Source organism: Fulvivirga sediminis (assembly GCF_016757215.1).
Classification (GTDB): domain Bacteria; phylum Bacteroidota; class Bacteroidia; order Cytophagales; family Cyclobacteriaceae; genus Fulvivirga; species Fulvivirga sediminis.
On record NZ_JAESIY010000005.1, the window covers coordinates 346,029 to 403,699 of the forward strand.

The 57,671-nt window shown below is 37.5% G+C and carries 51 protein-coding genes (2 of these 51 cut by a window edge); 27 read left to right on the forward strand and 24 right to left on the reverse strand.

What is annotated here, in order from left to right:
- Both JL102_RS11200 and JL102_RS11205 read left to right on the forward strand, forming a co-directional pair.
- Window positions 1-4,142, forward strand: the 3' portion of a protein-coding gene (locus JL102_RS11200) for a DUF6443 domain-containing protein (RefSeq protein WP_202244485.1). It extends 1,384 nt beyond the left edge of the window; the window shows 4,142 of its 5,526 coding nt (coding positions 1,385-5,526); the start codon falls outside the window, past its left edge; the stop codon is at window positions 4,140-4,142.
- Window positions 4,143-4,188: 46 nt separating this feature from the next.
- A complete protein-coding gene (locus JL102_RS11205; protein WP_202244486.1) occupies window positions 4,189-4,560 on the forward strand; it encodes a hypothetical protein in 372 nt (123 codons plus the stop codon).
- On the opposite strand, the gene JL102_RS11210 is transcribed toward JL102_RS11205, so the two are convergent.
- Both JL102_RS11210 and JL102_RS11215 read right to left on the reverse strand, forming a co-directional pair.
- Window positions 4,550-5,380, reverse strand: a complete 831-nt coding sequence (locus JL102_RS11210) for a hypothetical protein (RefSeq protein ID WP_202244487.1) — start codon at window positions 5,378-5,380, stop codon at window positions 4,550-4,552. The two genes, JL102_RS11205 and JL102_RS11210, sit on opposite strands and share 11 nt — an antisense overlap.
- Window positions 5,381-5,454: 74 nt before the next feature.
- The gene (locus tag JL102_RS11215) at window positions 5,455-5,715 is read right to left on the reverse strand and encodes a helix-turn-helix domain-containing protein (RefSeq protein WP_237390555.1); all 261 of its coding nucleotides are present in this window, start codon (window positions 5,713-5,715) and stop codon (window positions 5,455-5,457) included.
- Between the two features lie 245 nt (window positions 5,716-5,960).
- Between JL102_RS11215 and JL102_RS11220 the strand changes: the two genes are divergently transcribed.
- From JL102_RS11220 to JL102_RS11265, 10 genes are all read left to right on the forward strand, one after another.
- Window positions 5,961-6,197, forward strand: a complete 237-nt coding sequence (locus JL102_RS11220; RefSeq protein WP_202244488.1) for a hypothetical protein — start codon at window positions 5,961-5,963, stop codon at window positions 6,195-6,197.
- A gap of 24 nt (window positions 6,198-6,221) precedes the next feature.
- Window positions 6,222-6,422 (forward strand): hypothetical protein, encoded by a 201-nt coding sequence (locus JL102_RS11225; RefSeq protein ID WP_202244489.1) that lies wholly within the window; start codon window positions 6,222-6,224, stop codon window positions 6,420-6,422.
- 349 nt (window positions 6,423-6,771) lie between these two features.
- Entirely contained in the window at window positions 6,772-7,242 is a 471-nt protein-coding gene (locus tag JL102_RS11230) for a hypothetical protein (RefSeq protein WP_202244490.1), read from the forward strand.
- The gene (locus JL102_RS11235; protein ID WP_202244491.1) at window positions 7,239-8,069 is read left to right on the forward strand and encodes a hypothetical protein; all 831 of its coding nucleotides are present in this window, start codon (window positions 7,239-7,241) and stop codon (window positions 8,067-8,069) included. The genes JL102_RS11230 and JL102_RS11235 overlap by 4 nt, the downstream gene beginning before the upstream one ends.
- Before the next feature lie 124 nt (window positions 8,070-8,193).
- Complete coding sequence (locus JL102_RS11240; RefSeq protein ID WP_202244492.1) at window positions 8,194-8,970, forward strand: hypothetical protein; 777 nt, start codon at window positions 8,194-8,196, stop codon at window positions 8,968-8,970.
- A 1-nt stretch (window position 8,971) separates the two neighbouring features.
- Entirely contained in the window at window positions 8,972-9,601 is a 630-nt protein-coding gene (locus JL102_RS11245; protein WP_202244493.1) for a hypothetical protein, read from the forward strand.
- 262 nt (window positions 9,602-9,863) lie between these two features.
- Entirely contained in the window at window positions 9,864-10,667 is an 804-nt protein-coding gene (locus JL102_RS11250; RefSeq protein ID WP_202244494.1) for a hypothetical protein, read from the forward strand.
- A 561-nt stretch (window positions 10,668-11,228) separates the two neighbouring features.
- On the forward strand, window positions 11,229-12,152 hold the full coding sequence (locus JL102_RS11255) for a hypothetical protein (protein ID WP_202244495.1): 924 nt from the start codon (window positions 11,229-11,231) through the stop codon (window positions 12,150-12,152).
- Window positions 12,153-12,782: a hypothetical protein gene (locus tag JL102_RS11260; protein WP_202244496.1), complete on the forward strand. Its 630-nt coding sequence runs from the start codon at window positions 12,153-12,155 to the stop codon at window positions 12,780-12,782.
- Between the two features lie 497 nt (window positions 12,783-13,279).
- Window positions 13,280-13,429, forward strand: coding sequence for a hypothetical protein (locus tag JL102_RS11265; protein ID WP_202244497.1), 150 nt, complete (start codon window positions 13,280-13,282; stop codon window positions 13,427-13,429).
- On the opposite strand, the gene JL102_RS11270 is transcribed toward JL102_RS11265, so the two are convergent.
- The gene (locus JL102_RS11270; protein WP_202244498.1) at window positions 13,430-14,653 is read right to left on the reverse strand and encodes a WD40/YVTN/BNR-like repeat-containing protein; all 1,224 of its coding nucleotides are present in this window, start codon (window positions 14,651-14,653) and stop codon (window positions 13,430-13,432) included.
- A gap of 126 nt (window positions 14,654-14,779) precedes the next feature.
- Here JL102_RS11270 and JL102_RS11275 point away from each other — a divergent pair, with 126 nt between their 5' ends.
- Entirely contained in the window at window positions 14,780-15,679 is a 900-nt protein-coding gene (locus tag JL102_RS11275; RefSeq protein WP_202244499.1) for a cation diffusion facilitator family transporter, read from the forward strand.
- A 60-nt stretch (window positions 15,680-15,739) separates the two neighbouring features.
- On the opposite strand, the gene hslU is transcribed toward JL102_RS11275, so the two are convergent.
- From hslU to lon, 3 genes are read right to left on the reverse strand one after another with little or no spacing between them, the layout of a single operon-like run.
- Window positions 15,740-17,152, reverse strand: a complete 1,413-nt coding sequence (hslU, locus tag JL102_RS11280; protein WP_202244500.1) for an ATP-dependent protease ATPase subunit HslU — start codon at window positions 17,150-17,152, stop codon at window positions 15,740-15,742.
- 2 nt (window positions 17,153-17,154) lie between these two features.
- Window positions 17,155-18,162 (reverse strand): type IX secretion system protein PorQ, encoded by a 1,008-nt coding sequence (gene porQ, locus JL102_RS11285; RefSeq protein WP_202244501.1) that lies wholly within the window; start codon window positions 18,160-18,162, stop codon window positions 17,155-17,157.
- A gap of 23 nt (window positions 18,163-18,185) precedes the next feature.
- Window positions 18,186-20,648, reverse strand: coding sequence for an endopeptidase La (gene lon / locus JL102_RS11290; protein WP_202244502.1), 2,463 nt, complete (start codon window positions 20,646-20,648; stop codon window positions 18,186-18,188).
- Between the two features lie 122 nt (window positions 20,649-20,770).
- On the opposite strand from lon, the gene JL102_RS11295 reads away from it, so the two are divergent.
- Window positions 20,771-22,801: an OmpA family protein gene (locus tag JL102_RS11295; protein ID WP_237390556.1), complete on the forward strand. Its 2,031-nt coding sequence runs from the start codon at window positions 20,771-20,773 to the stop codon at window positions 22,799-22,801.
- Between the two features lie 52 nt (window positions 22,802-22,853).
- On the opposite strand, the gene JL102_RS11300 is transcribed toward JL102_RS11295, so the two are convergent.
- From JL102_RS11300 to JL102_RS11360, 13 genes are all read right to left on the reverse strand, one after another.
- Complete coding sequence (locus tag JL102_RS11300) at window positions 22,854-23,453, reverse strand: FMN-dependent NADH-azoreductase (protein ID WP_202244503.1); 600 nt, start codon at window positions 23,451-23,453, stop codon at window positions 22,854-22,856.
- Between the two features lie 150 nt (window positions 23,454-23,603).
- The gene (tsf, locus tag JL102_RS11305) at window positions 23,604-24,434 is read right to left on the reverse strand and encodes a translation elongation factor Ts (protein WP_202244504.1); all 831 of its coding nucleotides are present in this window, start codon (window positions 24,432-24,434) and stop codon (window positions 23,604-23,606) included.
- A 108-nt stretch (window positions 24,435-24,542) separates the two neighbouring features.
- On the reverse strand, window positions 24,543-25,313 hold the full coding sequence (gene rpsB / locus JL102_RS11310; RefSeq protein ID WP_202244505.1) for a 30S ribosomal protein S2: 771 nt from the start codon (window positions 25,311-25,313) through the stop codon (window positions 24,543-24,545).
- 42 nt (window positions 25,314-25,355) lie between these two features.
- Entirely contained in the window at window positions 25,356-25,742 is a 387-nt protein-coding gene (gene rpsI / locus JL102_RS11315; protein WP_202244506.1) for a 30S ribosomal protein S9, read from the reverse strand.
- Between the two features lie 3 nt (window positions 25,743-25,745).
- Window positions 25,746-26,189, reverse strand: a complete 444-nt coding sequence (gene rplM, locus JL102_RS11320) for a 50S ribosomal protein L13 (protein ID WP_202244507.1) — start codon at window positions 26,187-26,189, stop codon at window positions 25,746-25,748.
- Window positions 26,190-26,310: 121 nt separating this feature from the next.
- Window positions 26,311-27,027 carry an RluA family pseudouridine synthase gene (locus tag JL102_RS11325; RefSeq protein ID WP_202244508.1) on the reverse strand — a complete coding sequence of 239 codons (717 nt, stop codon included), beginning with the start codon at window positions 27,025-27,027 and terminating at the stop codon, window positions 26,311-26,313.
- Between the two features lie 107 nt (window positions 27,028-27,134).
- Window positions 27,135-28,817 carry a SusD/RagB family nutrient-binding outer membrane lipoprotein gene (locus JL102_RS11330; protein ID WP_202244509.1) on the reverse strand — a complete coding sequence of 561 codons (1,683 nt, stop codon included), beginning with the start codon at window positions 28,815-28,817 and terminating at the stop codon, window positions 27,135-27,137.
- A gap of 19 nt (window positions 28,818-28,836) precedes the next feature.
- Entirely contained in the window at window positions 28,837-31,941 is a 3,105-nt protein-coding gene (locus JL102_RS11335) for a SusC/RagA family TonB-linked outer membrane protein (RefSeq protein ID WP_202244510.1), read from the reverse strand.
- A 156-nt stretch (window positions 31,942-32,097) separates the two neighbouring features.
- Window positions 32,098-33,150 (reverse strand): sensor histidine kinase, encoded by a 1,053-nt coding sequence (locus JL102_RS11340; protein WP_202244511.1) that lies wholly within the window; start codon window positions 33,148-33,150, stop codon window positions 32,098-32,100.
- A gap of 5 nt (window positions 33,151-33,155) precedes the next feature.
- Complete coding sequence (locus JL102_RS11345; protein ID WP_202244512.1) at window positions 33,156-33,845, reverse strand: response regulator transcription factor; 690 nt, start codon at window positions 33,843-33,845, stop codon at window positions 33,156-33,158.
- A 108-nt stretch (window positions 33,846-33,953) separates the two neighbouring features.
- Entirely contained in the window at window positions 33,954-34,751 is a 798-nt protein-coding gene (locus tag JL102_RS11350; protein WP_202244513.1) for a DUF3108 domain-containing protein, read from the reverse strand.
- A 26-nt stretch (window positions 34,752-34,777) separates the two neighbouring features.
- Window positions 34,778-35,803, reverse strand: a complete 1,026-nt coding sequence (locus JL102_RS11355) for an aminopeptidase (protein WP_202244514.1) — start codon at window positions 35,801-35,803, stop codon at window positions 34,778-34,780.
- Window positions 35,796-36,938, reverse strand: a complete 1,143-nt coding sequence (locus JL102_RS11360; protein ID WP_202244515.1) for a hypothetical protein — start codon at window positions 36,936-36,938, stop codon at window positions 35,796-35,798. The genes JL102_RS11355 and JL102_RS11360 overlap by 8 nt, the downstream gene beginning before the upstream one ends.
- Before the next feature lie 145 nt (window positions 36,939-37,083).
- On the opposite strand from JL102_RS11360, the gene recA reads away from it, so the two are divergent.
- Window positions 37,084-38,112, forward strand: coding sequence for a recombinase RecA (recA, locus tag JL102_RS11365; RefSeq protein ID WP_202244516.1), 1,029 nt, complete (start codon window positions 37,084-37,086; stop codon window positions 38,110-38,112).
- Between the two features lie 78 nt (window positions 38,113-38,190).
- Here the strand turns inward: recA and JL102_RS11370 are convergent, their stop codons facing one another.
- Window positions 38,191-39,456 (reverse strand): ABC transporter permease, encoded by a 1,266-nt coding sequence (locus JL102_RS11370; protein WP_202244517.1) that lies wholly within the window; start codon window positions 39,454-39,456, stop codon window positions 38,191-38,193.
- 107 nt (window positions 39,457-39,563) lie between these two features.
- Between JL102_RS11370 and queA the strand changes: the two genes are divergently transcribed.
- Both queA and JL102_RS11380 read left to right on the forward strand, forming a co-directional pair.
- Window positions 39,564-40,610: a tRNA preQ1(34) S-adenosylmethionine ribosyltransferase-isomerase QueA gene (gene queA / locus JL102_RS11375; RefSeq protein WP_202244518.1), complete on the forward strand. Its 1,047-nt coding sequence runs from the start codon at window positions 39,564-39,566 to the stop codon at window positions 40,608-40,610.
- Between the two features lie 124 nt (window positions 40,611-40,734).
- Entirely contained in the window at window positions 40,735-41,421 is a 687-nt protein-coding gene (locus JL102_RS11380) for a 2-C-methyl-D-erythritol 4-phosphate cytidylyltransferase (protein ID WP_202244519.1), read from the forward strand.
- Window positions 41,422-41,471: 50 nt separating this feature from the next.
- Here the strand turns inward: JL102_RS11380 and JL102_RS11385 are convergent, their stop codons facing one another.
- The gene (locus JL102_RS11385; protein ID WP_009578808.1) at window positions 41,472-41,693 is read right to left on the reverse strand and encodes a DUF2795 domain-containing protein; all 222 of its coding nucleotides are present in this window, start codon (window positions 41,691-41,693) and stop codon (window positions 41,472-41,474) included.
- A 252-nt stretch (window positions 41,694-41,945) separates the two neighbouring features.
- On the opposite strand from JL102_RS11385, the gene ettA reads away from it, so the two are divergent.
- Both ettA and JL102_RS11395 read left to right on the forward strand, forming a co-directional pair.
- Window positions 41,946-43,628 carry an energy-dependent translational throttle protein EttA gene (ettA, locus tag JL102_RS11390; RefSeq protein WP_202244520.1) on the forward strand — a complete coding sequence of 561 codons (1,683 nt, stop codon included), beginning with the start codon at window positions 41,946-41,948 and terminating at the stop codon, window positions 43,626-43,628.
- Window positions 43,629-43,759: 131 nt separating this feature from the next.
- Complete coding sequence (locus tag JL102_RS11395) at window positions 43,760-44,269, forward strand: SixA phosphatase family protein (protein WP_202244521.1); 510 nt, start codon at window positions 43,760-43,762, stop codon at window positions 44,267-44,269.
- Here the strand turns inward: JL102_RS11395 and JL102_RS11400 are convergent.
- The 3 genes from JL102_RS11400 to JL102_RS11410 all read right to left on the reverse strand — a co-directional run bounded on the left by JL102_RS11400 (window position 44,266) and on the right by JL102_RS11410 (window position 48,083).
- Window positions 44,266-45,180, reverse strand: a complete 915-nt coding sequence (locus JL102_RS11400; RefSeq protein WP_202244522.1) for a glutaminase — start codon at window positions 45,178-45,180, stop codon at window positions 44,266-44,268. The genes JL102_RS11395 and JL102_RS11400 overlap by 4 nt on opposite strands.
- A 116-nt stretch (window positions 45,181-45,296) precedes the next feature.
- Window positions 45,297-47,216 carry a CocE/NonD family hydrolase gene (locus tag JL102_RS11405; protein WP_202244523.1) on the reverse strand — a complete coding sequence of 640 codons (1,920 nt, stop codon included), beginning with the start codon at window positions 47,214-47,216 and terminating at the stop codon, window positions 45,297-45,299.
- Between the two features lie 114 nt (window positions 47,217-47,330).
- Window positions 47,331-48,083, reverse strand: a complete 753-nt coding sequence (locus JL102_RS11410) for a biotin--[acetyl-CoA-carboxylase] ligase (protein WP_202244524.1) — start codon at window positions 48,081-48,083, stop codon at window positions 47,331-47,333.
- Window positions 48,084-48,122: 39 nt separating this feature from the next.
- Here JL102_RS11410 and rsfS point away from each other — a divergent pair, with 39 nt between their 5' ends.
- From rsfS to JL102_RS11450, 8 genes are all read left to right on the forward strand, one after another.
- On the forward strand, window positions 48,123-48,500 hold the full coding sequence (gene rsfS, locus JL102_RS11415) for a ribosome silencing factor (protein ID WP_202244525.1): 378 nt from the start codon (window positions 48,123-48,125) through the stop codon (window positions 48,498-48,500).
- Between the two features lie 61 nt (window positions 48,501-48,561).
- Window positions 48,562-50,610 (forward strand): ATP-dependent zinc metalloprotease FtsH, encoded by a 2,049-nt coding sequence (gene ftsH / locus JL102_RS11420; protein WP_202244526.1) that lies wholly within the window; start codon window positions 48,562-48,564, stop codon window positions 50,608-50,610.
- Between the two features lie 85 nt (window positions 50,611-50,695).
- Complete coding sequence (locus JL102_RS11425; protein WP_202244527.1) at window positions 50,696-51,469, forward strand: UDP-2,3-diacylglucosamine diphosphatase; 774 nt, start codon at window positions 50,696-50,698, stop codon at window positions 51,467-51,469.
- Window positions 51,459-52,265 (forward strand): hypothetical protein, encoded by an 807-nt coding sequence (locus JL102_RS11430; protein ID WP_202244528.1) that lies wholly within the window; start codon window positions 51,459-51,461, stop codon window positions 52,263-52,265. Before JL102_RS11425 ends, JL102_RS11430 begins: the two co-directional genes overlap by 11 nt.
- 568 nt (window positions 52,266-52,833) lie before the next feature.
- Window positions 52,834-54,198: a sigma-54-dependent transcriptional regulator gene (locus tag JL102_RS11435; RefSeq protein WP_202244558.1), complete on the forward strand. Its 1,365-nt coding sequence runs from the start codon at window positions 52,834-52,836 to the stop codon at window positions 54,196-54,198.
- A complete protein-coding gene (locus JL102_RS11440) occupies window positions 54,188-55,543 on the forward strand; it encodes a sensor histidine kinase (RefSeq protein ID WP_202244529.1) in 1,356 nt (451 codons plus the stop codon). The genes JL102_RS11435 and JL102_RS11440 overlap by 11 nt, the downstream gene beginning before the upstream one ends.
- Before the next feature lie 57 nt (window positions 55,544-55,600).
- A complete protein-coding gene (gene acpP, locus JL102_RS11445) occupies window positions 55,601-55,834 on the forward strand; it encodes an acyl carrier protein (RefSeq protein WP_202244530.1) in 234 nt (77 codons plus the stop codon).
- Window positions 55,835-56,080: 246 nt separating this feature from the next.
- Window positions 56,081-57,671: the 5' portion of a M61 family metallopeptidase gene (locus tag JL102_RS11450; protein ID WP_202244531.1), read on the forward strand. The gene runs 215 nt beyond the window's last position; only the first 1,591 of its 1,806 coding nucleotides appear in the window; it begins with the start codon at window positions 56,081-56,083; its stop codon lies off the right edge, out of view.

Genomic DNA, 57,671 nt, shown 5'->3' on the forward strand with positions numbered 1-57,671 from the left:
AATGGATAATTGATGAAGCTGGTAAGTTTTTAAGAAAAGGATATTATGAAGCAGGAACTTTGCAAATTAGTTATAACAAAGATGAAATGGGTAATGAAAGTTATGCTTACAGTAATTTACTCGGCCAAACTTTAGTAACTAAAAATGCCGTTGGAGCTAAAACATATTTCATTTACGATGATCTTGATAGATTAAGTTATATCCTCCAGCCAGAGCTAGTATCTCGCTTAGAAGAAGGAAATACTCAACCAAGTCAAGAACAAATTGACGCCCATGCTTTTCAATATAATTACGACCTTAAGAATAGAGTAATAAGCTATAAAAACCCGGGAAAAGACAAAACCAATGTGGTATATGATCATCAGGACAGGCCTATTTTAGTACAAAGTGCAAACCTATTAACTGACGATGAGAAGCAATGGATATATGTGAAACATGATATTTTGGGAAGAAAAGTAGCCTCAGGTTTATATAAAACAGACAGTGATAGAAGCTCGCTTCAAAAGCAAGTGGATAACTTTTATAAAAACAACTTGCAATGGAAAGAAATGGAAGGGATTCAATATAATGGTAATACTATAACCAAAACTACACCAACCCAGTGGAAAAATAGTGGAGGAGCATCTTCCACGTACTTGAAAGAAGGGGAAGAAGGCAGTTTATACGTAAAAGCAAACCAAAGTAAGAAAGCAATAATGGTAGGTTTTTCTACTAAAGGAGATAAAAAAGACTTTTCTTATCAGTCAATTGAATTTGCTATATACTTTATGCTTAATGGGAAGATCGCTATCTACGAAAGTGGAAAGAAAACGAAACCAACTTCTATAGCCTACAATAACTCTGATATTTTTTCTATACATCGTGTAAACAACTCCATAGTATATCAGAAAAATAATGAAACATTCTATACTTCAAGAAAATCTTGTAAAGGAGAGGTATTTGTTGACTTCGCCATCTATAGTAATAATGCCTCCATCACTATAGTTAACGCCAAACATGAGGAAAGAACACCATCAGGATATAGTAACAATTCTTTTCCTTTAACTAACATAACCGTGATGTCTGAAGTATATTACGACGATTACGACCTACCTTGGGATGTAACTCCCTATAACAGCAAATATTCAAATTCCAACGAATTTAATAAAGCCACAAAAGGAATAGTCACTGCCTACAGAAAAAAGGAACTGGGTTCTCCTAATTGGTTACAATCTGTAGTATTTTATGATGATAAATACCGAATGGAAGCTACCGTGACAGATAACGCTTATGGGAGTTTTAATAAGGTGTCTTATAAATATACTTTTGATAATAAAGTTACTGCAAGAATTAGTAACATGTACGACTTCAACGGACAAGACTTTGAAGTGACTGAACAATTTCAATACGACCACATGGGCAGGCTAAAAAAATATCTACATAAGATATACAATGGCACGGAAGGTAATGACGCGGCTCCTCCTAAGCTAATCGCTTATAATCAATACGATGAACTTGGCAGGCTAAACAAAAAAATGTTACATGAAGGAGAAGATGGTTTCTTACAGTCAATAGATTATAAATATAATATAAAGGGTTGGCTCACAAATATTAATCATATTGACTTGCTAAATCATGAAGATGACGATAATTTAGTGTGGACTGATTTTTTTGGGATGGACATTGCTTATAACACTTCTAATGGCGTACATGGCAGTAACCCTTTATATAATGGTAATATAAGCGGCATAAAATGGTCTAAAGGTACCACACCAGGAGGAGAACAACTGGCATATGCCTATAATTATGATCAAATATCTCAGTTAAAAGATGCTATGGCACAAAACAATGTTAATGCATTGAAAAATGTAGAGTATGACAAAAACGGCAACATTCGTTCACTATCCAGATATAATGCCGAAGGAGTAGAAATTGACCAATTGAATTATAATTACCACAATGTGGATCACAATAAATTGCTGAGCGTAAATGATAACGCAGAGGATGTAGTAAAGAGCTTAGGCTATAGAGGAAGTGAAAAAGAAGAGCTTTTTGAATACGACAAGGAAGGCAATGTGACTAGCGATCCTACCCATGGAATTATAAGTATATCTTATAATATTTTTAATCAGCCTAAAGAAATATTAACAGAACAGGGTAGCAGGCTGGTGTATAGATATGCTGCAGATGGACAGAAATTAGGATTTAATGAATACGATAAAAATGGACAATTAGTTAATGAAGTCATTTACAACGGAATGTTTTTTATTAAAAATAATAAAGTAGAATTCATCAAACATGCTGAGGGCAGAGCAGTATATGATGAAACTATAGAAAAATGGGTTTATGAGTACGATTTAAAAGATTATCAGGGCAATAGCCGAGTATCATTCACCTCAGCTCCAAAAGTGTGGGATTTCAACTTAAATTATGAGGGAAGTGATGACGACGAAGCTTTATTTGAAAACACTGAATCTATCTCTAACGATATTTTTGATCATACGGACGAAGGCAGCTTATATACCCATTCACAGCTAATTACTGGTGGTGAAGGCAGCCAATTAGGCTCAGTTATTTCTATTCCGGTAGGTGAGGGAGATAAGATTTCGGCCAGGGTATATGCTAAATATTTAGCAAAACCCGGGAACATTTCAGATGCAACACTCCCTATAGGAACGGTATTAGCCAATATGTTTAGTGGAGGCTCTATCATAGGAGGTGAAACTGGCGTTAGTACTATTAATCAGAATTTTAGTGCAGGCACCATAATAGGTACAACAGGGTTTCCTCTTGAAAATGATGATGCTCCAAAAGCATTTCTGAACCTTATGTTTTTGCCTAATGACGAAAGCATAGACCTAAAGCACAATTCCAGTTTTGCTTATGATCAGATCAATGCGAATGCTACTCAGTATGCTGGAGAGGCTAAAAGTAATAGCTATGATGTTTTAGAAATTGATAAATTTGTATCTCCAGGCAATGGTCATATTTTGATATACCTTAGTAATGAATCTGCCAACCTCACAGAGGTATATTTTGATGATCTGAAAATAACCGTAGAAGAACACCCCGTAATACAAAAGAACGATTACTACCCATACGGAATGATAAGTAGTAGCTGGGTGAGACCCAATAACTTAAAAAATGAGTTTTTATACAATGGAGAAAGCAGATGGAATGAAACTACTCAAACCTATCAAACTTCTTTTAGAAGTTACGACCCTGCTTTAGGTCGGTTTTATGGAGCTGATGCATTAGCGGGTAACGCCCCCTCACTTTCTCCCTACAGATACGGATTTAATAACCCTGTAATGTTTAATGATCCCTCAGGATTATTCGAAAATGGCTGGACACCACTTACTGGTTTTGATACTTCTGAAGGCGGAGTTGGTGGTGGAGGCTCCTCCAATGGCACATCTGTGAGTGCGTATTGGGCTGGTCACTGGGCCCAGGCCGGCGCGGTGGGCGCACAAAGGAATGCGGCTATGATGAGTGGACATAATTTTAATAATAGGTATGGAAAGAGTACTTTAGAATACCGAGACAACTATAAAAGGCAAAAAATATGGAACCAAGCTTATGCAAGTGGTGAGGCAGTTACTTACAGAAATGATGGCTATTACTCTACGGTTACTACTCCTTATGGTACTTCGTTAAATTGGACGGAGAATTGGAAGGTTCAGGATGGAGGGGATCCATTTCCTCAGGCGGATGGTTTTAGGGTCACTGAAAGACCGTTTACCGGGTCAAGGGCTGATGGTCAGACATATTTTGAAGGGGTAAGGGTTAATACTAGTGAGATTGGATCATTAAAGAATAGGGCGGCATTTACAGTGCCTGGGGCTGGTATATTTGTGAATCCAAAAGATGAGTATAATGTACAGTTGCTGAAGCATGAATTTGGACATATTCTACAATACAGGAAATTTGGAGCGACCTTTTATACTAAGATGGCAATGACAAGTTTGGAAAGTGCCAATTCAGCTAATCATGGAATAGGTGATCACCAGAGTAATTGGACAGAGTGGACGGCTAATTTTCTGTCATATCAGTATTTTGGAGATACTTCCGCTACATGGGATACAGTTAATTATCCAATAGCTCCATCATTTACAAACCCTAGCTATCCACCAATGTCTCCTTTTGATTTTTATGGACGGTAAATTTTTAGAGATGAGGATTTCATTTAGTATTTTGCTTTTAATAATAATGATGACTTCATGTGATTATTATGACACTCGTCTTTGGATTAAAAATTCAACTGATCATGAGATATCATATTCTACAGGCTTAGACATAACTCCTAACTTGTCGGAAGTTAATGTCACTGATTATCATTTTAATAATGCCATTCCTCCGGGGGGGAGTGAGAACTTAGTAAAGCCAGGTAGCACAAAGGGGTGGTCTTTTTTTATTGCTGATTCTAAAAATCAGAAGCTTAATTTATTTGTGTATAGCATAGATAGCCTACGCAAATATCAAAGCGTGGACACTTTGATCAAGAAGCATATTTACACAAAGCATTCATTTACTGAAAAAGAATTGGAGAATATGGATTGGGAGGTTATTATCAAGGATTAACCTGCTCAATAGAATAAGAATATGATACATTTACTGGTACAGTAACATGCCATTTTGCTGAGTAGTGTTCCAGCCAATAAGAGGGCAGATTAAATTCGTATTTTTTCTGCCCTTTTTTATCACTAAATGAACTGACGAGTTCACCAAATAACTGAACTTCGTTTTGATTGCTAGATATCAATTCTATAGAATAGCTGTCTGTAGGCGTACCTTTCTCCGGGACAAGTACTTTGCGGCCTTTTTGAAAGGACAAACTGTATAGCTCATGAAACTTGTAAACATCCTCAAGAATTAATGCATCAAAAAGCTCTTGAGACGATAGCATCATATCAAGTTGAAACTTAAATGCCTCAATTGATGATTCATCATAATTATCGCTCTGACTTAGTTGCTTTACGAATCCATCAATTTGCTGTTTAGTCTGAGATTTAAGGTCTTCTGAATTTGAAATGGCCTGAATTACACCTTTTGAATCAACTACATATTTGATAGTCATTCTTTTATTCAATGTATTAATAAGATAAGTAAAAGGGTCATTCTGTTCTGTAGAATCGACAAACATAACCCTATCGTAAGTCCATTCAATATGAGATTGAGCAGCTGTTACCTTGGTGACCTTTACAATGACATCTTTAATTTTTGAATTAAAAACTTCGTAATGGCCGTCCTTCGTGGAAGTTTTAGAGGTAGATGTAATTTGATAACTTTTCGTCTGGCTCTCTTTAAAAAAGGGGGTTAGCTTTATAGACTTGTCATCTTGTCCATAAACCTTTATTGAATGAAAGATAGTTAAAAGAGTAAAGTAGCTTAGTAGTCGCATATTTTTATGAATAGGCCTGTCTTGTTTTGGCATCACGAATGTAGGTATCAATGAGGTCAAAAAGTATTTTCTTTTTATCGGCCTCGAGCAGTTCCAGATCCTGAATCCTCTTGAGTTTTTTTGTCAAACTTTGCGTTCTGTCCTTCACATACCAGATAATCAAGAGAAACATCAAAAGCATCAGCAATTTTTTTAGCAGCTTCAATAGAAGGGCTGGCCTCACCACGTTCATACTTACCAATCATCACCCTTGAAACGTCACTTTTATTAGCCAGATCAGTCTGCGACCATACCATTTGTTCCCTCAGGTCAGCGATTATTTTACCCGTATTCATATCTGATAAGATGCTTTTATCAAAAATACGTAATTATAAGATAAAAAGTAATCCTCCGTCCCCGCCATGCTTTGCATGGTGGAGCTACAGATTTCACCTGCTTGTGAGTATACCCACTTAGCTGCGGGCTCGCTATTTTCAACGCGTACCTGCTCGGCTATACGTTCAAGGGAACTTGTATGAGTGCGTATTGGGCTGGTCAATGAGCCCAGGCCGGTGCGGTAGGCGTACAAAGGAATGCGGCCATGATGAGTACTAGAGGTTTTAATAATTTATCCGGAGTAACTAACAATAATAGGTTCAATTTTGCCAATAAGTTAGCTCAAAAGCCTACGGCTTCCGACAGAGATAAAATAAGCACAGCGCTGGGTGGTCAATTAGGAAGAGATGGCACTTTTTATCAATTTGTGAGTACTGCATATTATAGTACCCAAGGTAATATGTGGGGTGCAGGGTATGTAACTGAACAGCATATTAATTAAGAAGCAGCAGTAGGTAATGGAGCTATGTGGGTCACCAATAGACTAGTAGGAGCAGATGGACCTTGGATTGACACAGGTCATGATGCAAATTATATTGTTGAAAAAGGGCCTGATTTGCTGTTCTTTACAGGGGCGGCTGGTAACCTTATTGCTTCAGGAGATTATTTCCTAGGTGACTGGGTTGAGCGGGTTTTTAGTTTTTTTGGTTTTACTATGGTTGTTTAACTATCACTTTTTGGTGAAGCCCGAGAAATTTTTAAACTATGGATTTAAAACGGATAAAAAAGGTGGCTACATCATTATTTTCTGTTTGGCATTGAGCATATTGACTTATATGTTAGTTGCTAACAAAAATCGAGAAAGAATTTTTTCAGGGCGAGACAATGTAGAGACGGGATTAAATCGCTAATTATGAAAGCCTTCCTCATATTCCTTTAGTAGTTAGCGGACTGTTATCAACGAGTTTCTATTAGTTCACGAAACTAATTGAATAATAAAAGAGCCTGGGCAAGTCCCGGGCTTTCAAGAGAATTATACCGGTGATGGATTAGAAAACTGGTATAAAGCTGAAGATTTGGAAATCAAAACAGGTAAGGTTGATATTATGAATAGTAGTAATAGTCGTGTTATAGTCCAAACAATAAAGGCTATTAGAGAAACCAGGAAAGCTGGTGAAACATCATTTGACTTAAATGAATATTTTTTGAATTTAAAAGTTAAAGTCCCTTCTAAAAAGCAAACTCATGCAAATGCCGCTTCTCCTCAATCACTCTATTTTAATGCAAATATTGTAGTAGGAGAGCAAACAATTCCTGTAACTTTTAATTTAGTTTTAGATTATGAAAATGGTTTTGGAGGAAATGTTACTCTCATAGAGAATAATCATGAAGCTCCAATAAATGGTTTCAATGGTAATGCGATTTTTTATTATGATGCAGCACCAGGAAATTATGCCAACCCTCCAAACTATCCTTTAAGGGTACTGAATTTTAATGTTTCAGGGGAATACTATAAAATAATGTTAAACATATTAAATCCAAAATGAGATTATTAAAATCAATAACACCCTTATTTCTATTACTTTTGTTAGTTTCTTGTGATAAAAAATTGACAAAAGAAGAGTTTATTGAAGCTAGGGCTGCCATAGATTACGAGCGTTCTAATTTACTTATATATAGTGCAATATTAGAATATTATTGGCAATATGGTTCATATCCCAAAAGTTTAGCTCATCTCGATTCAATTTTTGATATAAAGGAATATGACAACCGGTTCAAAACCAAAATAAAAGATCCTTTCAATAAACAAAATAATGAGTATTTATATCTTCCAATATATGCTAATGTGAAAGATTCAATACCGAGGGGTTTTTACTTAATCAGTGAAGGTGTTGACCAAACTCTGAGCACTAGTACAGGCAGGCATTATACGTTACAAGATACTACGGAAATTCCTATTTATAAGATTAGTGCTCTCTCTTATGACGATGATAAGCTGGAAGAAAAAGATCTTTTAATATACCGTTCAATTGGTGATGAGCCAATTTTTAGAAATTTTGGAATACCAAAAGTCATAAGCAAAGTAAGTAATGAGTTAAAATCTAAATTTATAAGTATAGATGTACAACTCTTTAAGTCATCAGACCAATTTTTTGGAAGAGGGATCAGTGATACCACTAAAGTGATAAGACTAGGAGTAATTCTTAATCCTGATTTTAAACTTTCTAATGGAGAAAAAGTAAATATAAAAGGTATATTTACTGGTATAGTAGAGGATACTCTCTATTTTAAAAAGACTATTTTAGGTAACGATTTAATAGGTTTTGAAGAAGTAAGTCAGAGAGATGAGTTGAGAATAGAAGCTATTGATTAGGAGACCCCTCCGTTCCCGCCATGCTTTGCATGGTGGAGCTACAGATTTCACCTGTTCCTAAGGATACCCACTTAGCGGTGGGCGTGCTATTTTCAAGTTCGGCTATACGTTCAATGGCACATCTGTGAGTGCGTATTGGGCTGGGCACTGGGCCCAGGCCGGCGCGGTGGGCGCACAAAGGAATGCGGCTATGATGAGTGGACATAATTTTAAGAATAGGTATGGAAAGAGTACTTTAGAATACCGAGACAACTATAAAAGGCAAAAAATATGGAACCAAGCTTATGCAAGTGGTGAGGCAGTTACTTACAGAAATGATGGCTATTACTCTACGGTTACTACTCCTTATGGTACTTCGTTAAATTGGACGGAGAATTGGAAGGTTCAGGATGGTCCATTTAATCGTGTCGATTTGCGAAAAAGTGATGCAGGAGAACAATTGATGCATAATTTACGAAAATTGTGGGATGTCTATGAGAATAGTGGGCAATCAGGAACTTATGCAGGAAGTGATTTAGTGGATCCAGAGACTATGAGTTGGCAGGCTCGCAAAGCGAACTGGGGAGGTTTACAATCTCATACGAAAACATATATTATTGCAGGTGAAAATGTAATTGTAAACGTTTTAGATCACGGAAGTAAGCGTAGAGTTTTTGGGTCTAGCCTAAGCTCTATTTCAACTCCTGGGGTTGCGAAGGGGAAGTATGTAGGAGATGCATTAGGGGCTAATGTGCACTTTTCATGGGGGCCAGTACATCTTACTATTCATATAAGTAAGGGAGAAATGTATAACAGTAGAGGGGCTCAATTTAATGATGCACTTAAATTTATGAACAACCTAAAAGGTTATATACAAGGCTACAATACGGGACTTAATTTTCAAACACCATATCCTTATTAGTATGAAGAAGTGTAGAGACTACTATTTTATTGTTATTCTGTTGTTGTTTACTGGCTGTACGGAATCAGTAAGGGAAAATGATATTTATGAGTCTAGCATTGAACAAAAGGCATTTAATTTTTTTATAGATAGCTTATATTTACATAGAAATATTTTTCCTGATGAATTAAAGAATGAACAAAATATGGGAGAATTATTGTTGCCAAACTCAATAGAAATAGATTCGGGACTTTATCTAAAGAATGGATTTTTAGGAGGATTTAAAATGTATGTCGATTCTGTTGTGGAAGAAAGAACCCAGCCTTTTTTGGGTAGCGTTGATTTAATTTATATGTTTTTTGATAGTATAAAAAGAGAATCAAAAGTGCTTGAAAAAAATTATAGAAAAATTAATGATAAAGAAGTAAAGATTCTCAAGTTACCTGAGAATGTAACGTATTCAAATCAAAAAGAATTACCGAAAGATACAATTAATTTATTGGTACAAGTTAGAAGACATCTATCAGGGTATAATGATAAGGACTATGTTCAAATAAGTATTAGTAAATACTATCACCCGATGTTTGAGACATATGATTTATATTTCCTATTTAACCCAAAAGGTGAACTTATTAGTTGGTTTGTAAATTAATTTTCAACTGTTCATACTAGCTTCTTCGTTGCCGCCATGCTTCGCATGGTGGTTATGCAGGCCTCTTTTAGTGATCGTTATCAACGAGTTCTTTAATAATTCACGAAATTAATGGAATAATAAAGAGCTTGGGTAAGTCCCAGGCTTTTAAGTTTTAAGAGGAATAAGCTTTTCTGATTTAGAATCCCTAAGAAATGCATCCAGCACTTTAAATATATGATTCTTTTCGCTATCCGGTAATCATTGGACTGATCAGCTTTACATGTCGATTGGTGTAGATGGCTTTTCAAGAAATGTAGCTATGATGTCTCCAAGCAAACTGAATGCTATGTATGGCCTAAGTGGAATGAATGACCAGCAAAGAGCCAGTTTTGCAAGTCAATTAGGTAGTACTGACCGTGCTGACATAGAAGAAGTAACAGGCTGGAAATTTCATGATAGATATACCCATGATGGATATGGTACCAGTATTCCTTTTATAGCCGTTACTCAAGATGGATCCTGGAAGGGAAATATGTCTATTGATTTTTATCAGAATTCAAACGGAAAGGGTATTCAAGCTCTTTCGGCGGGATTTCGATGGGATTTGACATCTGATGATCTGTCTTATATAGTCGCAGCGGCAGGCCTTGTTCAGGCTGGTATTACACCAACCTATGTTGATGCTGCTCTACGCGCCAAGGGTTCTGGAGGGGGAAGTAAGATACCTTTATATCTCAAAAAAAGTATATTTTCAAAGCCAAATAGTTTTAACAATAATTTAATAAAGATAGGTGCTGCAAATGGGGATGATATAATACATCAAGCAAAAGTATTGAAAAATGCCGCTCCTTATCCAGCTGCTCTTTCTGCAAGCCTGACTATATATGATATTGCTCAGGATAGGAGTATAACGGCAGGAGATATTTTTCAAGGGTTAAATACCACTGCTCAATTAATTTTTCCTGCTTATGGTGTTATTTATGGTGCAGTTGACTTAGGAACAGCCTTTATTACAGGAACAAGTTTAACTGCTCATACAAAAAATTGGATTGATTCTAAAGTTACTACGAGCTATGATTTTTAAGAAATGAATGTTTTTAATTATTTATTTTGGAGAAGTTTGAACCTTCGTATATATGATCCTGTCATAGGAGCAAAATTCATCTTGGTTATAGTTCAAGAGATAATACTATTTCTGATAGTTAAAGTATATATACTAATATCCTTTGGTGATGAATATTACCTCACTTTATTTCAGAATGGTGAATTGAGATATGTTCTTTTCATTGGAATACCTATTCTGGGAATAATTAATAATATATATTATTCTGAAAATAAAATAGAAAGTATTCGAAAGTCTTACGAAGGAAAAAGGAATAGATCAAAAGATTTATTAACTATTTTAATCATATTGGCTTTAATAGGCACATTAATATTAATATAACCTCCGTTAGCGCTCGTTATCAACGATTGCTTTAGTAGTTCATAAACTCAAAAGAATAATAAAAGGCCTGGGCAAGATCCGGGCTTTTAAGTTTTAAGAGGCATAAGCTTTTCTGATTTATAATCCCTAAGAAATGCATCCAGCACTTTAAATACATGATTCTTTTCGCTATCCGGTAATCATTGGACTGATCAGCTTTACATGTCGATTAGTGTAGATGGCTTTTCAAGAAATGTAGCTATACTGTCGGCAAGCAAACTGAAAGCTATGTATGGCCTAAGTGGAATGAATGACCAGCAAAAGGCTAATATAGCAAGACAAATGGGTAGTTCTTCCCGTGCAGATATTGAAGAACTCCCACTCCGTTCCCGCCATGCTTTGCATGGTGGAGTAGCCGGCGTACAAAGGAATGCGGCCATGATGAGTACTAGAGGTTTTAATAATTTATACGGAGTAACTAACAATAATAGGTTCAATTTTGCCAATAAGTTAGCTCAAAAGCCTACGGCTTCCGACAGAGATAAAATAAGCACAGCGCTGGGTGGTCAATTAGGAAGAGATGGCACTTTTTATCAATTTGTGAGTACTGCACATTATAGTACCCAAGGTAATATGTGGGGTGCAGGGTATGTAACTGAACAGCATATTAATTTAGAAACAGCAGTAGGTAGTGGAATTATTTACCATGAAGGAGTTTTTACATTAAGCGATGCTAATGGCTATTGGAGTCAGAACGGGATAGAAGAAGTCCATATAGATGCAGGATTAGTCGATTTAAGTCATATTGATTTAAATATTTTTGAAATAAGAGGAACTGATAGGGTTCTTGTTCCAACTTTATTAGGTAGTAGAGATGGAATGGTTCATGGAAGAATTTGGATAAGAAATGAAGGAAACGGGATGGTCACCATTGAGTCTGGACTTTATGATTTTAACACCGGAGCTCCCGAAAATCCATGGATTGGAGAAAGAAGTACTTTTTGGCGAAATGTATTTACTGAAATTGGAAATTGGCATGCGGGAGATGGCACACCTTATATGATAATTTATGATGGTTTTGGGAACCTAAACTACAATCGTGGATCCAAGGTAACAAATCACTATTTGAAAACAGGAGGCTATTAAATGAGAGGTTATCCATATTTATTTTTTTTACTTATCTTATTAATAGGCATATCATGTGGTGGCGGTGTAGATAATTATGAAGAAGTCGGAGGGGGGTATACATATTGTCGTGATGGGGAAACAGCTTATTTAAGGTCAGATACTCCATTTAAGCAAAGTATTAGTTCTAAGATCATAGATATTAAATTTAATGATGAATTTGTTATTCTAAGCCAGAATCCAGCTATGGAAGCACATTCAAAGGATTTTTCTTCAGATTTATCTTATATTGTTTCCAAATATTTTTCAAAGGAAACTAATTTGGATTCTCTAGAGGTCGTGACAGACGTTTTTTATGAAAATGACAATGTTGATTTAGTCAGCTTAAGAAATTGCTTTTTGAAAAAAGGATTTACTTTTAACAACAGTGTTTCAGATAAAATTATTAGCAAAAATATAGCTGATAGCATACTAAGAAATGATCCTTATTTCATTGATCTTTTCTCTAGGGAATTAAACTTTTGGATAATTCATCACAAAAATAAGGATAGATCTATTGTTTTTGGTCCTTATTCAAGATCTCAATATTATATGAAACGAAAAAAACTTAATATTCCTAATGACTTAGTTTTGGAGATAGAAAAAGATTAAAAAGATTAATCCTACGCTAGTCGTGCTTCTAGCTCGGCTTTAAGTTCTCAAAATAGAAATAAGTTTGATGTGGGCTGGTCACTGGGTGGACCTGCTATCTTTGACTGGACCTCCGTTCCCGCCATGCTTTGCATGGTGAAGCTACAGATTTCACCTGTTCGTAAACATACCCACTTAGCGGTGGGCTCGCTATTTTCAACGCGTACCTGCTCGGCTATACGTTCAATGGCACGTCTGTGAGTGGGCATCGGGCTGGTCATTGGGCCAAGGCCGGCGCGGTGGGCTTTGCAAAACGCGGCTATGCCATCATAAAGGTCATTAGATGCTATCTATCATGTAAGTAGCATGAATGATTAGCAAAAGGTAGGTTTAGCATATAAATTCGCTAACCATCAACTCTTGGCCATTAAAGATGCTACTGTATGGAAATTTCATAATGGATAGGCCACTTTAAGTTTAGAAAAATAGAAATAGATACGGCTGAAAAAAAGGGGGATTTGATCCAAGAAAAAGCAGCTCAGGAAGGAATCATACTCGGCAATGGCTATGGAACCAACAAAGTTGACTCCTTTAGAATAGCTAACTTCCCAGCAATAAAAAAGGACGAAGTAAAAACACTGAAGAAGTTTTTAAGGAAGAATCTTTAACTACTTCTTCCTTTTCCCTGAAGGAATTTTCAACTCTGGCACAAGCTGCTTTTGGGTGATCATTGAAGTAATCAAAGTAGCTTTGCCATTGACATGCTTAGTCCATGATGCTAAAATATTACCATTGTGAGCCTTGATAGAAAGACCTGACCTAAGTGCCTGATCTATTTGAAAAGACTCACTGGTCAACTTTTTATTAACAAAACTTGCTCCACCATCTATTGAATAAGCTATAATTACATCGGTTGCATTACTTTCTTTGCTCTCTGTTTGGTAGTATAAAATATAGATCACTCCTATTTCATGATCTTGAGCCATTACAGGCATAAAATGCTGCCCGTCACTGGCTTCATTTACCTGGCCGATAGTATTCCAATAATCTCCATTATTTCTTGACGAAATAAAATAAATATTAGTCCCCGCTGTAGGCCTCTTATCATCCCAAGTCAAATACAAACCTCCACGATACTGTGTAGAGGTCACATCCAAAATCAGTTGTGGCTCCGTCTGGTGTTCATTTAGCCCTGGCATTAATAAGGAGTCTCCTGCAAAATAATCTGCCACACTTATATCTTTATAAAGCCATGTTTTACCTTTATCATAGCTCCTGTCCATTAAGATGCCTGTTTGAGTACTCAGGTAGGCCACATACATACGATCATCAGGACTAAAGCCCAAAGCACTACCTGTAATAGTCTGCTCTTCACAAGAGACTTCTGCTATTTTGGCGATCTTACCCCATTTTTTTCCACCATTTAAATCAGAGTAATAAACGGTATTTTTACACCCATCTTCCTCAGATTTCACTACACAGGTAAATCCCAAGCTTCCATTATTAATATTATTAACCACCTGATAATTGATCAAGCCTGAAAAGCGTTGCCTCCCCTCTTCTTCCCAGCTAGCCCCGCTATCTTTCGACTTAAAACCTACTACCTCTTCTCCTTTGGTGGCAAATGCATAAAAAACGCCTTTATTATCAGAAACTACTGTTACCCCATCAGCACTTATTCCCAAAGAAGATGTATTCCAGCTTTTACCTGAATCATCAGAATAAAACATTTCGCCAGTGGACGACGAGATAACCATATTATTCTCTTTCTTTAAACTAATGGCCACGTCTGGTTCAGATAGGTTTTTCTGCGCTGGCAGCTCTAAAGCAGGAAATTGAGCTAATGAAAAAGTAAAATAAAATGCTAATAATGAAGTTAAGATATATCTCATTGGGCATGAATAGTTATTAATGCGGCATAAATATAAACAAAAACCGCTGCATCTTCCCACAAGAATAGCACAGGTATCAGCTGGCATAGCTTATATTTGCTTTGTACCTTTAAAGCTGTAAAAACTATGGCGCACGATCACTCACACCACCACGGACATCATCACCATCATGGTTCTGGCAATATTAAAGTAGCCTTTTTTCTCAATTTGGCTTTTACTATTATTGAGATTATTGGAGGGATCTTCACTAACAGCATTGCCATCTTGTCGGATGCCCTGCATGATCTCGGTGACAGCCTTAGCCTGGGACTTTCATGGTACTTCCAGAATCTATCTTCTAAAGGCCGAGATAAAACTTTCTCTTATGGTTATAGAAGATTTTCATTATTAGGAGCTATTATCAATTCTATTGTATTGTTTTCAGGGTCTGTATTTATTATTTATGAAGCCATCCCTCGTATTTTAAATCCTGAACAACCAGAAACCAAAGGCATGATAGGTCTGGCTGTGGTAGGTATTATCATCAATGGAGCCGCAGTATTACGTCTAAAAAAAGGAAGTTCTATTAATGAAGAAGTGATATCTCTTCACCTGCTAGAAGATGTACTGGGCTGGGTAGCAGTACTCATAGGAGCGTTAATAATGCATTTTGTAGATGCTCCTGTAATTGATCCTCTCCTTTCTTTAGGCATTTCTGCTTTTATACTGTACAATGTATTTAAAAACTTAAAAAAGAGTTTCACTATTATTTTACAAGGAACACCAAGACATTTGGAGATTGACAAAATAAGAACTGAAATAGAAGCTCTAAAAGATATCAATGAAGTGCATGACTGTCACCTGTGGACTTTAGATGGAGAATATAATATCTTTAGCGCCCACCTGGTGGTAAACTCCAGCAAAAGCATAGAAGAACTGGCAGAAATCAAAAGCAAGGTTAGAAGCCTACTAAGCGAGCTCCACGTTAACCATGCTACGCTTGAATTTGAAACTACTCAAGAGCCATGTGCTCTTGAGAATTGCTAAGAAAAAAGCCACCTTAGAGTTTTCTGCGGTGGCCTTTTAATTAGTTTCTATAAAGTGTTTTTACAAAATAAATTCGCTCAAATCTTTATTAGTAATCAGCCCTACTAGTTTATCCTGCACCATTTCTCTGGTAATAACAATATTCGCATTCGGCCCTATCTTATCAGGAACATCGAATAAAAACTCGTTTAATAACTGGCTCATTACCGTATGTAGCCTTCTGGCCCCAATATTTTCCACTTCTGTGTTTATCTGAAATGCCTTTTCTGCTATTTCTTCAAGGGCATCTTCCTGAAAAGTAAGCTTCACATTTTCAGAATCTAATAAGGCCTCATACTGCTTAGTCAAAGCATTTTTAGGTTCTTTTAATATATGATAAAAGTCTTCTTTAGTCAAGTTATCCAATTCTACCCTGATAGGGAACCTACCCTGAAGCTCTGGAATAAGATCTGAAGGCTTAGCCACATGAAAAGCTCCAGCTGCAATAAAGAGGATATGATCTGTTCTTATTAACCCATATTTCGTATTAACAGTGCTACCTTCCACTATAGGTAATAGGTCTCGTTGCACTCCTTCTCTACTTACATCGGGGCCACCGCCACCTTTTTTACCAGAGCCACCAGCCGCAATTTTATCAATTTCATCTACAAAGATAATCCCTGTATTTTCTGCTTTCTGTATGGCCAGGTCTTTCACCTCATCCATATCAATAAGCTTAGCCGATTCTTCTTCAATAAGAATCTTTCTGGCTTCAGCAATAGTTACTTTGCGCTTCTTGCTCTTTTTAGGCATCATTCCGCTAATCATCTCCTGAAGGTTAATCATAGATGATTCGTCCATCATACCTCCGCCTATCATGCCTACACCCGGGTTAGCCGGTTTCTTCACATTGATGTCAATCTTGCGATCTTCTAACTCTCCATTTCTGATTTTCTCTCTAAACCGCTCTCTGGTTCTTTCATTAAGTTCACTATCAGTAGCAGGAAGTTCACCGGTTACTGTTTCAGTAGAAGCCGCATTTTTCACAGTGCCATTATCTCCTTTTATAGGTGGAATTAGAGCATCGAGAATAATATCTTCCACAATTTGCTCAGCTTTTAATTTCACCTCTTCTTTCTTTTCCGCCTTTACCAGATTAACCGATTGCTCCACAAGGTCTCTCACCATGCTCTCCACGTCACGGCCTACATAACCTACTTCCGTAAACTTAGAAGCCTCTACTTTAGTAAAAGGAGCATTAGCTATTTTAGCTAGCCTGCGAGCTATCTCAGTTTTACCTACTCCTGTAGCACCTATCATTAATATATTATTAGGCACAATTTCACCCTGCATTTCACTCTTCACATTCATACGTCTCCATCTGTTTCGTAGGGCGATGGCTACATTTCTTTTGGCATCTTTTTGCCCGATAATGTATTTATCAAGCTCTTCCACTATCTGCCTGGGTGTGAAATATGTTTCCTGATTTATCATATCTAAATTTTTCTTTTTCTTAAAAATAAATTTGTGTTGGCAGTAATTGTAAAACTATTTGAAGCTCCTGCCGCATGATAGCCTCCTCGGCTATATGCAAACTCAAAGGCTTTTATTCTAAACATTAGTCCATAAGAAAAGCCAGCGCCATGAGCTCCATCTTCCAACCTGAGTTCCTCTCTTATTAAATGGTTATATCCTAACCGAAAATTCAGGTTTTTACTAATCAATAGTTCCGCTCCTACTACCACATGTCTAAAAACTTTATCGAAGGCGCTAGGAGAATCTTCACCCGCACCTCCTTTATAAATATCATTTTCTCTTGCCAGATTATACCCAGTAAAAGAGAACCTAAAAGGCATATGTTCAGGCTTAAAACTCACCCCTGTCTGCAAATCAAAAGGCAGTTTACTATTTGAGGTTTCTGTATAGTCACTGAACACCAGACCAATATTTTTAAACACCAGACCAGCCGTAAGGTTCAATGTAGGATGCTTGAATACGCCTCCCACATCCATTGCAAGAGCATTAGAACTGTAAGCATCTATACTTGAATTAACATATTTCAAGGTGGCTCCCATGGTGAAATTAGCTATTTGATGGCTCTTACCTATGTAAATTACGGTTTCTCCTCCATGAAAGTCTCCTAAAGCCGCTCCTGTATTATCATAGCTATCAATATCTCCATATCCGAAATGATGAGTACCTATGTACCAGCTTCCCCACTTATCAAAATCATGTTTATAAGTAAAAGAAACAGCATTAACATCAGCGAAATAGGAGAGATAATTAAAAGAAATATATCCTCCCAAGCTATCTCCCACCGCTGCCGGGTTATTGTACAATAGATTAATATCTTCGTTGTATAAAGATACATTTACGCCTCCCAGTCCTGCTGCTCTGGCCGATGAAGGAACATTCATAAACTCAAAAGAACGACGGCCTCCCACCTGCCCATACGCTGTAAGGCAAGTAAAAAGAAGGCCGGCTATAATTATGATTTTGTTCATAAATGCTCCCAAGAAGATCTAACTTATTCCTTATGAGTTGGATCGGTAAAGCTAAACTTCATAGTCCGCTTAACCTTCTCCTTTAAAAGAGCAATTTCTAATACTTCAGCAATGTTGCTTACGTAATTTATTTTCAGGTCTTTGATATAACGATCATCTATTTCCTCTATATCACGCTTATTTCTTTCAGATAGTATTATCTCTTTAATACCAGCTCTTTTTGCAGCCAGAATTTTCTCCTTAATACCGCCTACAGGTAACACCTTCCCTCTTAGCGTAATCTCGCCTGTCATAGCCAGCTTATCTTTCACCTTTCTCTGGGTGTAAATAGATGCTAATGAAGTAAGCATAGTAATACCGGCTGAAGGACCATCTTTCGGCACTGCTCCTGCAGGTACGTGTACATGCAAATCATATTGATCAAAAGCTCGATGATCTATATCCAATGACTCGGCATTGGCTCTCAGGTAAGAGATAGCTGCCATGGCAGACTCCTTCATCACATCTCCCAGTTGTCCGGATAGTGTTAATTTGCCCTTTCCTTTACTCAGGCTGGATTCTATAAACAATATCTCTCCACCTACCTGGGTCCAAGCTAAACCAGTAACCACACCTGCAATGTCATTACCTTGATAGAGCTCCTTATCATACCTTTCTCCACCCAATACCTTTACCACTTCTTCTGCTGTAATGGTTTCGTTATATTCCTCTTCCATGGCTATAGACTTTGCTACATGCCTTACCACAGAACCAAGGGTTCTTTCCAAACTCCGCACGCCAGACTCTCTTGTGTAGCCTTCAATAACCTTTTCAATAGCTTTTTTCTGAAAAGTAGCATCTTTAGATTTTAATCCATGCTCCTTTTTCTGTTTAGGAATCAGGTGTTTTTTAGCTATCTCCACCTTCTCTTCTTGCGTATAGCCTGATATTTCAATGATCTCCATCCTGTCTCTCAGGGCTGGGTGAATAGTTTCTAAAGAGTTAGCTGTGGCTATAAATAATACTTTAGACAGATCATACTCTAACTCCAGATAGTTATCTACAAACTCACTATTTTGCTCTGGGTCTAAAACCTCAAGCAAAGCAGAAGCAGGGTCACCTCTAAAATCTGAGCTTACCTTATCAATTTCGTCTAAAATAAATACAGGGTTAGAAGATTTAGCCTTTTTAATATTTTGAATAACCTTCCCAGGAAGCGCCCCTACATAAGTTTTTCTATGACCTCTTATCTCCGCTTCATCGTGCACACCACCAAGTGACATTCTGACATATTTCCTTTTCAGTGCTTTAGCAATAGATCTACCCAAAGAGGTTTTACCTACTCCAGGAGGGCCATAAAGACATAAAATAGGCCCTTTCATATCTTGCTTCAGCTTAAGCACTGCCAAGTATTCAATTATTCTGTCCTTCACTTTTTCCATTCCAAAGTGATCTTTGTCCAGAATTTTCTTAGCACGCTTGAGATCAAAGTCATCCTCAGTAAACTCATTCCATGGTAAATCCAGCATGAGTTCCACATAGTTCATAGCCACAGGATATTCTGCCGCCGCCGGGTTCATTCTTAATATCTTATCCAGCTCTTTGTTGAAATGAGTCGATACCTCATCAGGCCATTTTTTTTCTTCACCGCGCTTACGCAGTATTTCCACCTCCTGATCAGGACCATCATGCCCCAACTCATCTTGAAGCACCTTAATCTGCTGCCGGAGGTAATAATCTCTCTGCTGCTGATCGATATCGGTATGTACCTTCTTCTGTATATCATATTTCAGCTCCAAAAGCTGAATTTCCTTAAGCATATACTGAAGTAGTAAGGTAGCTCTTTCACTGCCGTCGTTTATTTCTAAAAGCTTTTGCTTGTCCGCAACTTCAGCATTGAGGTTAGAAGATAAAAAATGAGTAAGAAAGCCCAAATCATGAATATTATCCAATGCCATTTGCGCCTCCTGAGGTATTTCAGGGTTCAGCTTCAATATTTTAGAAGCGGCATCTTTCAAAGATTGAATAATCGCTTTAATCTCCTTCTCATCATCCTTAGGATAGGTGCTTGTTAAAAGCTCTATGCCCGCAGTGATATAAGGATCCTCTTGTTTAATCTCTTTTATAGAGAACCTACTTTTACCTTGTATAATTATGGTAGTATTACCATCTGGCAATACGAGCATCTTTATAATCTTGGCTACAGTACCTATCTGATAAATATCATCAACGGTAGGATCTTCAGTATTTATATTCTTTTGTGCTATAACCCCTATATATCTATCTCCCTGATAAGCATCCTTTACCAGTTTTATAGACTTTTTCCTTCCTACAGTAATAGGAATTACTACCCCAGGAAACAGCACAGTATTCCTTATTGGCAGTATAGACACCTCTTCTGGGAGGTTATCCAGATCCTCTTTTGAACTTTCCTCTGGATTAATAAGTTGTATTAAGTCATCTGAGTCGTCCTGCACTAGATCTGAAAAAAATAATTTATTGAACATATATATGTTGTCTTAAATACTTTAATATGCCAAAATGACACATTATTAATACAAATTTCCTAAATTTCGGATTGATCCATTAAAGGTCAATAGCTATGCCAAAAAACATTTTTTAAACTCATTTGAAAAAATTACTTTCCTATAACAAACTTAGGTTCAACACTACTAAGAAGAGGTGGTTGACGTGGATGAATCGAGGAGGTTTAATTATAATTATTATTACCTTCTTTCATAGTGTTGCATTTAACCAGGTTCATAAATCAGGGGGTGTACTTGCTGTTAACGACTCAGTGTCAAGTTTTAGTGACTCTGATCTTTTTAACTTCCCTAACATGAACAAGGTGCCTTATTATTACAATGAAAGCAAGCTAAAATCCATAAAAAAACTTCACGAACAAAAGGATTGGGAAAAGCTCTATCCGGCACTCAGAGCCTATGTAAAAAACTTTGGTGTCATGAACTTTTACCGTGATACCTACTGGCTATGGCAGCTAGCCAAATTGACTGAAATAGAAGGCAATGCGGAAGAAGCCACACTACTCTATAAGCTGGTGCTTAAACACCACAGAGAAGATATTGACATCAATGAAATTGAAACCTATTACGACTCCCTAACCATCAACGAGAAAGATTATTACGTGCCTTTAAAGTATTACTACGAACTGGTAGATTACAGAAAAGAAGTAGATACGCTCATTCCACCACGCAGTGTGCTTCTCAATATGGGAGACATTGTAAACTCAGAACTGTCAGACTATGCACCTACATTGAGTTCTAATGACGATGTATTAATATTTACTTCTAAAAGGAATTCACATTTCCGCGGAGTTGATCCGGTTAATGACGAAGATCTTTTTATGACAAGATATGAGTATAATGGTTGGAATAAGGCTACTGATCTTAAAAAACTCAACACTCAATACAATGAGGGCTCTGCCACGTTAAGCAAAGATGGCAAAACACTATTTTTTGCCAGGTGTAATTCCCCTGATTCATACGGAGATTGTGACTTATTCGTAAGTCACCTGCAAGAAGACAGCACCTGGGGAGTAGCTACTAATTTAGGTCCTGATATCAACAGCATTACCTGGGATTCACACCCTTCACTATCTCACAATGAAGATACTCTTTATTTTGCCTCTGACAGAATAGGAGGCTTTGGCCTTTCTGATATTTATTACAGCATTAAAGATGATGTAAATGGCAAATGGGGTAAAGCCAAAAACATGGGACCTATAATTAATACCAGGAACTCTGAAGTAAGCCCATTTTTCCATCACAAAAGGCATGTACTATATTTCAGCTCTAATGGACAGAACCTTAATTTTGGAGAATTTGACATCTACAAGTCCTACTACTCTAATGGCAACTGGACTGAACCTCAAAATATTGGCCCTTTAGTTAATGGCCCAGGCAGTGAATTCTACTTCACTATAGACTCCAAGTCTGAGAATCTATACTATGCTAGATCTGTAAAAGACAACATGCTCAACCTGGATCTATATTCATTCCCTGTGCCCATGGGGGCACAGCCAGGGGCTACTACCAAAGTAACCGGCTCCCTAACCGACGAACAAACAGGTAAGCCTTTTAAGGGCATTGTATCTATCATTGATCTCGACAATGGTATAGAGGTGGCTCCAAAATTTTTAAGACCAGATGGCAGCTTTGAGTTCAACCTTATCAATAACAACAACTACCTACTCATTATTCAGGGAGAAGAATTCTTCAGAATAGAAGAAATTTTTTATCTGGATGGAGAGATGGAGATGCATAGAACTACCAGCCCGATCTCCAGTAAAATCAAATTCCAATCTATGGAATTTGAAGAAAACAAAGCGGACCTCACCACACCTATGTATGGTGATTTAGATAAAATAGCTGATTTTATGCTAGACAATCCTAGCATCAACCTCCGGATAAATGGCCATACTGATTCTGATGGAAAAGAAGATTTCAATCTGAAACTATCTCAGGACAGAGCTGATATTATAAAAGAATACCTGGTGCATTTTGGTGGCGTGGAAGAAGGACGAATTACAGCTAAAGGTTATGGTAGTTCTAAACCCATAGTGAAAGAGGTAACTCAAGCCGACAAGCATCTTAACAGAAGGGTAGAATTTCAAATATACAGAGATAACGAAGAACAATAAGAAAAGGGTTGCTTTTCAGCAACCCTTCATAAATTATATATCTATCTTAAGATTATACCTCTACTGAGTTAATACCATTTTCTAATGCTGTTTCCTTTAATTCGGGCACTGCTGTACCTTCAACTCTGAAAACTGTCACATCATCCATTCCCAAGAATCCAAGAATAGTTTTCAAATAAGGAGTTACAAAGTCAAGCGCAGCAAAATCTCCCTCAGAATAAACCCCACCAGAAGCCATAGCAACATAAACTTTTTTACCTTTCACTAACCCTTCAGGACCAGTTTCAGTATAACGGAAAGTTACGCCGGCTTTAGCAATATGATCTATCCATGCTTTCAGGTTAGAAGGTATCCCGAAATTATAAAGAGGTGCATCAATCACTATTATATCAGCATCCATAACCTCTTCAATCGCGTCATCAGAAAGTTTAGCACTTTCTTGTTGCTCTGCAGTTCTATCTGGTTGAGGAGTAAACATAGCTCCTACAATCTCACCATCAATATGAGGAAAATCACTATTAGCTACATCTCTTTCTATCACTGAATGCTCAGCATCCTTCTCCTTTAATTTAGCGACAATAGCGTCACCTAATTTTGCACTAAAAGCTTCTTCTCCTCTGAAACTAGATTTAATTCTTAAAACTTTGCTCATAACTAAAAATTCAATGTTTAAACAAAGATATCAATTTCATTGATTTTTTACAAGCTTTTATCACTCTTATAAACCAACTCTTACATCAGCCAATAAAAAAAGGCCAAATCTTTACAGAAATGGCCTCTAGGTATTTTTAAGATAAATAACTTATCCGATAGATACTCTTTTAAATTCAGATACCGTTAACCCTTTGCTAACAGTATCTAAGTATTTAGCTACAGTTACAGAGCTATCTTTTACAAATTGCTGATTTAACAAAGTATTATCTTTGTAAAATCTTTCTAGCTTACCAGCAGCGATCTTCTCAATAATTGCCTCTGGCTTACCTTCTGCACGAGCTTGCTCTTTACCAATTTCTAACTCCTTCTCTACAGTAGAAGCATCAACACCCTCTTTATCAACCGCTACAGGGTTCATAGCAGCTATTTGCATACCTACATCTTTACCTGCTTCTTGTACATCTGCTCCGTTAACTCCTTTTAGAGAAACAAGAACACCTAATTTACTTCCTGCATGGATATATGGTACTACAGCCTCACCATCTACAATTATGTACTCGCTTATTTCGATTTTTTCACCGATTTTACCAACAAGTTCAGTAATCTTCTCCTCTACAGTAACATCACCAATTTTTTCAGCTTTAAGAGCCTCCACATTGGCAGGAGCTTTATCAAAGGCCACGTCAAGAATAGCGTTACCTAAGTTTAAGAACTCTTCGTTTTTACCTACGAAGTCAGTCTCACAGTTTAATGCGATCAGAATACCTTTAGTACCTTCAGCATTGGTCTTAACGAAGACAGATCCTTCTGTAACTTCTCTATCAGCACGAGAAGCAGACACTTTTTGGCCTTTTTTTCTTAGAAGGTCAATTGCTTGATCAAAATCACCATCAGCTTCAGTCAGTGCCTTTTTACAGTCCATCATTCCGGCACCGGTCATTTGCCTTAGCTTATTTACGTCTTTCGCTGTAATAGCCATAGTTTTCTAATTTATAAATGCTTAAAGTTAATTTAGTCCATAAAAAAATTGAACATCAGTGTAAATCCAATGTTCAACTTTTTCCTTTTCAATATATATCTATTTTTTTTACTTCTCTGCAGTCTCGTTTTCGTCAACCTGTTTCTTAGCTTCCTCTTCCTTCTTCAAGTTAGCTTCCTCTTTATCTTTCTTTCTCTCCATAAGACCTTCTTCTACAATCTTACCCACATACTGAGTAATTAAAGAGATAGATTTGAAAGCATCGTCGTTTGCAGGTATAGGGAAGTCAACACCAGTAGGATCAGAGTTAGTATCCACCATTGCAAATACAGGGATATTCAATTTCTGAGCTTCTTTCACCGCAATGTGTTCTCTTTTCACATCAATAACGAATAAAGCTGCAGGCAATCTATTAAGGTCAGAGATACCACCTAAAACTCTTTCAAGTTTTTCTTTCTCTCTAGAAACCATTAATCTTTCCCTTTTCGCAAGGTTTTGGTAAGCTTCATCTTTCATCATTTTATCAATTGAAGACATTTTCTTCAATGATTTTCTGATAGTAGCAAAGTTAGTTAACATACCACCTAACCATCTGTCGGTTACGAAAGGCATGTTTAACCTTTTAGCTTCAGCGTTAACTACGTCTTGAGCTTGTTTTTTAGTTGCTACAAAAAGAATTTTTCTTCCTGATCTTACTATGTTCTTAAGCGCATAAGATGCTTTGTCGAGGCACTCAAGGGTCTTATTTAAATCAATAATGTGGATCCCATTCCTTTCCATGAAAATGTACTGAGCCATTCTAGGATCCCACTTTCTCGTTAAGTGTCCGAAGTGAACACCAGCATCAAGTAAGTCTTTATATTCTAATTTATCTGCCATTATAATATTTTTTCTCGGTTGTAAAATTACAATCCCTAAGCATTAACGCTTACTGAACTGGAATTTTCTTCTCGCTTTTCTACGACCGTATTTCTTTCTTTCCACCATTCTTGGGTCTCTAGTAAGGAAACCTTCTTTCTTAAGTGGAGGTCTGAATTCAGTATCGATATCTACTAAACCTCTAGACACTGCCAAACGGATAGCTTCGGCTTGTCCTGCAGGACCACCTCCATCAACATTTACTTTGATATCATAAGATCCGTCTACCTCAACAATGTTAAGAGGCTGTCTTACGATAGTTCGTAGAATCTCAGAAGGAAAGTAATCTTCTAAAGTTCTATTGTTAACGGTGATCTCACCATTTCCAGCAGTCATATAAATTCTGGCTACTGAAGTTTTTCTTCTTCCTATTGAACTTATTACTTCCATCAATTAAAATTTAATTTCTTTTGGTTGTTGCGCTTCATGCGGATGTTCTGCACCCTCATACACGTATAAATTTTTAAATATGGCGCGTCCAAGTCTTCCTTTTGGAAGCATCCCTCTTACGGCTCTTTCTACCAATATTCTTGAAGACTTTGCCATCAATTCTTTAGGAGTAGCAGAGCGCTGTCCTCCCGGATATCCGGTGTGTGACACATAAACCTTATCGGTCCATTTCTTACCGGTAAGCCTGATCTTATCTGCATTGATAATGATTACATTATCACCACAATCTACATTAGGAGTGAATCCAGGCTTGTTTTTCCCTCTAATTACTTTCGCAACCTCACTGGCCAACCTTCCAAGAACTTTAGAATCAGCATCTACGATGATCCATTCTTTGTTAACGGTTGCCTTGTTAGCCGAAACTGTCTTATAACTTAAAGTATCCACGCTATAAAAGCTTTATTTTTTTTTGAAATAGATATTTTCTCCTTGAAAAAGGAACGCAAAGATAGAAGTATAAATTTTCATATGCAACATCGGTACATAAATATTTACATACTTCCGCTTTTTATGCATATTTGTCGAGTTGCTTTAGAAGCACTTGATAATCTTTAGGATATGGTGCTTCTATACTTTTTCGCTCTCCATTTATTAAAGAAAACTCCAAACTTCTGGCATGAAGGGCCAATCTTTTAATTAAAGGCTGCTCTTCACTCTCTCTCTTCAAGTTAAAATGTTTTTTGAATTGAGACAAGTAAATTTGTTCTCCTCCGTAATAATTATCTCCAGCAATAGGAGCTCCCTGTTTTGCTAAGTGTATTCTGATCTGGTGCATTCTGCCTGTTACTGGCTTACAGGCCACCAAAGTATGACTACGATAAGCTTTCAGGGTTTGAAAGTGAGTTTGAGCATCTTTCCCACTTCTCTTATCTATCCTAACCGTTCCGTTAGAAAGTTTTTGAATAGGCAGATCTACTAATAAATCGTTAAAATCATGTATACCATCACTCACAGCATGATAGAGCTTCTCTACTTTTCTGTTTTCAAACTGCATAGACAACTCCCTATAGGCTTCTGGATTTTTGGCGATGGCTAGGGCTCCAGATGTTTCTTTATCGAGCCTATGACCTACCTGAGCATCTTCATGATAACCTTTAGCCAGGGCAAGAATATTAACATCATCATTTCTATCACTAAGGGTAGATACAAAAGGAGGTTTGTTGATTACGATATAATCTTCATTCTCCCAAAGAATAAGATCTTTAAAAACAATTTTTTTCGCCATTATGCAAAGTTAACCAACATAGCCCCGACAAGAAGCGATAAGATTATTTTTTTTGACATCCGATGTAAAAAACAGTGCCCTATCATAAGGACACTGCCGTAATTACTTTACTTAGCCCACCATAATGTAGTGCTCTGCAAGTCAGCGCCTTGCCTACTAAGTGCTTCCTGAAGGTTATTCCCATTCGTACTTACCTCATTACTTCCATACCTCATTCTTTGAGGATATGCTCCGTTAAGCTCTCCAAATCCATAAATTTCAGGATCATCTACTCCTGCTGCTACATGGGTAGGGTATCCTGATTTACGCACTACTGCCCAAGCCTCAAAGCCGTCAGTATAATCTGCGACCCAACGTTGCGTATTGATTTTTTCAAGCATTTCTTCATCCGTTCCGGTAAGAGTTGCCATAGCCGAATTGGCTATATAATCACTTATGGCAGCATCCTCTACTTCCCAGAGTAGCATGCTTTGCCTTATACCTTCCTGAAACAAAGCATTAGCATCGCCACCATAACCTCTTACGGCAGCCTCTGCTCTAAGGAAGTAAGCCTCACCGGCAGCAAGAATTATTTCAGGAAAAATATCTCCAGAATTCTTAGGCATAATAATCCGCTCAGACGGAATAGAGAAGAAATTATAATTGGCAAAATAGAAACTAGTTATATTTAATCTTGCAGGCTGACCTACATAGTATGTATTGGAGGCCATTCTTATATTTATCTTTGACTCTCCTGATACTGTAGTATCCTTTCTGGTGTAAATCACACCGGCATCATCAAGATTACTAAGCATAAGGTCTACGGCCTTTTGCTCAGCTGCCGAAGATGGTTTGGGCATAAGACAAACACCTCCTATCGCTGGAGCTGCGTATTTTTGCAGTCTTGGATCTCCATTATCTCTCAGAAAATCGATAAGGTGCTTACTCACAGTCCAGTTAGACCCCAAGCCGAAGTTATGCCAAACATCTCCATATACTGCGCTGGTAAACTGGTCAATAACATTATCTTTTTTCAGAAGTGCACTTTCTTCAGGCAGCTCTACCAATGGATTGTTAAGAGCCTCTTTAATGGCTGCATCTGCAAAATCAGCCCCTTCTGCTCCAAGAGCTCTCAAAGCCATTCTTAACTTTAAGGTATTGGCCAGTTTCTTCCATTTTTGAAGATCACCACCATAATAAAGATCATTCTCACCCAAATCCTGCAGAGCTTCTCCGGTAGTAGTAGCATCACCTATTATCTCCATAGCTGTATTGAGTTCTTGAATGACTCCGGCATAAATCTCTCTATGGGTATCAAACTTAGGGCTGAGAATATCCACAACACCTGCTTCTGAATAAGGTACTTCTCCAAAAATATCACTATACTTCTGATAATAAAGGCCTCTTAGTATAAGACCTACTGCATACATTTTTTCATTTTCTAAAACCCCTCCTTTTACGGTTAAGTCCAGGTATTCATCAATATACCGAACATAGCCAGCCAACCAATCCCAGGTAGCATCAGTATATGCGGCATCATAAGAGTAGCCTAATTCACCAGTCCACCAGCATCCATCAAAGCCAGTGGTAAAATGTCCGGCATATCTATCTCCGTGAAGTAATGGCCCTCTCCAATACGGGAAACGATCGGGAGCAAAAAGCTTATATTCTGGATTAGTAAGATAATACCTGCCGCTGGCTGCTTCTTCTGGGTGCAAAACTCCTGGCTCCTGGTTTATTTCATCAAAATCTGACGTACATGAAAAAGCTAATATCATGGACACCAACATTATATAATATATAGATTTCATTTCTATTGCTTTTAGATTTTTAGAAGTTAACTGATACGCTAAAACCGTAATTTCTAGTGGTAGGCATGTTGTAAAAAAGCACCCCTTGCCCGAAAGAAGTAGTACTATAACTTGATTCAGGATCGAAGTTGTCAATCTTCTTAGATAAGAAGAACAGGTTTCTACCAATAAGGCCAATGGTGGCACTTTTAATAAAGGTATTGCCAATTATTGATTGAGGTAATCGGTACATGAGAGAAACCTCTCTCATGCGAATATTTGTCTGATCATAAACATAGTTTGAAGCCACTCCACTAAGAGCCTCAAAATATTGCTGAGCATTTACATTGGTGGTATTTTGCTCATAAACTGGCTGCTCCGCATCTGAAGGAGTAGTTTCAACCACACCATCAAGCACCACCCCCTCTTGCCTGTACTGTAAGGATCTTTCGGAAACACCTGCAACATCCAAGCTAGCATCAGCACCAGAATATACTTCACCACCTATTCTGGCATCAATTAAAAGTCTTAAAGTGAAATCTTTATAAGTAAAAGTATTCATCAAACCTCCCACCCAATCAGGCTGATAATTGCCCAGATACACTTTCTCTGAAGAAGCTCTTGGCGTACCATCGGCATTGATGACTACATTTCCTTGAGGATCTCTCATATAATCTGTGCCATAAATATCTCCAAAACCTCCACCAGCGGTTGCTTGTACTATTACAGTACCTCCATTGGTATTACTGAACATATAATTATCAACATCTCCAATTAACTCTTCAAGCTGATTACGGTTATGAGCCATGTTAACGGACACACCCCAAGAAAAATCATTAGTTTGAATAGGTGATCCCCCTAATAAAATTTCGACCCCTTGATTGGTCATGTACCCTACATTGGTATTATGATATTTATATCCGTTACTAGCAGATACTCCTACTCCCCATATTAAATCTTTAGACTTGATATGATAATAAGTAAACTCTCCGTAGATACGATTATTAAGCATTTTCCATTCTACCCCGGTTTCCACTGTGGTCACTTGCTCTGGCCCAATATTTTCATCAAAGTAAGTATCCTTTCGAGATAAAGTGGTTCTACCTAAATACCCTTGAGCATCAAGTGTATTTATATTGGCTAACTGGTAAGGGTCTGTATCATTACCTACTTGCGCCCAACTACCTCTTATTTTCATAAAGTTCAAGAAGTTTTGATCAGGGTCTATAAACTCATTTACCAGAACGGATAAGCTGGCAGACGGATAAAAATAAGACATATTATCAGCTGGTAATGATGATGACCAATCATTTCTAGCAGTAATGTCTAAAAATACAGTCTCCTGAAAAGACAACTGCGCTGACCCATAAAGTGAATTCACTTTCTTTGGTTTAAGAAATGAATAAGTTGGTAATAGCGTTATGGCACTCTCCACTGTAGGCTGGGTAGGAATTTTAAAACCTGTGCCTTTAAATTTATAGTTTAAATCCTCCTCATACCGATGGTTACCGCCCACATTCATAGAGAATGAAAATTTATCACTAAGTTTATCATTATAGCTTAATAAGAAATCAGCATTAATTTCTTTTGACTTACTGGTGCCATAACTGAATCGGCCAGTACCATAAAACCAGTGACCATAGCTATTTACTGTTTCAATGTTCTGATCCACAAAGTCTCCTCCTATTCTACCAAAAGCAGAAAAATTATCTGTAAACTGATAATTCACTTTAAAATATCCGTAGGTTCTATTTCTCACATCGTCATTATGATCATTATAAAGCACCCAGTACGGATTAGATGTATCTGTAGCAGGGCTGCCATCGGGTAATAATGTGTATGATCTTACAGCTAGGCTTTCATCCCATTGATAATCTTTCAAATCATTGATATCCACATTTCTGGGGATAGTATACAAATCAGACATGATGCCTTCAGTACCTAGCGTAGGCCGGTTTGTTCCCTTGATATTCGCGTAAGTGACTTTTCCATCAAAAGAAAGCTTATCAGTAAGTTCTGCATATGCTCTCATATTGAAGTTATGTTTATTTACTTCAGAATTAGGTAAAATAGAGTTAGCTAAAGCATTAGTATAAGAGAATCGTAGGTTGGCCTTTTCATTTCCTCCTGAAAGTGTAAGGGTATTGATAATACTGGATCCTGTCCTGAAAAAATTCTTAACATTATCTGGTTGGGCTGAATAGGCCTTCGACTCTTGAGCAAAATATGGCTTTTGGCTTCCATCTAAAGGAGCACCCCACGAATTTCCTGAGGAAAGATCAACTGAACCTTGTGCCCCTTGTCCGTACTGATTCTGGAATTCTGGTAACACCAAAGGATCTGAAAACATAACACTGGAGGAGAAGCCTACTCCCAGGCCTTTTCTGGCCCCACCTTTTTTTGTAGTAATAAGAATAACGCCATTGCTGGCTCTAGATCCATAAAGAGCGGCAGCATTGGCTCCTTTTAATACTGATATTGAGGCGATATCATCAGGATTTACATCTGCTATACCGTTTCCATAATCAGCTCTTGAATATTCATCAGCAATATTTTGGTTTGAAGATCCAAAACCGCTGTTATCCATAGGAACACCGTCAATAACATACAAAGGTTGGTTATTTCCTGTAAGCGAGTTATTACCCCTGAGCACTACTCTGGAACTACTACCTGGTCCAAATGTACTGGGAGAAACCACCACTCCGGCCACTTTACCGGCTAAAGAGTTAATCACATTAGACTCCTTTACGGTAGAGACCTCTTCTCCTCCCACTTCGGTAATAGAATAGCCCAAAGCCTTTTTCTCTCTTTCTACTCCTAAAGCGGTTACGACCACCTCATTAAGTTCTGTTACGTTAGTGGACATCTCCACATTTATGGTACTCCGGCCATTTATACTTATGGTCTGAGATTCATACCCTACAAAAGAAAAGATAAGTTGTGCGTTTGCGCCCACACTCAAACTGAAATTTCCGGATACATCAGTAATAGTCCCATTACTAGTTCCTTGCTCCAGTACGGCTACTCCGGGAATTGGTTGATTTTCAGCTTTGTCAACCACCTTACCCGTAATTACACTCTGGGATCTGGCATCAAAAATGCACAAGACCCCTACCATCACTAACACCAGTGATATTCTGCTCATAATAGTTAATTTTAGGTTTATATTGATTTTAGATTTTTTTAATAATAATCATAGATTAAATCAATATCAACTAATTAACTATTATAATTAGCAAAAATCTCTCTTATAATTCCTACAAGGAGACGAGTAATAAATTATTTGTACGGTAAAATGAACTTAATCCTCTAGAAGCGGATCAGCTTCACCTACAGGTAGTTTGAAACTAAAAACGGAACCTTTGCCCATAGTCGTTTTTACCTCCACTTTAGATCGATGACCTTCCATAATGTGTTTTACTATGGCCAAACCTAGACCTGTGCCTCCCTTTTCTCTGGATCTGCTTTTATCTACCCTGTAAAATCGCTCAAAAATACGATGAACATCCTCAGGAGGAATACCCTCTCCGGTATCCTTTATGTAGGTGGTAATGGTGCCTTTGTTGGTTTGGAAGCTTACCGTAACCTTGCCACCATCGTTAGAATATTTTACTGCGTTACTGATGAGGTTGGTTAGCACCTGATTAATCCTTTGCCAATCTGCATATACCAAAACTTCATGCTGGGTGGTATCCAAGATAAGCTCTATGTTCTTTTTATCGGCCTTGTTTTCAAACTGGTCAAATATTTCCTCTATCAAGCGCTTGATATCAAAGGTCTCATAATGCATTTTTATCTCACCAGTCTCTATTTGTGATAGCGTGAGGAGATCTTGCACCAGCATGTCAAGGCCATCTAAGCTTTTAGCTGCTTTTTTCAGAAACCTGGTTCTTACATTTTTATCTTTTACGGCACCATCAAGCAATGTGTGTACAAAACCCTGAGCAGCAAAAATGGGCGTTTTTAGCTCATGACTAACATCTGCGATGAACTCCTTACGGAAGGCTTCCAACTTTTTAAGTTCATCTATTTCCTTTTGCTTTAGAGCCGCGTAGGAGAAAATCTCCTCATTAATCTTCTTCAAAGGATTCATTACATTAGATCGATTCTGTTCTATACTAGAAAGCTCTTTTTTCCGAAGCTTATCAAACAGATCATATATTTTATTTATCTCTCTGAATATGAGAAACTCTAAAATGATAAAACCTAATAGATAGGATGAAGAAAAACTAATAAGAAAGGTAACTACAAGCGCATTTTGAGTTACCTCTTTAAATAAAGAAAGAAATGCAGTAGTTACTATAGCTATACACATAGCCAGCAACACAGCTATTACACGAGAACTAAAAACCATTAGTATTAATTAAGGCTGAATTTATAACCTACGCCCTTTACTGTTTTAATATATTCGTCCCCGATTTTTTCTCTTACTTTTCTAATATGTACATCTACTGTACGAGCCAGCACATATACATCTGAACCCCAAATGTTTTGCAACAATTCATCTCTGCCAAACACCTTATTTGGATTTTGGGCTAAAAAATAAAGTAGTTCAAATTCCTTTTTCGGAAGAGTAATTTCCCCCCCTCCATGCTGTATAGTATAACTGCTTCTATCTATAACTAAATCACCAATAGTAATCTGGTTAGTAACTGTTTTTTTCTTAGAATCTCTACGAAAAAGTGCACTAATCCTACTCATTAAAGCTCTGGGCTTAATAGGCTTGGTAATATAATCATCCGCACCTACATCAAAAGCAGCTACCTCAGAGTATTCTTCTGACCGTGCAGTAAGGAAAATGATAAAAGAACTTGCTAATTCTGGCAGTTCTCTCATTTGCCTACAGGTTTCTACACCATCTTGCTTAGGCATCATTATGTCTAGCAAAATTAAATCAGGCTGAAATTTTTTGGCGACTTCTACACCTTTGATACCATCTAAGGCCGTTTTCACTTCATAGCCTTGCTTTTCAAGATTGTACTTCAGCAATTCTAAAATTGCCTCTTCATCGTCCACAACAAGCACTTTGTGTTCCTGCTTGTTTCCCATATTTTTCTAGAGTTTTAATGAAATTCGACTTGGTCTAATCAAAATAAAAGTTAAAAGTATAGAGAAAATGTTTCAATAAAAAGTATGTAATAATAACTTAACAATTCCTTAATTATTACCCTTACTATAGCTGATGATATCAATTTCAACAGCACCTACAAACATATCTGCTTTTATCTTAAGCGGCACCTTATTCTCATTATCAGAAATCCATACTTTGATAGAATTCTCACCATCAAAAAGACTATTTTCTGGCATAATGGGCGATAGCATGATTGATTTTATCTTACCCAATTTTGTCTTTACGGTCTCTTTGCCTAAATACCTGACTTTAAAGCTATAAAGTTCTTTATCAAAAAATGCATTTATGGTAATAATATCGTCTTTTTTATACTTATCAAAATCTAGTACCCTGAGATAATAATATCCACTAACCAGATCCTGTATGTTCTCAGGTATATCATAGTATTCGGGAGAACGCCACTTTTGCTTCTTATTATCAAAGGTCTTTACTTTCGCCTTCTTTTTGGAGTGATCAAACTCCACTATTTCATTCTTTCTATATTTTCCTTCTTCTATTTCTCTATAAAACTTATGAGCTACTATAGAAGCCGTATCCAAATAAGTACCCCAATTGTCCTTAATCCTAAGAAAGACATCAAACATGCCTGTAGATTCACCATAAACATCTACTTTATAACATGGTCGGTTATTTACGGAGTAAATCTCATCACTTATTACCATCTTACCTTTCGCCGCATGCACAAACCCATAGTGAGCAGTATATTCTATCACTTCTCCTGGTTTAAAACTCTCGTTATTAATCGTTCGGTAATCAGCCTGCCCTCTGTATACAAGCCATCCCGAAATTATAAGCAAAAAAGATGCGCCTATCAGCTTAAGCATTCAAGTATTATTTTTAGTTAATTATATCAAAGAAAAGGATGTTTCTGCTTGAAGTACAGGATAAACCCAGTTAAATCTTTGTTAAATTTTTCATTAAAAAGATTCAGTAATTTATCCTGTTTTGATCGATATCGCAAAAAAGACATGAAATATGTGTTATTTGGTAGTGGATGTAATGGAAAATCAGCATAAGTTGAATCATAAAACTGAATGGTATCCAGCGCTATCATAATATTTTCCATCAATACTCGCTTCTTCATGCTCTTGATAGCTGTATCTACTTCCACATCTATCTGGCTATAAAGCTTTTCCAAAGCATCTGCCCCTCTCAAAAAATGAGATATATAGGCTCTTTCATCACTTAAACCATGCTCATAAAGAAGATATTCTTCAGAGTCTTTACCATAGGTATCTTCCAAAAATTTAAAAGCACCTCTTTCTCCTATAAAAGAGGCCAGGTTTTCATTAAAATCCACACTATCCTTAACAAAAACGGTGGCATGCACCATTTCATGGATTATTAATTCGGCCAGGTCTCCTTGTTTTTTACTGAGCATATTGCTAAGAATAGGATCTTTAAACCAGCCCAGGGTAGACCATCCTCCCGGATTCCTTACACCTACATCGTATCCTTCATTTCGTAATTTTTCAAACTCTTTAACCGCATCTTCCTGCACAAAAAAGCCTTTATAAGGCATTTTCCCAACAATGGGAAAATCCCATTCCTTTGCCTCCAGCTTATAAGGTTGGCAACCAGTAACTACCCATAACAAAGGTTCTCCTTTCTGATCGTATAAAGTGGTGTAATTATCTGTATTATTAAGACCAAGTGAGTCAATAGCGTATTTCCTCACCTTTCCTATAAACAGTAGCTTTTCCTTAACAGAGTCCGCCACCGCCGGATTTTTCAGCAACTCATCTACCTCCTCTGCATTCCAAACGATGGTCAGCTGCCCCTTTGCCTGCTTTAAAGCATATGTAATCAATTCATGATTAAAAAGAAGCCAAATGAGTACAACACTAAAAATGAATAAGAAAAACTTTTTAATCATGCTGTCGCTTCTTGTTTCTTATGAGGAAAAAATCTCCGGTATAATTAATGTAAAAACCAAAGGCATATTCAAATGTTCCGTTTCTGAAATCATAAAAAGGCTCAAAACGTGAATTAAAAGAAAGGCCGTCAGCAATTTCAAGTTTATGCATGAGTCTGATAATCAATAGCTCACGAGCAGGTTCTATAACACGCGCATTTTTATAACTACTAGACCTGGAAGCGTACAATTGCCCCCCTTGCACCGAAGTAAACTTATCTCCATACCAGTAGCTAGCCATTACCTCCAAATTGGCCTTCGTTTTAGCGGCTGCATTAATATATAATCCTGACCCCGTGGTTAAAGGGTCATTATCCCCTTCTGAAGAATTGCTGCTTACTAAATAATAATTCGAAGACCTGAGCTCTTGAACAAAACTATTTTCTGATAGAGGCACAGTAAGCTCTACCCCTGCCGCCATGTTCACATTAGTTTGAAGTGGCTCCGGATCATCATCTATCTGCCCCCCTTGATGCTCAACGACAAATTGAAGAGGAACAGTCAATTGAAAGTCTTTATTTTTAACGGCAGCCCACTTCACAGAGGCTCCTCCCACAATATGCTCTTGCGTGGAGTCTCCAGGATAAATCATATTTTGCCAATCCACCCAATAATCCATAAACAGTCGTTCTTTTTCCACTTTTACCTGAAAGCCATTTTCTAAACGGTCATTCAAAGTCTTTTCAAAATCATAAAGCGGTTCTACCAAACGGTGCGAAACACTTCCTTCCAGCGTTCCGAATATTAAGGAAAAAGCCTTTTTTGAATATTTAAATGAAAATGTGGGTGTCACTTCTCGATAACCATTGTTGCCAAAGTCCTTTTGCAGATAAACACCAGCATCTATTTTTATGTATTTCCCAGGGTGATAAGTCAGGTACGGATTCAGCTGATACCCGAAGAGCGTGTATCCATCAGCAATATCGTTAAAGTATTCATTGTTTTTAGCAAATCCCATGGCATTAATACCTAAAAACAAGGCATTAGAATCTGCTTCATTCACTGGCCGGTCATACCTAAATGCTGTATTATTTAACTGTGCCTCTGCCCAAAACGTAATGAAAAATAAGGGCAAAAAAACTCTTAATGATCTCATGAAATAAACTTTAGCTGCAATATAAAAAAGCAACAGCAAAGCAATACGGCTCTAAGTGCATTTTTTAGGAGACCATCCTCACATTTGTGATTATAACTTATTAACTTCACTTTTAATTAAGAATAATTAAGTAAGAAAACTGATAATGGCTGAAAAGGACGAAAAATTAAAGGCGCTTCAACTAACTATTGATAAACTGGAAAAAACTTTTGGTAAGGGTACGGTGATGAAACTGAGCGATGAGCGAGTAGTGGATGTTCCGGCTATTTCCACTGGTTCTCTCAGTCTTGATATAGCCTTAGGTGTGGGAGGTATTCCCCGAGGCAGAGTAATAGAGATCTACGGCCCTGAATCATCAGGTAAAACTACGCTATCTATGCATTGTATTGCCGAGGCGCAAAAAAATGGCGGCTTAGCAGCCTTTATAGATGCAGAGCATGCTTTTGACAGAGTTTATGCTGAAAAATTAGGAATAGATACTGAAAATTTATTGATATCACAACCAGATAGTGGTGAACAGGCATTAGAAATTGCTGAGCACCTTATCCGATCTGGAGCTATTGACATTATTGTGATTGACTCTGTAGCCGCTTTAGTACCCAAAGGTGAACTCGAAGGTGAAATGGGTGATAGTAAAATGGGACTACAGGCCAGACTAATGTCTCAGGCTTTGAGAAAACTAACCGGTACTATCAACAAAACAGGCTGCTCTTGTATATTCATTAACCAGCTTAGAGAAAAAATAGGTGTAATGTTTGGTAACCCAGAAACCACTACTGGTGGTAATGCACTGAAATTCTATGCTTCTGTAAGAATGGATATCCGTAGAATAGGGCAAATTAAAGAGGGGGCTAACGACATTATAGGTAACAGAACCAGGGTGAAGGTGGTGAAAAACAAAGTAGCTCCTCCTTTCAAAGTAGTAGAGTTTGACATCATGTATGGAAAAGGTATTTCTAAGGTAGGTGAAGTACTTGATCTTGGCGTAGAACTGGAAATTGTAAAGAAAGCAGGCTCTTGGTTCTCTTATGATGGAAACAAACTTGGTCAGGGTAGAGATGCTGTTAAAACCTTATTAGAAGATAATCCTGAACTAATGGAAGAGATAGAAAACAAAATCAAAGCTCAGATTAAGGGTGAAGATTTAGAAAAGCCAATCCCTTCTCAGGAGTAGTAATTAAGATAAAATATAAAAACAAAGGGCTGCACTATTAGTACAGCCCTTTATTTTTATATCCACTATATTATTTTATCAACTACTTCTTATCGCTATTACAGGATCCAACCTGGCAGCTATAGCAGCCGGAACTATCCCTGATATGGTACCTATGGCCGCTGAAACACCCAAACCTAGTACAACATTCTTTACACTCAACACTACTTCCAAATTACCCATTGGTATAAACGTAATTAAATAAACTAGCAGCAAACCGGCTAATCCGCCAATAACGCTTAGGAAGATAGATTCAAACAAAAACTGAAATAGCACAAAGAAATTTTTGGCTCCTAAAGATTTCTGTACACCTATAATATTGGTACGCTCCTTTACTGAAACAAACATAATATTGGCAATACCGAATCCACCTACCAAGATTGAAAATCCTCCGATAATCCAGCCTGCTATTCCTATTACATCAAACAAGCCACCTATAATATTAGCAATTGCTTCTGGCCGATTAAGCGCAAAATTATCATCTTGTTTTGGCTTAAGCCCTCTCCTACTTCTTAATAAGCCAGTTATTTCGTTTTCCAATTCTACCAGACCAATATCTGTTTCTTGTCCTTTTACACCTATACGCGAGTTCAACTCATCACTAGATCCGGTCCCGGTCTGGTATAACTTTCTAAACGAACTATAGGGAATAATGCATAAATCATCATGACTAGTTGTTCCTAAAAAGCTCTCTCCTTCCCTGGGCATAGTGCCAATCACTACATACTTAAGATTTTTAATTTTAATCTCCTTACCAACAGGGTTACTACCATCAGGAAAAAGTGCATTTACCAAATTGTGGCCTATTACCGCTACATTTCTTCCTGATTCAGTTTCTATCTGGCTGAAGTATCTACCGTTATCCAACTCTATTTCAAATAATTCGCTATAGCCATAAGTGCTACCGCACAGCTCTACATCACTAATACTGTTGTTTTCTCTTTTAATAATAGAGTTATTTCTAATACCAAAAATAGCCATGCCATTAGCCGCTTTAAGATTAGTTTGCAAAAACTTAAATTCATTATAACTAACATTAGGTCTTTGCCAAAAATCCCACCATCGGTATTCGCCACTAGCATCTGGCGTAAAAGGCCATTTTTCAATATAAATAACCCCTGTACCTAAAAAGCTCAGGCTGTCTCTAATGTTTTTCTCCAGAGAATCTACAAGAGTAAAAACCGTTATAATGGCAAAAATACCTACTGTAACGCCTAGCAAAGATAAGATAGTCCTAAGCAGGTTCATCTTCAGGGCATTCCATGCGAACCTGAAGCTTTCGAATATAAGTCTTACTACTAACACCTGATATATTTAAATATTTTTAAAAACATTTATTCTTAAAGATAAATCTATACCTTTGCAAGCTAAATTTTAAAATCTATCCTTTATTTAATACCGTAATATTAAATATGAAATTATCAGAATTCAAGTTTGATCTACCAACCGGACTGGTAGCCTTATATCCGGCTGAAAATCGGGATGAGTCCCGCCTAATGGTTATTCATCGTAAAACAGGAGAAATAGAACACAAGTCTTTTAAAGACGTAGTAGACTATTTTGATGAGGGTGATGTATTGGTGAATAATAACACTAAGGTATTCCCAGCAAGGTTATATGGTAACAAAGAAAAAACCGGAGCCAAAATAGAAGTATTTCTATTGAGAGAACTCAATCAGGAAATGCATCTGTGGGATGTTCTCGTGGACCCTGCCAGAAAAATACGTGTAGGTAATAAGCTCTACTTCGGCGAAGGCGATTTAGTAGCTGAAGTAATTGACAACACCACTTCTAGAGGAAGAACTATCAGATTCTTATATGACGGTACTGATGAGGAGTTTTACAAAACTATAGACAGTTTAGGTGAGACCCCTCTACCAAAATATATAAAAAGAGAAACTGAACCAGAAGATAGAGATCGTTTCCAAACTATTTATGCGCAGCACAAAGGTGCTGTAGCAGCTCCTACCGCAGGACTTCACTTCACCCCCCAGTTATTAAAAAGACTGGAGATTAAAAGTGTGGACATGGCAAGTATTACTCTCCATATAGGATTGGGTACTTTCAGACCTGTAGACGTAGAAGATCTGACTAAGCATAAAATGGACTCAGAAAACTTCTGGGTAGAAGAACCTACTGTAGAGATTGTGAATAAAGCACTCGACAACAAGAAGAGGGTATGCGCTATAGGCACTACCTCTATGCGTGCTTTAGAATCTAGTGTATCTGCTAATGGCAGACTTAAACCTAAGGAAGGCTGGACTGACAAGTTCATATTCCCTCCTTATGACTATAAGATCTGTAATGCTATGATCACTAACTTCCATATGCCTGAATCCACATTATTGATGATGGCCTGTGCATTTGGAGGATACGAGTTAATAATGGAAGCATACCAAACAGCCATTAAGGAAAAATACAGATTCCTTACTTATGGTGATGCTATGCTCATAGTTTAAGCTCCTCATAAAATGAAATTATTAAAATCGGATGGCCACTAGTCATCCGATTTTTAATATATGCCCCTCCGTTTCTCAATATAAGTAAAGCCTTACTCTAATCTCAAGAATCGATTTTTGCTTTATGGATAAAAAGGAATATGCAATAATAGTGGCCGGTGGAAAAGGCTCACGTATGAATAGCGATCTACCTAAGCAGTTTTTAGCACTACACGGCAAGCCTATACTCATGCATACGCTAGAGGCTTTTCACAATTACTCCAGCGCCATAGAAATTATCTTAGTGCTTCCCCTTAAGGATATAGATACCTGGAAGAGCCTCTGTAAAAAACATAATTTCTCCACCCCTTACCATCTCACTATCGGTGGGAATTCAAGGTTCCAATCCGTAAAAAATGGGCTCAATAGCATACAAGATTCTTCCGGACTAGTAGCCATACATGATGGGGTAAGACCATTAATATCCACACATATCATTGATGCTTCTTTCCGAATTGCAGCAGCACATAAAAGCGCTGTAGCTGCCGTAAGACTTAAAGAATCCATTAGAGTTACTACACAGGATACCACTCAAGCCGTTGACCGAGCTCTTTACAGACTCATTCAGACCCCACAAACTTTTGATCTGGAGCTAATAAGACAAGCATATGAAATAGATGAAGTGCCTTCACTAACTGATGATGCGAGCGTAGCCGAAAAAGCAGGACATAAAATCTCACTTTTTGAAGGGAGTTATGATAATATAAAAGTGACTACACCTGAAGACTTAATAATAGCCGAAGCATTAATGAACAGAAAAAACAATGGCTAACTACCAATCAGTGCTGAAGCCAGCCATCCATTTCTGTAAGGTATTTGAATTTAATATTCGTCCTCGTTAAAAAAGAAATCTTCTTTAGTAGGATAATCAGGCCATATCTCTTCGATATTCTCGTAAGGCTGTCCGTCATCCTCCAGCTCCTGTAAATTCTCCACAACCTCTAATGGTGCGCCTGTTCTTATCGAATAGTCAATAAGTTCGTCCTTAGTAGCAGGCCAAGGGGCGTCTTCAAGATATGATGCTAGTTCTAATGTCCAATACATAGATAAATCCTCCTATGATTTACGCTTTCTAAAATTTCGTGCAAAAATAAAATTTAAACAATCAAATCAAATATTTAAATTAATTATTTGCAGGGTCGCATTTTACGACCAAACGTTAATTAATTTATGGCTTGAAACGTAACCATTTTACTAAAAGTTTGCATAAACTCAACTTTTCTAGTAAAAAAATTTCATCCTTCAGCTGTTTATACAGCAAAAGACTAAATTTGTTTCATTAATATCGAAAAAAGTATGAGTGACGAGAAAATAATTTTTTCCATGGCAGGGGTAAACAAAATATACCCGCCAAATAAACAAGTATTAAAAAACATCTATCTATCCTTTTTCTATGGCGCCAAAATAGGCGTATTAGGTCTTAATGGATCAGGAAAATCCTCCCTATTAAGAATTATAGCTGGTGTAGATAAGGAATATAAGGGGGAAATAGTCTTCGATGGCAGCTACTCTATCGGCTTGCTGGAGCAAGAGCCTCAACTGGATAAAGACAAAACAGTAAAAGAAGTAGTAGAGGAAGGTGTAAAAGAAACCGTAGATCTTCTTAAAGAATTTGAGGAGATCAATCTAAAATTTGCTGAACCTGAAATCATGGAAGATGCTGATGCCATGAATAAGCTTATTGAAAAGCAAGGTGAAGTTCAGGAAAAATTAGACCAGCTTAATGCCTGGGAACTAGACAGTAAACTTGAGAGGGCTATGGACGCCCTTCGCACGCCTCCTGCCGACGCTAAAATAGAGAACCTATCAGGTGGTGAGAAAAGAAGAGTAGCGCTCTGCAGGCTCTTATTACAAGAACCAGACGTATTACTACTAGATGAACCTACTAACCACCTAGATGCAGAATCAGTACATTGGCTAGAGCAACACTTACAAAGGTATGCAGGTACAGTAATCGCCGTTACCCACGACCGTTATTTCCTTGACAATGTAGCCGGATGGATTCTTGAACTAGACAGAGGTGAAGGTATTCCCTGGAAAGGTAATTATTCTTCATGGCTAGATCAAAAGCAAAAACGCTTAGCTCAGGAGGAAAAAACTGAATCTAAGAGACAAAAAACCTTATCTAGAGAGCTTGAGTGGGCCAAAATGTCGCCTAAAGGTCGGCACGCAAAGGCTAAAGCCAGGCTTAATGCATACGACAAACTCTTGAGTCAGGAAGTTCAAGAAAGAGAGGAAAAGCTAGAGCTCTTTATACCACCTGGTGAACGCTTAGGTGACAAAGTAATAGAGGCTCATGGTGTATCTAAAGGATTTGGAGACAAATTACTTTATGAAAACCTAGAATTCAACCTACCTAAAGCTGGTATAGTGGGTATTATAGGTCCTAACGGAGCTGGAAAAACCACACTTTTCAAAATGATTACCGGAAAGGAACAGCCTGATACAGGAACCTTTGAAGTAGGCCCCACAGTAGACATAGCTTATGTAGATCAGGAACATGCTAACTTAAACCCTGATGCCTCTGTATGGGAAGTAATAAGCGAAGGCAATGAACTCATTAATTTGGGAGGCCGACAAATCAACAGCAGAGCATATGTAAGTAAATTTAATTTTAACGGCTCCGATCAGCAGAAAAAAGTTAAAGAACTCTCTGGTGGTATGAGAAACAGGGTACACCTGGCCATTGCCTTAAAGCAAGGAGCTAACCTGCTTTTACTAGATGAACCTACTAACGACCTTGATGTAAATACACTGAGGGCACTGGAAGAAGCTCTGGAAAACTTCGGAGGCTGCGCCGTGATTATTTCTCATGACAGATGGTTCCTTGATAGGGTATGTACTCATATCCTCGCTTTTGAAGGAGATTCACAAGTAAAATGGTTTGACGGAAACTTCACTGAATATGAAGAAGACCGTAAGAAACGCATGGGAGATACTGCGCCTAAACGAATCAAATACAAGCCTTTGGTTAAATAACAACCGTCATATAAAGCCGGACAGAATATTTCTATCCGGCTTTATTTTTACCCCAACCTAAACTCAATGCTTATCTTTTCTATAGATTTTTTTAGCAAAATTTTTTATATTAAAGATACTAACCATATTGCATGAAGACACTATACATTATAAGACACGCTAAATCTAGCTGGAAGTACCATCATTTAGATGATATTGAGAGGCCATTAAATAAAAGAGGGAAGAGGGATGCTCCGGACATGGGTGAAAGATTGAGCGCGCTAAATATCATCCCTCATCTTATGATCAGCAGCCCGGCAAAAAGGGCATATGCTACTTGCAAAACGATAGCAAAGGCAATAGAATACCCTAAGGAAGCTATTAAAATAAATGAGAAACTATACCATGCCAGTGAAGATAGCCTCATGGATATCATTCAGGAAATTGATAATAGCAGGGATTCTGTCATGATCTTTGGGCATAACCCAGGCCTCACTCTGTTTGCTAATTCACTGGCTGACACTAACATTGAAAACATACCTACCTGCGGCATTTTCGCATGCTCGTTTGATGTAGACTGCTGGAAAGAGACCGATTTCGGTAAAGGTAAATTGATGTTTTATGATTACCCTAAAAAGGTAAGCAAAAGCGAAATCAATTAAAATATAGAAGTCCCTGTCATAGTAGTAAAAAGCTCAAGGGCCTTAAATCCTGCGAGCGAATTCCCTTTCTTATTCAAGCCTGGACTCCATACGGCAATGCTATACTCCGAAGGTAAAATAGCTGCAATGCCTCCTCCTACACCACTTTTACCAGGAAGACCTACACGAAAAGCAAACTCACCTGCTTCATCATAAAAACCACAAGTCTGCATGATGGCTGTTATCCTTTTAAACTGGCGCTCAGACAGAAATTTCTTATCGTTCCTTACTAGTTTACCGTGATTAGCAAACACCCTGAAGGCTTTGGCCAGCTCTGCACAAGTCATGGAAATAGAGCAAAAATCAAAATATAGATCCAAAACCTCCTCTACGTCATTATCTATATTACCATATGATTTCATCATATTCACCATGGCCGCATTTCTATAACCAAATGACTTTTCAGATCTGGCTATCTGCTTATCGTAATAAATATCATTTTGCCCAACTAGCTCTCGAATAAAATCTAAAAACTGCTGACGGGGGTCTTGAAGGTGAGTTATAAGTAGATCTGTTACTACTAACGCTCCTGAATTGATAAATGGGTTTCTGGGAATACCATTTTCATGCTCCAATTGCACCAATGAGTTGAAAGGGTCTCCCGAAGGTTCCACATTCACTCTTTCATACACTTTTTTACCAATATGACTCACACAATGAGCCAGCATAAATACTTTAGAAATACTTTGGATTGAGAATTTTTCTGTGGCATCTCCCACTGAATACGAGGAATCATCTAAAAAGAGCAGGTAAATACCAAACTTAGTCTTATCTACCTTGGCCAACTCTGGAATATAATCAGCCACCCACCCTTTATCTAATAAAGGAGCCACCTCTTGCCTTATTTCTTCTAGTATTTTCTGATAATCCATTGTACCCTTTTATAATTGAGGCGGCAAATTTAGGATATTAAAAGGAAAGGCCAATTACAGCGATGGGTTCATTTTGTGCACCCGAAGTTTGAACCTCCGGATGCACCAATGATAGATTATTTCTTATATAGCTCCAGCTCATCCGGCACCAGAAGAGAACTCTGCTTATCTCCCACCTCTACACTAGATGATCCAAATACCGTAATCTCTGCTTTCTGGAAATCTTTAGCATCTGCTTTATAGATATTTTCAACAAATTTTTGAGGGTTTCTATCTATGTAAGGAAACCAGGTGCTATGTATCTGAATCATAATACGATGTCCTTTTTTGAAAGTATGCAATATATCTTGCAGCGGAAAAGTCACATCTTCCACCTTACCTGGAGTAAACGGTTCAGGTTTAGCAAAACTATTTCTAAACCTACCTCTAAAGACCTCATGCCTCACCAGCTGCTGATAACCAGCCATAGTGACATTTTTAGGAGTAACAGGGTTAGCTTTAGCCGTATCAGGGTACACATCAATTAGTTTTACTATAAAATCAGCATCAGTTGTAGATAAAGCCACCTTAAGTTTAGCCAAAATCTCGCCTGCCAGAGTAACGTCATCTGTAAGCACATCTGTTTTAAAAGTAAGCACATCTGGTCTGCGAGAAGCATGGCGCTGATCGTCTGTCATAAACCTTCTTGGAGTAAATGTAACTGGTTCTATCTGTGAAGTATATGGCACAGGGTGACCAGGATCACTTGTATATTTAAAAGCAGCATCTTTATTTCCTTCCTCATTAATTAAAAGCTTACCATTTTCAGCAAAGCTCAATTTTACTGCAGGCATGTCTTTAGGGGGCCAGTGAGTAAATTGCTCCCATTTTTTAACACCTGTATCAAACATATAAGCTTCGGGAAGAGTCATATTACCTTCATTTTTCAGGTAATATTTGAAAAACGTCATTTCTATATTTTTCTGATAGAAAGTAGAGATGCTATCTCCAAAATAGATGTCATTAATAGCCTGGATACCTTTTTCTCTATACCAATCTCCATGGCTCCAAGGCCCCATTACAATGGTATTCTTCGCCTTATGGTTATTCTTTTCAATAGTCTTATAGATATTAAGAGGGCCATATAAATCCTCGGCATCAAACCATCCACCTACTGTCATCACAGCATTATCAATATCTTTTAAGTGTGGGAGTAAGTTACGTTTTTGCCAGAAATCATCATAATTAGGATGTTCTACCACCTGATCCCAAAAGAAATCTTCAGAATAATACTTTTCAGTTACATTTTTCAGCGGACCTAAAGCCATATTAAACTCATATCCATCAGACATATTCCCTGCGCTTCTGATTTTCTCCCATCCTTTGTTATACCAACTCTCTGAAGTTGGGCCATCTGTTTGATAACCAAAAACAGGAAAAGCCATTAAATAACTCTGTAATAACGCCCCCATATGATGAAAATCATCAAAGAAGAAGTCAGAAATTGGAGCTTGAGGAGAAGAAGCAACTAAAGCCGGGTGAGCCTCCGGAAGAGCTGCTGCTGTATAATGTCCTGGATAAGAAATCCCCCACTGACCTACTTTACCATTATTGTTTTTGATTTTCTTCAAAAGCCACTCTATAGTGTCAAAAGTATCAGAACTCTCATCTATTTGATCTTTATCTTTCTTCTTATTTCCTTCTATCTGAGGCCTCATGTTATCATATTCCCCTTCAGACATCCACCTTCCTCTTACATCCTGATAAACAAAAATGTACATATCTCTCATCAGATATTTAGAAGGACCTAAACTGGTTTTGTAATTATCCTCTCCATACGGCCCGGCACTGTAAGGAGTTCTGTGAAGCATGATAGGATATTTTTTAGACTTATCTTTTGGCGCATACACACAGGTAAACAACTCCACCCCATCTCGCATAGGGATGTGATATTCGTATTTCTCATAGTTGTCCCTCACAAATAATGAATCTAGATCTTGTGAAAAAACTGGCATTCCTATTATGAGGAAGAACAACATTATGAAAGCTCTCTTCATATGATTTCAAGTTTATAATTTATTAAACAATACCAGTGAAGTTGCTAATCATTTTGCATTGAGACAAATTATAAATGATGTTATGCCGCATGGCTTCCACCAGTGGTTAATTAATCAAATAATAAATTCCACTTCCTTAAAATCGAACTGTTGAATACCCTTTTTAGATTCCACTTCTAACTTCCCTTCCGGCGATACATCTGTTATTCTACCATTGAAGAGCTCACCATTAGCCCTATACAAATACTCCTCGCCAAACCGATATAGCTTATGCAGGTAATCTTTATGTAAACGTTCTCTATTGCCCGCTTTAAGGGTTAAATATCTTGTTTCTATATGCTGAGCTAAAGCTTCAAGAGCCTCTGGCAATGGCACAAATTCACCCGTTACCCGAGACAAGGAAATCGGTTTCTGTTCTTTAAAAATTTGCTGATTTATATTGAGCCCAATGCCTACTATAGAAGATTCAATGCGCCCTTGCCTTATACTATTTTGAATAAGTATTCCACAGATTTTACGATCGTGATAGTAAATATCATTGGGCCACTTCACCTGAAAGCCAGTACTAAACGTGTTTAAAAAGTCGCAAACTGCTAACGAAACGACCCTATTCAGTTCAAACTGCTGCTGCACAGACAGAAAAGTAGGTTTAAGGACAAGTGAAAAAGTTAGGTTTTTACCAGGTTCAGATTCCCACCCACTACCCCTTTGTCCTCTCCCATTTGTTTGATTTTCAGTAATTATCACTGTACCTTCAAGGGTTCCTTCACTCAAAAGCTCTTGAGCAATATCATTAGTGGAGTGACAAGATGGCAGGAAAACCAGGTTTTTCCCTATAAATAATGTTTTGGCAAGAATTTTATACAAGTATTTTTGTAGTTTTGTTTATGAAATCAAAGTTAATTAATGGATGTAAATAACACTTTAGCTCCTTCCGAAAAATTAAGCAGTATTGTAGTGAAGGGTATGCAGGAGAAAAAAGCCTCAGACATCGTAGTGATGGACCTTAGAAAGGTAAAAAATGCAATAGCGGACTTCTTTGTAGTATGTTCAGGAAGTTCTGACACTCAGCTCGATGCTATTGCCGATGCCGTAGATGAAGAAGTTCACAAAATTCTGGATCAAAACCCTTGGCACCAAGAAGGTAAAGCCAACAAGGAATGGATGCTCCTCGACTATGTCGATGTCGTAGCCCACATTTTCAAAAAAGATAAACGCGATTTCTACGCGATCGAAAACCTCTGGGGAGACGCTGAAATTACAGAAATAGAAGATATCTCCTAAAGAATGAAACCTTATACCTCCTTATGGAGTTTTGATGCTTAGATAATTTTTTACTATTGATATGCCAGATAAGAAAAGAAATATAATACCAAACAAGCCACAAAAGCCGAATTATCAGGTTTGGGTCATTGTAGTGCTAATCGCAGTGATCTTCGGAATCATGATTTTCAATAATTCCAGCACATTGGTTACTACTACCATGAGCAAATTTGAAGATATGATGATGAACAACGATGTACAAAGAGTTGTCATTATCAGAAATCAAAATTATGTTGAGATCACCCTTAAAGAAGATGCAGTACAAAATAGCAAATACAGCAAAGAGCTAGAAAACAATAGCCCTTTCGGAGTAAGCGGTGGGCCTCACTATAAGCTGAATATCGGCTCTGTAGATAGCTTTATCACCCAATACACTGAACTTAATGAAAAACTTCCTAGCGATCAGCAGGTAGACTATGAGGTTGATGACAAATCAGACATTACCAATTATATTTTTCAGTGGGGATTTTTCGTGTTCATACTTTTCGGTTTCTGGTTCTTAATGAGAAGAATGACTGGAGGTGGCGGACCTGGAGGTCAGATTTTCAACATCGGAAAATCAAGAGCTGCCTTGTTTGATGCAGAAAATAAGGTAAAAATAACTTTCGGTAATGTAGCCGGACTTGATGAAGCCAAAGAAGAAGTTCAAGAAATAGTAGAATTTCTTAAAAACCCTGGAAAGTTCACTAAGCTAGGAGGTAAAATACCTAAAGGTGCCCTACTTGTAGGCCCTCCGGGAACAGGTAAAACATTGCTAGCAAAGGCCGTAGCCGGAGAAGCTGGAGTACCTTTCTTTACTCTTTCAGGATCAGATTTCGTAGAAATGTTTGTAGGTGTAGGAGCCGCTCGTGTAAGAGACCTTTTCAAACAAGCGAAAGAAAAAGCACCTTGTATTGTATTTATTGATGAGATAGATGCTATTGGTAGATCAAGAGGAAAAGGCCAAATGCCTGGATCTAATGATGAGAGAGAAAATACGCTTAACTCACTTCTTGTAGAAATGGATGGTTTCTCTACTGATTCCGGGGTAATTATCCTGGCTGCTACCAACCGACCTGATGTGTTAGACTCTGCACTTATGCGTCCTGGCCGTTTTGACAGACAAATTAGTATTGACAAACCTGATATAGTAGGAAGAGAAGCTATTTTCAAAGTACACCTTAAGCCTCTTAAACTAGGACAGGATGTAGACCCTAAAAAACTAGCAGCACAAACTCCAGGTTTTGCTGGTGCGGAAATAGCTAACGTATGTAACGAAGCTGCTTTGATCGCAGCCAGAAGAGATAAATCAGCTGTGGAAATGCAAGATTTCCATGATGCCATTGATAGAGTAATTGGAGGACTGGAGAAAAAGAACAAGATCATTTCTCCTGAAGAGAAGAAAATAGTTGCCTATCACGAAGCAGGCCATGCCGTGGCAGGATGGTTCTTAGAGCATGCAGATCCTTTAGTAAAAGTAAGTATCGTTCCTCGAGGTGTTGCAGCATTAGGATATGCGCAATACTTACCAAAAGAGCAGTTCTTATACCAAACAGAACAGCTAATAGATGAAATGTGTATGGCACTTGGAGGTAGAGCAGCTGAAGAATTAGTCTTTGGAAAAATATCTACTGGAGCCCTTAGTGACCTTGAGCGCGTTACAAAATTAGCTTACAGCATAGTATCTGTATATGGTATGAATGACAAAATCGGTAATGTATCATTCTATGATTCAAAGCAATCTGACTATAACTTCACTAAACCTTATTCAGAGGCAACTGCAGAAACCATAGATCAGGAAGCTAGAAAAGTAATAGAAACAGCTTTCAAGAGAACTAAAGATCTACTTTCTCACAGAAATAACGAACTGGAAAAAGTAGCTCAGGAATTATTAGAAAAAGAAATTATTTTCCAATCTGACTTAGAAAGATTAATAGGAAAAAGACCTTTCGATCATCAAACCACTTATGAAGCATTTACTAATGGTCATAAGAAAGAAGAAGGAGATGCTGATGAAAACAAGGCTAACCCTGGCGCAAAAACATCTGCACCAGAAGATTCTACTATTCCTTTGAAAGACACGGATAACTAGAGATTAATAAAACTTTTATATGATTAAAAATCAGGCATTTTGTATGCCTGATTTTTTTTATTTTTAGGCTTTTGCAGATTTTGTGATGACAAAGACTATCACCGACCTTAACGGTAAATACATTTATTTCGCTTCAGACTTCCACTTAGGAGTTCCTAGTCATAAAGCTAGCTTAGAAAGAGAGTTGAAAATTATCAGATGGCTGGACTCTATTAAAACCGATGCCCATTCCATTTATCTGATGGGCGACATTTTTGATTTTTGGTTTGAATATAAGCATGCCGTACCTAAAGGCTTTGTGCGTATTCTAGGTAAAATAGCTGAAATAAGTGACTCTGGTATACCCATCATCTTTTTCACAGGCAATCACGACATGTGGATGTTCGATTATTTTGAAAAGGAGCTGAACGTAACCATTTATAGAAACCCTCTACAGCTGCTGGTAAATGATCAGAAACTGTTTATAGGACATGGAGATGGGCTGGGCCCCGGAGATCATTTCTACAAGTTTTTAAAGAAATTTTTCAACAGTAAACTTTGTCAATGGCTATTTGCCCGTATACATCCTAACCTAGGAATAGGCATTGCTAATGCGTGGTCTAAAAGGAGTCGCATTAGCAGCGGAGGCCATGGAGATGAAAGCTTTCTAGGAAAAGACAAAGAGCACTTATGGCAGTTCTGCATCTCCAAAGAAAAAGAAGAGCATCATGACTGGTATGTATTCGGACACAGACACCTGAAACTTAACCTTGAAGTTTCGGAAAATAGCAGGTATATTAACCTTGGTCAATGGGTAACTCAATATACATATGGCAAGTATGACGGCAAATCATTTGAACTACTCACTTTTGAAAACTAGCTGGGTCTACCTATTGCTCTTGCTATTCACTTCAGTAAAGAGCGTTGCCCAATCTTATTCGCTTATCAGCACTGTTCCCATCAATAAGCCGGAAGCAGTATCTATAGACAAAAGAGGCAATATTTATATCGCTGATAATTATGGAGAAGTAAAAAAATACCTGAAGGATGGTGAGTTAGATGCTAGTTTTTCCTCTCAAACTCAAGGACAGATAGATTTAATTGAAGCATGGAATCCTCTAAAAATATTCCTTTTTTATGAAGACCTGCAGCAGTACACCTTTCTTGACAGGTTCCTTACTACCCCACAAAATTTCTCCTTAAATGAATTATCAGATTTTAACAGATTAGCTACCCTAAGTTATGACAATAACCTTTGGCTGATAGATCTAGTAGATTTTAGCCTGAAGAAATACAATTTAAATATCAGACAATTTACGATAGCCACCCCGTTTGACCTATTACTTAACCCTGATGATTATGAGATTACCTTTTTGAGGGAATATCAGAACCTTGTTTTTTTTAGCGACATACATTCGGGTATTTATGTCTTTGACAACCTAGGAAACTATTTAAAGAAAATAGGCGCTACAAATGTTAATTACTTCAACTTTTTAGATGATGACCTCTATTTTATCGGTGCTAATGGAATGATAAAATTTATTAACATTTATAATCTCACTGAAAAAGAGCTCGAACTCAAGCCTATATCTGCTCGATATGTATTAGCATCAGCCACTCACTTGTATCTTATCAATGATAAGACCTTTGAGGTTTATGAAAAACAAGGCAAATAATAAAAATCAAATGAGTATAAATAAAAAAGAAGTGCTCCGGGTCAGAAGCACTTCCAAGGTCAAAAACTCAAAATAAATAGGATAAATTCTTAATTCATCCAATAACAACACTGCTAATATAACAATAAATAAATAAAAATAATTTAAACTGAATTGTTTTTACTTAACGCAGGTAATCATACTACAACCCATTAACTTTTATTCGTAATTTCAATTTACTATTACAGCAACCCACACATTTTCAGGTATATATCCTCCTACAAACTCGTACACTGTGATGCGCATAGTGCTGATTCAACTCAAAAAGTTAACAGAAATAAAACGCTTCATAGTTAATACACTTATTCCTCCTTCAAGAAAAAGCTTCAATAAATCATTCTCACCAAATTTTATTTCCCTTTATACTTAACATATGATAAATCGTCCGGTATCGTTCACTATATTTACGATATAGTACATAGTACAGCTACAAAAGTCCAAATTTGATAGATAGACCACCTGGCACAATTTTTAGTTTAGTCTTTAATTTAAATGAATACTTGTGGATAAAGAAATAGGCAAAATTCTGATGATAGATGATGATGAAGATGTTCTATTAGCAGCCAAGCTGTTGCTAAAAAAGCATGCCCATCAGGTTATTATTGAAAAAAACCCTAAAAAGATACCTTTCCTTCTGAATAATGACAGCTACGATGTCATTTTGCTTGACATGAACTTCAGCAAGGATATTACTAGTGGTAAGGAAGGTTTCTATTGGCTAAGTCAGATCCTAGAAAAGGACCCCTCAGCAGTAGTGATCATGATCACTGCCTTCGGAGATGTTGAAATGGCAGTAAGAGCCCTAAAAGAAGGCGCTACCGACTTTGTACTTAAGCCCTGGCAAAACGAAAAGCTTTTGGCCACCATTTCTACAGCTATAAAACTAAAAAAATCCTACAAGGAAGTAGATAAACTTAAAAAAGCCAAAAAACAGCTTGAAGAAGATATCAATCAGCCTTTTAAAGATATAATAGGGAATAGCCCTGCCATTCAGCAAGTTTTTAACCTTATAGATAAAGTAGCTAAGACTGATGCTAATGTACTCATACTAGGAGAAAACGGAACCGGTAAGGAGCTGGTAGCCAGAGCAATCCATCAAAGATCGCTTCGAAAAGACAACAGCTTCATTAGCGTAGATATGGGAGCCATAACAGAATCTTTATTTGAAAGCGAGCTTTTTGGTCATAAAAAAGGAGCCTTTACTGACGCTAAAGATGATCGTGCAGGAAGATTTGAGGTGGCAAACGGAGGCACTTTATTTTTAGATGAAATTGGCAACCTAAGCATGCCCCTACAATCTAAACTACTTACCGTTTTACAAAATAGACAGGTGACACGAATAGGCACCAACACCCCACTTAATATAGATATCAGACTAATTTGCGCTACTAATATGCCTGTAGAGGAAATGGTGCATGATAATACCTTTAGACAGGATTTGCTATATAGGATTAACACTGTAGAGGTAAAACTCCCTCCTTTGAGAAAAAGACTAGAAGACATCCCCCTCTTAGCTAATCACTTTTTAGGCATCTATGCAAAAAAATATAGAAAAGAAGTTACTAAGATCAATGCAGACGCACTAGTAAAACTGCAGAAGTACCACTGGCCAGGCAATATCCGCGAACTACAGCATGCCATGGAAAGAGCTATAATCATGAGTGATAATGCTGAGCTTGAAGATCAGGATTTCTTTTTTCTTAATAATGACAAGGCCAATAGCAATTCTCAAGATGGAAGCCTGACAGCAGATAGCCTTAACCTGGATGATATTGAAAAATCTGTGATAGAAAAAGCAATAAATATTCATGGTGGCAACATATCTAAAGCTGCTAAGGAACTGGGGCTTACCAGGGCATCATTATACAGACGATTAGAGAAGCATGGACTTTAGTAATGCTAAAAAGTCCATTCTATATAGGGTAGGCTTGCTTACCCTCACTATTTTCTTTTTCTCTTACCTCATATATAATGACGGCTACTTCGTTACTGAGGTGGTAGTATTAGGCCTGCTAGCGCTTCAGATCTATTCGATTACTACCCACCTGGAAAAGAATAACAAAGAAATCATCACGTTCCTCAACTCTATCAGACATGATGACATATCTTATACCTATAAAACTGATTTCAAAAATGAAGATACCAATAAGCTTAATGCCGAACTCAACAAGGTTTTAAAAGACCTGCGAGATGTAAGAAAGGAAAAAGAGGCCGATTACCAATACATGAAAAATATAGTACAGCATGTAGGTATTGGTTTAATAACTTTTAACAAATCCGGCGATGTGCATATAATCAATACTGCGGCAAAGAAACTACTGAGAATCAACCAGGTAGATAATATTAAAGATCTTTCCGTAGTAAGTGACAGTCTGGTTGATGTATTTACCCGCCTAAGAACAGGAGGCCGGGATTTATTAAGGCTCGAAATAGGTGGTGATATCGTTCAGCTAGCCGTATATGCCATAGAGCTTACACTTCGGGGAGAGGAATTCAAACTGGTATCTATCCAAAACATTCAGAACGAACTTGAGGAAAAAGAGATGGAGGCCTGGCAAAACCTGGTCCGAGTACTTACTCATGAAATCATGAACTCGGTAACTCCCATTTCTTCCTTGGCCAATACAGTAGAAGATGAATTGAACTTACAGCTTCATAATGACCAAGAAATTAATCATATATCTAATGAAGACATCGAAGACCTGCACCTAGCCGTACAAACTATCAAAAAAAGGAGCCAAGGATTAATACGTTTTGTGCAAGACTTCCGAAATCTAACACATATCCCTATTCCTAAAATTTCAGAAATACAGGTCAAAGATCTGCTGGAAGAAATGCTTGTATTCCTACAAAAGGAAATAAAAGATCATGGAGTTTGCACTACGGTAAGAGTTAACCCCACTAACCTAACTATTAATGCAGACAAAGACCTAATCGAGCAGGTGCTTATCAACCTAATAAAAAATGCCATTCAGGCTTTTGATGAGCAAACCAACAAACTGGTGGAACTTAGTGCGTACGTAGACGACAAAAGCAGACCTGTAATATCCGTAAGGGATAATGGTAACGGAATAGATGAGGAAGCCTTAGAAAAAATATTTATCCCTTTCTTTACCACAAAAAAAACAGGATCTGGCATTGGCCTGAGTTTATCAAGACAAATCATGAGACAACATCAAGGTATGCTCGGCGTAAAAACCAAATTAGATGAAGGTACAGAGTTCTTTCTTAGGTTTTAGAAGATAACTTTATTCTTTAGATTTACGCATTATTTTAACAACATATCCTAAAAACGAATGAACATTCAAGAAACCATTACCAAAATTTTAGTTGACAAGCTTGGAATAGCAGAAACTGAAGTTACCCCTGATGCAAATTTTGTAAAAGACTTGGGAATAGACTCACTTGACTACGCAGAACTGGTAATGGAATTTGAGCAGACTTTTGATATAAGAATACCTGACGAGGATGCCGAAAAGCTTCAAACCATTAACCAGGCAGTAACTTACATACAAGGCAAAATGAAGTAGTCTTTCCTTTATAGACGTATTATATCATGGCTTTGGTGTACCATTGAGCAAAACTATTTTACTCAATTAGTCTTCAAAGCCATACTACCTCCCCCTATAACAAAACCTCCACCCCCTCGAACCTCTGCAGGCTCCACAGTAGATAATGCATTAAATATGCTATAATTTTCTTTCAAAAACATTCCTGATTCCTCTTACAAATTGTAATTTTACCATTTATCATCTGAGTGTTAATTTTTCTTGATAATGAAATATTATTTATTAATTCTGACCCTATTTTTTTGGTCACAAATTTCCTTTGCTCAAATTGTTAACAATTACAAAATTTCCTTTGACAAAGCTGAGCATCATGAGGCCCATGTAGAAGCAACGTTCACCAACTTAAGAAGAGGTACTACCTCTCTCACTATGAGTAGAAATGTGAAAGGTGATTATGGCACACATGCTTTCGCTAAAAATATACATGACGTAAAAATAACTGATAGCAGAGGCCGGGACATCAAGTCTGTTTCTAGACCTAATCTCTCACAGTGGGATGTAACGGGCCATGACGGAACAATACATGTAGAGTACAATTTATTCGCAGATCAAGCGGATGGCATTTTTTCTCAAATAGATGAAACCCATGCCTTACTGAATAATCCATCGGCATTTATGTATATAGAAGCAGTGGAAAGCCGACCAATCGAAATTAATTTTGAATTGGGAGAAAGAAACTGGAGAATAGCCACCCACATGTCAGAGGTGAGCAAAAACACCTATTTAGCGTCTAACCTGCAAGACTTTATGGATAGCCCGGTGCTATTAAGTAACTACATACTAAGAGAGCGCAAAGTAGGTGATACAGGCAAGCCTCAAACTATTAAAATGGCTCTTCACTATTATGGTACTGATCAGGAAGCCGACGATTTTTTTGATACTGTAATGAAGGTACTAACAGAAGAAAGCAAAATATTTGGAGGCTTTCCCATCTTTGAAAATAATGAATACCTATTTCTCGCCTGTTTTATGCCGCAGGTTTCTGAAGGAGGAGTCGCACATCGAAACTCTGCGGTAATCACCTCACCTACCAGCCTGGCCTACGGAGGAGTAGAAAAGAAAGTTGAAGTGTTTTCAAGGCAATTTATGCACGCCTGGAACAAAGAACGTATTACTCCTCTAGGTTTAAAACCTTTTAACTATCAAAATCAGAATTTAACTGAAGAGCTTTGGTTTACTGACGGCTTTTCTGAGTATTTCACTCAGCTAGCCCTATGCAGATCAAAACTCATCACTCCAGAAGAGTTGATAGCTTCATTTTCCAACACCTACAACAGGGTATGGGGATCTTCCAACTCCAAATTAAATGCTATTGAATACAGCAGAAAAGTCAACTTCGCTTTCCAAAAATCTAAAAATGAGAATACCTCTTATCTACCTCATAGAGATTATGGCTTCTTGCTCGCACTTGCTCTAGACATGACTCTTCGTAACAAAAGCAGTGAGCTAAGTCTGGATAATTTTATGATGCTTTTCTGGACTAAATACGGTAAAACGGAAATTAACTTTAGCAATGACAATCTCTACATTACTCTTAGAGAATATGCAGGGAAAGCTCTGGCCGACAAATTTTTTGAGAATTATGTGTATGATAATGACATACCTAAATATGATAAACTATTGGAACAAGTAGGCCTATACCTACGTCCTTTAGAAACTCCTTATATCGGAGCACAAGTAGAGTTCACTCAAAATGGAACAGCTCAAGTAGCTGAATACACGGTAAAAAACACTCCTGCTTACAATGCCGGCCTAGAAAAAGGCGATATTATAATATCAATAGGTGGTAGTACTTTCT

What these genes read in the sequence shown, in the direction of transcription:
- JL102_RS11205 (WP_202244486.1), top strand. Translation starts at nt 4,189, where the DNA reads ATGATGACTTCATGTGATTATTATGACACTCGTCTTTGGATTAAAAAT.
- JL102_RS11210 (WP_202244487.1), bottom strand. Translation starts at nt 5,380, where the DNA reads ATGCGACTACTAAGCTACTTTACTCTTTTAACTATCTTTCATTCAATA.
- JL102_RS11215 (WP_237390555.1), bottom strand. Translation starts at nt 5,715, where the DNA reads ATGAATACGGGTAAAATAATCGCTGACCTGAGGGAACAAATGGTATGG.
- JL102_RS11220 (WP_202244488.1), top strand. Translation starts at nt 5,961, where the DNA reads ATGATGAGTACTAGAGGTTTTAATAATTTATCCGGAGTAACTAACAAT.
- JL102_RS11225 (WP_202244489.1), top strand. Translation starts at nt 6,222, where the DNA reads ATGTGGGTCACCAATAGACTAGTAGGAGCAGATGGACCTTGGATTGAC.
- JL102_RS11235 (WP_202244491.1), top strand. Translation starts at nt 7,239, where the DNA reads ATGAGATTATTAAAATCAATAACACCCTTATTTCTATTACTTTTGTTA.
- JL102_RS11245 (WP_202244493.1), top strand. Translation starts at nt 8,972, where the DNA reads ATGAAGAAGTGTAGAGACTACTATTTTATTGTTATTCTGTTGTTGTTT.
- JL102_RS11250 (WP_202244494.1), top strand. Translation starts at nt 9,864, where the DNA reads ATGTCGATTGGTGTAGATGGCTTTTCAAGAAATGTAGCTATGATGTCT.
- JL102_RS11255 (WP_202244495.1), top strand. Translation starts at nt 11,229, where the DNA reads ATGTCGATTAGTGTAGATGGCTTTTCAAGAAATGTAGCTATACTGTCG.
- JL102_RS11260 (WP_202244496.1), top strand. Translation starts at nt 12,153, where the DNA reads ATGAGAGGTTATCCATATTTATTTTTTTTACTTATCTTATTAATAGGC.
- JL102_RS11270 (WP_202244498.1), bottom strand. Translation starts at nt 14,653, where the DNA reads ATGAGATATATCTTAACTTCATTATTAGCATTTTATTTTACTTTTTCA.
- JL102_RS11275 (WP_202244499.1), top strand. Translation starts at nt 14,780, where the DNA reads ATGGCGCACGATCACTCACACCACCACGGACATCATCACCATCATGGT.
- hslU (WP_202244500.1), bottom strand. Translation starts at nt 17,152, where the DNA reads ATGATAAATCAGGAAACATATTTCACACCCAGGCAGATAGTGGAAGAG.
- porQ (WP_202244501.1), bottom strand. Translation starts at nt 18,162, where the DNA reads ATGAACAAAATCATAATTATAGCCGGCCTTCTTTTTACTTGCCTTACA.
- lon (WP_202244502.1), bottom strand. Translation starts at nt 20,648, where the DNA reads ATGTTCAATAAATTATTTTTTTCAGATCTAGTGCAGGACGACTCAGAT.
- JL102_RS11300 (WP_202244503.1), bottom strand. Translation starts at nt 23,453, where the DNA reads ATGAGCAAAGTTTTAAGAATTAAATCTAGTTTCAGAGGAGAAGAAGCT.
- tsf (WP_202244504.1), bottom strand. Translation starts at nt 24,434, where the DNA reads ATGGCTATTACAGCGAAAGACGTAAATAAGCTAAGGCAAATGACCGGT.
- rpsB (WP_202244505.1), bottom strand. Translation starts at nt 25,313, where the DNA reads ATGGCAGATAAATTAGAATATAAAGACTTACTTGATGCTGGTGTTCAC.
- rpsI (WP_202244506.1), bottom strand. Translation starts at nt 25,742, where the DNA reads ATGGAAGTAATAAGTTCAATAGGAAGAAGAAAAACTTCAGTAGCCAGA.
- JL102_RS11325 (WP_202244508.1), bottom strand. Translation starts at nt 27,027, where the DNA reads ATGGCGAAAAAAATTGTTTTTAAAGATCTTATTCTTTGGGAGAATGAA.
- JL102_RS11330 (WP_202244509.1), bottom strand. Translation starts at nt 28,817, where the DNA reads ATGAAATCTATATATTATATAATGTTGGTGTCCATGATATTAGCTTTT.
- JL102_RS11335 (WP_202244510.1), bottom strand. Translation starts at nt 31,941, where the DNA reads ATGAGCAGAATATCACTGGTGTTAGTGATGGTAGGGGTCTTGTGCATT.
- JL102_RS11340 (WP_202244511.1), bottom strand. Translation starts at nt 33,150, where the DNA reads ATGGTTTTTAGTTCTCGTGTAATAGCTGTGTTGCTGGCTATGTGTATA.
- JL102_RS11345 (WP_202244512.1), bottom strand. Translation starts at nt 33,845, where the DNA reads ATGGGAAACAAGCAGGAACACAAAGTGCTTGTTGTGGACGATGAAGAG.
- JL102_RS11350 (WP_202244513.1), bottom strand. Translation starts at nt 34,751, where the DNA reads ATGCTTAAGCTGATAGGCGCATCTTTTTTGCTTATAATTTCGGGATGG.
- JL102_RS11355 (WP_202244514.1), bottom strand. Translation starts at nt 35,803, where the DNA reads ATGATTAAAAAGTTTTTCTTATTCATTTTTAGTGTTGTACTCATTTGG.
- JL102_RS11360 (WP_202244515.1), bottom strand. Translation starts at nt 36,938, where the DNA reads ATGAGATCATTAAGAGTTTTTTTGCCCTTATTTTTCATTACGTTTTGG.
- recA (WP_202244516.1), top strand. Translation starts at nt 37,084, where the DNA reads ATGGCTGAAAAGGACGAAAAATTAAAGGCGCTTCAACTAACTATTGAT.
- queA (WP_202244518.1), top strand. Translation starts at nt 39,564, where the DNA reads ATGAAATTATCAGAATTCAAGTTTGATCTACCAACCGGACTGGTAGCC.
- JL102_RS11380 (WP_202244519.1), top strand. Translation starts at nt 40,735, where the DNA reads ATGGATAAAAAGGAATATGCAATAATAGTGGCCGGTGGAAAAGGCTCA.
- JL102_RS11385 (WP_009578808.1), bottom strand. Translation starts at nt 41,693, where the DNA reads ATGTATTGGACATTAGAACTAGCATCATATCTTGAAGACGCCCCTTGG.
- ettA (WP_202244520.1), top strand. Translation starts at nt 41,946, where the DNA reads ATGAGTGACGAGAAAATAATTTTTTCCATGGCAGGGGTAAACAAAATA.
- JL102_RS11395 (WP_202244521.1), top strand. Translation starts at nt 43,760, where the DNA reads ATGAAGACACTATACATTATAAGACACGCTAAATCTAGCTGGAAGTAC.
- JL102_RS11400 (WP_202244522.1), bottom strand. Translation starts at nt 45,180, where the DNA reads ATGGATTATCAGAAAATACTAGAAGAAATAAGGCAAGAGGTGGCTCCT.
- JL102_RS11405 (WP_202244523.1), bottom strand. Translation starts at nt 47,216, where the DNA reads ATGAAGAGAGCTTTCATAATGTTGTTCTTCCTCATAATAGGAATGCCA.
- rsfS (WP_202244525.1), top strand. Translation starts at nt 48,123, where the DNA reads ATGGATGTAAATAACACTTTAGCTCCTTCCGAAAAATTAAGCAGTATT.
- ftsH (WP_202244526.1), top strand. Translation starts at nt 48,562, where the DNA reads ATGCCAGATAAGAAAAGAAATATAATACCAAACAAGCCACAAAAGCCG.
- JL102_RS11425 (WP_202244527.1), top strand. Translation starts at nt 50,696, where the DNA reads ATGACAAAGACTATCACCGACCTTAACGGTAAATACATTTATTTCGCT.
- JL102_RS11435 (WP_202244558.1), top strand. Translation starts at nt 52,834, where the DNA reads ATGATAGATGATGATGAAGATGTTCTATTAGCAGCCAAGCTGTTGCTA.
- JL102_RS11440 (WP_202244529.1), top strand. Translation starts at nt 54,188, where the DNA reads ATGGACTTTAGTAATGCTAAAAAGTCCATTCTATATAGGGTAGGCTTG.
- acpP (WP_202244530.1), top strand. Translation starts at nt 55,601, where the DNA reads ATGAACATTCAAGAAACCATTACCAAAATTTTAGTTGACAAGCTTGGA.